This is a genomic window from Paraflavisolibacter caeni, assembly GCF_025628885.1.
Classification (GTDB): Bacteria; Bacteroidota; Bacteroidia; order Chitinophagales; family Chitinophagaceae; genus Flavisolibacter; species Flavisolibacter caeni.
In genome coordinates this window covers 115,343-164,064 of record NZ_JAOTIF010000013.1, presented here as the reverse complement: position 1 = coordinate 164,064, position 48,722 = coordinate 115,343, and the positions used below count along the sequence as shown (strand labels likewise).

Here is a 48,722-nt window from a genome sequence, read left to right as displayed (position 1 = left end):
CCTACATGTTCTATAAAGTGCTCAAGGCAGGTTACACCATCTGCTACCAGGCAGATGCCTATGTGTGGCATAAACATAGAAAAGATATGAAAGCCTTAAAACGTCAAGTTTATAACTATAGTAGGGGCCATGTAGCTTATCATTTACACACCTGGTTAAATGATAATGATTGGCGGGGATATAAAAGAATATTTTATGAATTGCCGAAAATACACATGATAAGGTTTGCGAAGAGTTTGGTTGGACGCAGTAACTTTCCCATATCCATGATATTATTGGAAATAGCCGGAAATATATTAGGTCCCTGGGCATTTTATAGCTCTTTATGGCGAGTTAAAAAGTTAGGCAGAAGTGCCCGCTATATTCCTCCAAAAGAAAATGCTACAATAAAGAACAAGAATGCTTATTAAACAAACTACGTATCTAAAAACTATTTAGATGATTGAAATGGTCTAAAATAATTGTTTCAACCATAAAAAAAATTTATAAAGCAATCTGTTGTAAACAAATTAAAAAATTAGTAGCTTTAAATCAGTATTATCCCGCTCTATAGAAAGAAATCTTATTTGTCTGATATCCATAATAAAATAAAAGTAGCTGAATGGAATTATAGGCGTAGCATATCAGACACTATGAAGCACTTTAAAATCCAAAATATTTTCTTCTCTCTTGGAATTTAGCTTTAGATACTTTAAGTACAGATCGCTTATATAAAACTTAATACTTTATTGCTTTATTTGAAAAGGCAGGTGGAAAGTAAATGATTTCATACAATCAAGGTATGAAAGGAGTAATGGTTTTAAGTCCTAACCCTATTTTGAAAAGTTGATTCAGATAATACCATTAAGGTATTATGATAGCCATTGAAATTTTATAAGTATTTATATACTGTACAAATTGAGTAGGATTTACAGATTATTGGACAATGTTTTAAAAGTGTACTAAATGAAATACATTAAGGAGTTAGATAGTATTAGAGCTATTGCAGCCTTAATAGTTATATTTCATCATTGGTTGCATGGGAAATTTATAACAGATAAATTTGATGGTGTTGCCATGTTCTTTGTTTTAAGTGGATTTCTCATTTCAGGAATATTGTTTGAAAATAAGAATAAGGCTGAAACTTTGGGTACTCCGAAAGTTCAGGCCTTTAAAAACTTCTTTTTCAGAAGGGCTATCAGGATATTCCCCATTTATTATTTAGTTGTCTTCTTTGTATTTTTTCTAGGGCATCAATCTCAGGCACATGGGTTCTTATATTATCTCACTTATACATCCAACTTTTATATTTTTCATACGCAACAATGGGGTGAGTTTACACATTTATGGTCCTTAGCTGTTGAAGAGCAGTTTTATTTTATTTGGCCCTGGATCATTCTATTCGTAAATAAGAGGAATATTTTAGCAATCATTATCACTTTTATATTAATAGGCTATATAAGTATATATGCTATTTATACAAGTCTACCAGGTTTTACTTTTCTTTTCAGAAATGGTTTCTCCTATATGTTAACTCCTGCCTGTTTGCTTTCTTTAGGTCTAGGTTCTCTTTTATCATGGATCAACTATTATAAACCCAATGTTTTACAAAACAGTTATTTATTTATATACTTAATTGCTATATTAAGTTTTACAGTAACCATTTTCAACAAGAACTATACAATTGCTTTTTTTGACCGCAGGATTCTTACTTCCTTGATCACTTTTGGGCTTATTGCTTACATCTATCGAAATAAAGAGAAAAGGTATTCGATGTTTTCATTTATATTAAGAAACAAGATTCTTATAGGCCTAGGCAAAATAAGCTACGGGATTTATCTATACCATTTTATTTTGCCCTACTACTCGTACAACGTATTATCTTATGTTAATAATGCTTTACCAGAGTTTTTGAATAAATATCAAAAGCCGTTATTGTTTGTAGAGAATTTCTTTATCCTTTTACTCGTTAGCATTTTGTCTTGGAAAATTATTGAATTGCCTTTTTTAAAGCTAAAAAAGTATTTTGAATACGGACAAGTGAACAAGCAGTCAAATATTTCTACTGTAGAAGTTGTAGTAAGATAATTTCTGTCTATCATAAATTTTTTATCTATTAAACATTTACAACATGATGTACAAACTAAAAGTGAAATTCCTTAAAACAACTTATGGATCCCTTCTTTGGCGTAAATGGAAAGTTTGGCGCGGAGAACACGTTGGAAGCTACCACCGCTTACCCGAATTTATTAGAAATAATGTTTTTCCCGGTGCAAGTTTTGTTGATATTGGATGTATGTGGGGGGTAAATGGGGATCATGTGTTCTTTGCTGAAGAATGTGGAGCAACTGAGGTTAAAGGGGTAGATGTTTTCGGCCCGACACCAGAATTCGAAGCGAAAAAAAGGGAGCGCAATTCTAAGGTGGAGTTTATTTTAGGTGATGTGGGTAATCGTAATACACTTGCCAGAATTGGTATGGTTGATATTGTTTTTTGTGCTGGAGTGTTGTATCATCATCCTAGCCCCTTTGATTTGTTAGTTGCATTGCGCAGTATTTGTAAAACTAAGTTGATCCTTAGGACTTCAGCAATTCCAGAAATGGATGGTTTACCTAATGGCGCAATATATTATCCTATGCTACAGTCAAAGGATCGAGAACTGTGGAGATTAAAATCTTTAAAGAAACAAGTAGGTATCTCAGATGCTTTTGAGCCAGATCAAGGTTATGGTAACTGGTTTTGGGGACTAACCCCAAGTTGTATAAAATCTCTTTTGGAAACAGCAGGATTTGCAATAGAATACAACTTTAAAGAGCCTTTTGCACAAACTTACATTTGCAAACCTGTAACTATTCCATTTGAACACCACCTGCCCAGTGAAATGGAAGCAAAGGAATTGGCAAGTTATATATCATCTAATCAATTAGCTCAACCTGCATAATCGATAAAATCCGTAAGAAAAATAAGGTTTTTGCCTTGTAGCATCAAAATAGAAAGTTTGTTCAAGATTATTTTATACCAAAAGTGTTCTTTGAAGTTTGGCTGTGCGGGTAAATAGTGTCCTCCTTCATATACTTAAAGGGGCCCATACCCGCCATTTTAAGTTGTTCCATACTTGAACTAAGCAATTGCTTATCCCAATGTAATAGGAAATTTTGATGGCGCTCTACAAGTACGGAATGTGGTACACCTAGCCTTATATCTTTGATAACAGCATCTGAACCATAAACTTGGTAGTTACGATAATTAAGGCCAGCACGCGTATTATCAAAAAACAATATAATCATTGAGAGAAACAAGCTCCATTTGACAATATTTCGCATAACAGGAAGTCCATAAAGTTCCCAGGCGCTATAGCAAATAACCAGTGTTGGTATAGCAAGTAATACATAACGTTCAGGCAGGCCTACTGTCGGCACCAATGCTGCACGTCCCCAACCAATTGCTAAAGCGAAAACCAAACTTGCGCCCAGGAAAAAGAATAACCCCAAAGCTCTTTGAAATTCTCTTCCTTTGGTTTTAGGAAGTACAAAAAGGAGTAAAATGGTTGTAGCAATAACCAGAGTCAGAGCGAATGCAGATGATAAGCGCCAGGAAATGGATGCTGCAGGACCATAGGCCAGGGCTAAAAACTTTGCGCTTGTTTTTAAAGTAGCTGTTATATTGGGGCTGGGTGGGTTCCACCATGGGCGGACATAACCTATAAAATAAACGCCTACGATCAGAATTGTTAATAATATAGCAGCATACAAAAGGAAGCCAACCTTTCGATTAGCGCCTGATTCATGGCTATGAAGATGTAAATATCCTTCATATGCTAACCAAGGTATGACTGGCATTAGATAAATAAGGCCATTTGCGCCGCATAAAGGCAGCGAGATTAAACAAATAGAAACTATTATAGCTAAACGAAAGCTAAGAAAATTTGAATACTGAACGATAATCATTATCAGTAAACAGGTTAATATGGTAGGAAGCACAAAAGTAAACTGCCAACTCCAGAATAAATTTGGCCAATTTCCGATGTGAAGTAATGCAATCGGGAAAATAGCATCTGTATAATCCGTTTTGCCTCCGCGTATATAATTAAAGAATTTGATGAGCATGGCAGAGAGTAACCCAATTGAAAGAACATTTAAAACCATTCCTGAACGAAAGTCGCCATTTGTTATTTTTAAAAAAAACAAGTAAATTAACTTTGGTAATGGAATACGATGTTCATTGTTTTGTTTCCAAAGCCATGAAACAAAATTTGGCTCGTTTCCTGTAAGCGGCTTAACCATTAGCCAATCTTCAGCAATGGGAATATTACGGCCATAAAGAATGATACAGATAATTGCTGCTAGCAGCATTATTGCCCATATAGCCCATACAGTAATCTCCGGCCCCTTTGTCAAAGCAGTATGAGATAATGAATAACCAGCATTTGGAAAAAATTTTATTGCAGGAATTTTTGACCTCATTGTATAAATATTCTTGAAGTAAAAAATAAGAAAATAGTCTCAATATAACAACAGATTAATTATCTAATACAATTATTTATGTCAGCAAAAAAAGAAAAGTTGGCAGGGATTGATGTGCTTTTACGCCGGGAGCAATATAGAGATAAGTATTGGCAAAAACGCGATCCGATTGTTAAAGACAGATTGCTTTGGCGGGCACAAAGCTTCCGTCATTTAGTCCATCTTTTGCCCGGTCAATCTATTTTAGAATTAGGTTGCGGTAAAGGACAATTTACCGAACAACTTTATAAAGTTTGCCGTGGTGAAAATTCTATTACTGCGGCAACATTTCAAAAGGAGATTACCGGATTGGACACGCAATATCCGTCCGTAGAGTTTTTGAATCTCTCATCATTTCCTGGTTTTTTAAAAGGAAGGTCTTTTGATTATATAATTGCCATGGACATACTAGATAAGTCAAACTGTTCATGGATATTACAAAATATGTACGATTTGCTGGCTCCTGGGGGGCAAATTATTCTTTATGAAAGTAACCCCTGGAACGTAATGTTACAAGCCAACAGGTTTGTGAATAAACTTTTTGGAAGTCCTGATCAAAGGCAACTGGTCAACCGTTCAAAGTTGTATGAACTTTTCTCCCAGTTAGGCTTTATAAAAGTATTTGCTGTATTCAACGACTTTGTGTATGCGCCTCTTACGCCTAAAGGAGTGTGGTTGCTTAGGAATCTTTCTATTCTTCTTGAAAATGTACCTTTTATCCGTACACTCGCCGGATCTATTTTAATTCATGCTCAAAAGCCTCCGAAAAATCTGCCTTTACCTCAAGTTTCTCTTTGTTATCATGAACAGTTAAAAGGTAAAGTATCTATAGTTGTACCATGTCATAATGAAGAAATGAATGTCGAACCTTTGGTTACATCGTTGGTCAGAATTTATGGTGAATATATCCATGAAATTATTCTTGTAGACGATAATAGCCTGGATAAAACAAGAGAGGTCATCGCGATGTTATATGAGAGATATGACATGATCAAGCCTGTTTTTCGCACACCTCCCAATGGCGTTGGTAGGGCAATTGTTGATGGCTACAAAGTAGCGACAGGTCAATATATTTTATCAATGGATTGTGATTTTCAACACCTTCTCCCTGAGATTCGCGATCTGTTTGATGCTGCGGCCAAAGGGTATGATGTTGTAGTTGGAAGCCGTTTTTCCAGGCATAGTGTTTTATTGAACTATCCATTTCAGAAAATTATTGCTAACAGAGCATTTCACCTTTTGGCCAGGATTTTGTTTTTCAGGGGTTTCAGAGACCTGACCAATAATCTTAAGTTGATGCGCCGGGAAGTAATTGAAAAACTCGAATTAACTCAACCTGGATTTGCTATCAATGCGGAAACAGGATTTCTTCCATTGTTAATGGGTTTCAAAGTAAAGGAAGTTCCTATTTCCTGGATAAACCGCACGCCTGATATGGGTATATCTTCATTTAAGCTATTGAAAGTTGGGGGAGGATACTGGGAAGTGTTATTCCGACTTTGGCTACAATTAATTTCTTTCAAAAAGAATTACTATCCTAATGTTACTTTCCGGAAAAGCTATGCTCCGAAAAGTTGATTTGGCCTGTCCTGGGAAAAACAAATCACACATTAAATTACACTACAATTATGCAAAAAATTTTAATTACAGGATCTTCAGGATTGGTAGGTTCTGAAGTTTGTTTCCACTTCGAAGCCAAAGGCTATGAAATTCATGGAATCGACAATAATCAACGGGCTGTGTTTTTTGGACCACAAGGGGATACCCGATGGAACCAGCAGCGCTTGCAGGCCGAACTGAAAAATTTTCATCACCATGAACTGGATATTAGAAACCGAACCGGGATCAATGATTTGATCCGACAAATAAAACCTGATGCGGTTGTGCATACTGCAGCACAGCCAAGTCATGATAAAGCTGCTGCTATTCCGTTTGATGACTTTGACACGAATGCGGTAGGCACACTCAACCTGCTGGAAGCTACAAGGCAATATGCCCCGGAAGCTCCTTTCATTTACATGAGTACGAACAAGGTTTATGGAGATGCTCCCAACAAAATCAGATTGAAAGAATGTGATACCCGCTGGGATTATGATGACGACACCTTCCTGAAAGGTATTCCTGAAACTTTTACAATTGATCAATCAAAACATTCATTGTTTGGCGCATCTAAAGTAGCAGCAGATGTAATGGTACAAGAGTATGGACGATATTTCAATATGCCTACTTGTTGTTTGCGGGGTGGATGCTTAACAGGACCAAATCACAGTGGAGTAGAACTACACGGCTTCTTAAGTTACCTGGTAAAATGTAATATTGAAGGTAAAAAGTATCTTGTGTATGGATATAAAGGAAAACAGGTAAGGGATAACATACATTCCTATGATATTGCCCGTTTTATGGAAGAATTTATCAAAACCCCAAGGTCGGGTGAAGTATATAATTTGGGAGGCGGCAAAAAAAATACCTGTTCTATTCTGGAAGCTTTTGCGATTACAGAACATTATTCCGGAAAAAAGCAGGACTATGAATACATTGATAAAAATAGAGAAGGAGACCACATATGCTATTACAGTGATTTAAGCAAATTAAAAGCTCATTACCCTGCATGGGATATTACCGTAAGTTTGGAAGAAACCATTCAACAAATTGTAAATGCCTGGATTAAAAAGTATAAGGTAAATGCAAGCTATGTACATTGATGATAACTTCACATAACATGTTATATTGGTGCATTTAATGTTTATTTACTCAATAGGATTTTTTTAGTAATAACTTTTCCGTTTACTTGCATGCTTACCAGGTAAATGCCGTTGGTTAACCTATCGTTTTCAACTTTAAGTTGTTTGTATTCACCTGGATTACTGTCTCCTGCAAAAACTCGCGTTATTAATTGTCCTTGTATATTAAATATTGCGATGGAAGCTCTTCCTTGTTTGGCCAGTGCGAAATTAATAACCAGGTTATTTTGCCCAGGCACAGATGATACATGTAAAACATCTTTTTTAAATTGCGATTCTGGGTTCGCACTTAATGCTAGGTTCATTTCAATATTATTATCTCTAGCTGTTATTTCATTCAAAGTAGATTGTGAAGCAGTTGTAGTGATCGGGGTTCCTTGAAAAGCACCAATATGAAACGTTGTTTTATTAACAAGGCTATTTCCCCAATAATCCTGTGAGCCTATATTTATATTGAATTGGGTCTTCAGGTTTAAACCTTTATTAATTAGAGCTGACGTTGATAATAACTTATATCTTTTAAGTGTTGTCAAATTCGTTGGATCGTTGAAAGTAACCCCCTGGGTTGTATCCGCAAATTGGGCATCTGTCTGAAGGCCGCTGGCAACCCCATTGATTTTCTCCTGACCTGTAGCAGACCGCCATGACGTGAGAGACGAATAGGTTGTGGCACCCCAGGTTATCTTGAATGTGCTGCCCGAAGACCAATAACTGTTCCCTTGCATCGTACAGGCAGATGTATTATAAGTTACCTGTATTAGTGGAACACCTCCCGTTGTTTGAAGTATATTGTTTCTTAGTTTTACATCCGTTATTGGGCCACTTCTTATGTAAAATCCTTTTGGCGTAGCTCCTGTACTTGGTTTAACAAATATGGTATTATTATATATTTTAACCGTCTGGATTCCTCCGCTAGTACTTGAAGCCCACATATGAATTGATCCTTGATCACCTTTACGGCCATCATTTTCGCTAATATTATACCTGATAGTGATATTTTTCATTAGGGGTGCTCCGTTGTATTGAGCAACCAAATACCCGCCTCCATAATTATCATGCGAATAGTTATATTGCATGACAGAGTTGGTACATCCTCCATCAAAATCAAATCCTCCTCCGTCTTTAGTGGTACCTGTTTTATTATGATGCGACTCATTGAATTGAAATGTAACGCTGTCTGACGCGTGGGCCCAAATACCAACTGGACCGCCATCCGCTGATTTATGCAGCCATCCATTATTATAGGATGTGCAATATTCTACAACTGCCACGTCTACACCTCCTAATGAGATTCCACTCCCACTATTTCCTGTTGTTAGTTCTGCTATTCCCGAATTGTTATACACTTTATTATATCCCAGGTAAACATTTCTTTGAATATAAGGTTGCATGGCAAAGGTTGAAATACCTGCCATCCCGTTATCATGAGAAATACAATTAGTAATGGAAATATCTTTAAAGCCGCCTGCCGTGGCCCAACTGCCAATGGAAATACCTGCTTCACGGTATCCAGATATATCTAGATTATTTAACCTCAAAAATGATAACCATTTGTTAGGTATATCCATATATATAGAAATTCCTGGCTTTTTATTAGTAAGGCGGTTTACTCCACTAACAATGAGATCCTTTATTATAAAACCTGCCGAATTGTATATATATATGCCAAATAAGGTATCACTGTTTATGGTTGCTCTGCCAGTGCCGTAAGAGCCAATTACAATTGGTTTAGTACTTGTACCGATATCTGTAGCTGTGAAGTATAAACTTCCAGGAAAAGTGCTGCCTCCCTGAAATAAAATAGTATCACCCTTAAAGTCTTTCAAATTAACCTTAGAAATTGTTTTCCATGGAGCACCTGTCGAAGTCCCTGTGTTCACATCATTCCCTAAAGGGCTAACATAATATGTAATACTATGCGAAATCAAAGACATCAATAAGATGCCAAACAGGAGGATAGAGGCCTTTTTCATATCAAACATTTATGAATGTTCATATAAGACTTATACAGATGAGTCTGTACAATGTTTCAAGAGAGATTCGTCTTAACAGGATGGGTTCTCTACAGTTTCTTGTCTTCAAGAGGTGGAGTGCGAATAAGAACAGATGTTCTGTTGTCATAGTGAACGCATATGCTCACTCTATGATTCCATAAGTTGAGGAAACTAATGCATGTTAAATATACTAAAGATTATAAAAGTTGTACCAATAATTTTTTAAATCACTACAGGTGATCTTGTTTGAATTTTAAATTATAGAGTTATAGAGTATCAGGAAATTCAATAATTACCATCGAGGATCTTTCTTAGCAATTTATTTTTAATTAAACTGGCAGGTGTCAGTTAAAATAAAATCATAACTTTAAAGTAAACTTTCCTCAACCCTTTGGAGCGCGCATTCTACTATCCTTCGAATGTCCCCCTTCCATTATCCCTTGCTCTAATCACTGGTACACAATTTTTACTGCTGAAGTAGTTTCTTTACTCATAAATGCTTAGACTATGAAATTGGGTTCTACATTTTTTTACCCTTCTCTATCGTTTCACTTGCCAATAACCTGGTTATTGGTTGTTCTGATTATTTCTGGCAGTTTTGAGGCTGCTCTAGCACAATGCCCGCCCATCAGCACCCTGCCCTGTGGCAATGTACAAGTGAGCCTGCCTGTTAGCCTGTCCTTCAGCAGCTCTGTGGCAGGAACCATCACTGATAAAAATGGAGCCGGCACCGGCTTTACTATGGTGGATGCCTACAGCGGTACCCGCCTCACCCAGGACGGCACCCCCTCCAATAGTAGTGTACCCGGCTATGAAGCCGCCCAACTCACCCTGGGCAGCGGCCGCTTGCAGATCCTTACCAACAAAGGCATTGCCTACCTCACCAACAATAACCAAATCAATGCCCTGGGTGTAAAAGTAGACAGCCGGGGCCTGTTGCGCCTGGAAACCACCCTCATCAATCCCTTCAATGGCACCTCCAGCCAGCAGGGGGGGCTGTGGTTTGGTCTGGGGGACAAAACCTTTGTAAAGCTGTCGGTTTCCGCCAATAAGGTGGAACTGCGCCGCGAGCTCAATGACCTCTCCAGTACGGTGAGCGGTACCTCCAATCCGGATCAGCGCATCACAGGAACTATCGCCAATCTGAACACCATGATCGTGCGCTTACGCCTGGTGGTAGATCCCACTGCCAATACAGCCGAGGGGTTTTATTCCACCGATGGGGTCAGTTATGTGAATGTGGGGGCGGCCTACAGCCCCAAGACGGTTTCGATTGCCGGCATGGGGCTGACGGCCAGCACAGCCTATGGGGGTATTTATGCCACCCACCGCAATGCCACCACAGCCGTGACTTATAGTTTTGAAGACTTCAGCATTTCTCAGCCCAGTGCAGGTAATACGGCTCCGGTGTTTTCCCCGGCCAGTTACAGCTATTCACTGCAGGATGATGCAGCTGTGGGTAGCCTGGTGGGGCAGGTGAGTGCCAGTGATGCTAATGGGGATGCCCTGAGTTATTCCATTGTGTCGGGAAATACCAATGGGGCTTTTTCCATCAATGCGTCTACAGGGCAGATCAGGGTGGCCAAAACCTTAAATTATCATAGCCAAAGCAGTTACTCCTTGGTGGTAAGGGCTTCGGATGGAGGAGGTCTTGCTGATAACGCTAGTACGGTTATTAATGTTGCTAACGGAACCAATACTCCTGATTTTAGTGCAATCAGCTGGGGTAGCGCTGCCAGTGAGCCATATGGAACTCATGAAATCCATGGGGCTGTAGTCGATGGTAAGCTGTATATTTTTGGAGGTTATGATATTCTAAAACGTCCTAGCTATTGGACACCTACCAAACGTTCATTTGTATATGATCCGGCTACTAACAGTTGGAGTGCTATTGCAGATTTGCCTCATACACCAAACGGTGCAGACTTTGGTGGTATCACCCATGAAGGCTTGGCTACAGATGGCACTGATATTTATTTTGCTGGAGGATATAAATCCAATTCAACGGGTACAGGCCAGGTATTTGGTACCAAACAGGTTTTCAGATATAATGTGGCAACAAACACTTATACCGCTTTGCCGAATCTGCCCGTAGAATTAGCTGCCGGGCAGTTACAATATCTAAATGGCAAACTTCATTACATGGGTGGGGCCAATTTGTCCCGTGCAGATGTTGCGATTCATTATGCGTTGGATTTAGACAATCTTCCTGCCGGGTGGAAGGCCATGGCACCTCTTTCAGATCCCCGCAACCATCCTGGTTCTGCTGTATTTGAAGGTAAAATATATTTTATTGGCGGAGCCCATCATCAGGATGCAGCAACTGTAACGCAAAAAACTGTGGAGGTTTATGATCCTAATACAGATACCTGGACAAGAGTGGCTGATATGCCGATTGGGCTGGATCATATATCATCGGCTGTTACTGTAATAGGCAACCGGATTTTGGTATTGGGAGGTGAAACGTCCCACAATGTAAAATCCAAGCGTGTTTTAGCATATACGCCCTCTACTAATACATGGGTAGATCTTACCCCACTACCCGAAACAAAATCGGCTGGTGTAGGCGTTACACTGAAAGGCGCTATCTATTATGCTGGCGGTAATTTTTCAACGCTGGTGCGGAAAGGAGCACCTGGAGCGGCAACCACGCAGCAGGTAGCAACTTTCACTCTCATTAATGCAGAGACAGACCAACCCATTCAGACACTTACCAATGGAAGTACGCTAAACTTGGCGACCCTGCCAAGCCGTAGCCTGAACATTAGGGCCAATACCAATCCGTCTACAGTAGGTAGCGTGGTGTTTGCCTTAACTGGCGCACAGACGAAAAACGTTATAGAAAGCCGTGCACCGTATGCGCTCTTTGGTGATAACAACAGTGGGGATTATTATGGCTGGACTCCGGCCACGGGCTCCTATACGCTAAAGGCTACACCTTTTACATCTACCGGTGGTGCTGGTACTGCTGGCACTTCATTAACAGTAGGGTTTACTGTGGTTGATCAGGCCGCGACTACATCTACAATTTCTGAAAACCAAACGCTTAGCCAGGTGAAGTTGTATCCTAATCCAAGTAAGAAGAGTGATGTACATCTGGAGGTCCAGAATATAGGCCAGCATGAAAAAATAACTCTTTATTTAATTGACATGAGCGGGCATTTATTGGAGGTGCGGCAATTAACCACAGATAATAATGGTAATGCCAGTACCATATTTTCAGTAAGTAAACAGTTGCTGGCTGGAATTTATTTGATTCAAATCCAGTTACCTCTAGGCCAGATACAGCGCAGATTGTTTGTAGACTAATCCTCAATCTTATCTGATTAAAAAAGGAAGCTTTTAACAAGCTTCCTTTTTTAATGCATGCATAATCAATAACTAACTATGTACCTTTTAAGGTTTTGGCAACCCTTTTTGAAAGTATAAAATTTTTAAAATAGGAACTCAGTAAGCGAATGATCCAATAAAAGCTCCTGATGTTTTTATTCATTTTCAAAGCTTGTTTTGCCAAAATAAAGGAAACTGCATTTTTATGGTCTTCTTTATAAATCCTGTAAGATGAACGTGCATAACTGATAGAGAAATTCTGCAAAGCTTTTTTTCTCACGTCTTTTCTTTTCCTTTCGGGCAGATACTTTTGGGAAATATCTATAACTTTTAAAAGATCTATATAATTCTGTTCTGATATAATACTTTGATTACTGATATTCAATTTACGAGTTCTGTACATGGCAAGGCAGGCCGGTGAAAAAGCCACAGGATAGTGTGCCGCTATCCTTATCCACATTTCCCAATCCTCTCCATATTCAACACCAAAAAAGCCCCCGAGTTTTTCATAAACCTCTCTTTTTACGACTACACATGGAGGCTGTACACGTTGCGCAGATGCAATCTTATAAAGCCAGTTATCTAAAACACCTGGCTTTTTCTTTAAGTAGGCGTTTAACGGTTTTGATTCATGACCGTCTTCATTAATAGCACAAAAGCTTGTTATTGCAGAACCAACATCCGGAAATTGATTAATTAGGGATTCAACCTCTGAATAAAAGCCTGTTTTTATCATATCATCCCCGTGTAAAAGATGCACCCAATAACCTTTTGATCTATTGAGGCATGTTTCAAAATTTCTCAGGCTTCCTACATTTTTAGGTTGCCTGTAATAGGAAATCCTCCCTTTGCCGATATCTTTAATTAGTGCTTCCACGTTTCCATCTGTACTACAATCATCCACGACTTCAATATGCATCCTTTCCAAACCGGGATCCTGGATAAGTACACTACGTAAGGTTCTTTCAAGATAATTGATACAATTATAAGTTGGTATCATCACTGACCAGAAAGGACGTTCGTCCTGAGTTGACACGGGATGAATCACAGGTGGGATTGGTGGAATGCGTTCATTCATCTGGATACTACTACAAGTCATTAATAAGTTTAAATATCTTTTTGCCGGTTGTTGTCCAGTTTAATTCTGTACAATATCGGTCATATGAGGAAAGGCAAAGTTGCTCATATTTCTGGGTTGACTGTGTTATTTCCTGGATATAATCAACCGCTTCTTCAATAAAGATCGACGGATCAAACACTTTCCCATTGATGTCATTGCGAACAATACAACTATTGCCACCTACATTAGTCGTGATACAAGGCATGCCGAAAGCATTGGCTTCAGAAAAAACAACAGGTGTGCAATCAGCTATAGTCGGAAGTAATAAAAAATGGCAGGTTGAAAATAATTCAGCTAGCTTTTCCTCCCCATCTATAGAGTCTTTTCCTATAAATCCATGATTAACGATGTTATTTTGCTCATTGATCGGCAACTTCCCTTTGATACCGGCAATATGTAAGGTAGCTTTCAATCCATTTTCATTCAATCTGTTGATAACTTCAAGAGCCTTGTCGCCTCCTTTTCTGATCCAGTCGACACCTAAAAAAAGAATGTGGATTTCATTATTGGAGGCTCTTTTTTTGATGATATTTTTTATGTCACAATACGCTGGTACACTCTTTAAGTTGGCTCCGAAAGGAGCAATTGAGATTTTTTTGGGGTCAGCATTGTAAAAATTGATTGCAGAATCTGCTGCCCACTGCGAGGAATAAATCAGTAGGTCACTATTATGAATGGCTTGCCTGTCAATCTCATGACCCTCAATAACGCACTGTTTAGTCAAATTTGAATAATTAGGATAAAGATGCAGAAGGCGCTCTAAAGTAGCGTCTGCATAAAGTATCCGTTTATATTCACTTCCTAAATGTGCCAGTACAATTGTGTTAGGAGAGAAGATGGCAGATCCCGCACCTAGTTTTTTCTGAATTATTTGTGCGTATGTCTTGGATACATTGATATTAAAGTGGCGGGAATATAATTTTCCTGCCATCCTTTTTACCAGATGTTGCTTCATGGAATGAAGTGATTGGAAGGGCGTATTGAGATTGTTAAGGTAATTCAAATCAAAACCCGCTTGCTCCAACATCACACCATAATAATAACCTAAGCCTGACCAGTTGTTTAAATTGGTAGCATCAAACACAGAGGCATAAGTCAGTTTCATTAAAATTGTTGTAATCTTTTAATAAAGCATTGGCATTTGTTCAGTGTCAGGATTCACAGGTTTGCACGAGCTAACATAGGATTTTTGGGGTAGAGGATTAAAGTAATTAAATGAATAAAATCTTGTTGCTTTTCACAGTTCAAATGTGGTATTCTGTCTAAATAAAACAAGAATACCGTTATTTATATGCTGGTCTTCGTTGAGGCTATTGAACTGCAATTTCCTATTTCTATCCCTCTTGGGTAAAGAACTACCTTAAAAAGTTTTTTCAAGCTCTGCTATACCAAATGGAGGAAAATCAATATAAATGAAATTAATATAATTTTTATTAATTTCAAAATACTTGAAATTTCTTTCCTTTTCTCAAAAAGCAAAGCCTGGCTAGATTGGTTATAAACTTTAGGGTCTTTCATACTGAATCTCATTAGAGGAATTGGAAAGTTACTTGCAAAACTGACCATGGAGTGCTTCGCATTAGGACTATCCAATAAACAAAAAAGGGCCGGAGTTTTCGCTCCGGCCCTTTTTACTATGAACTAATCCCTATTAATCTATTTTCTGGAACTTTTGGGTGCTGTCGATGCCTTCTCCGGCTATTTTCAACAGGTACATTCCGTGAGCTAAAGTAGAGATATCCACTTTGATGTTATTACCCGATAAGGTTACCGGCATACTCTTTACTATGCTGCCCGCCATATTGTAGATGGTCAGTTTGGCTGGCTGGTTATTGGCCAATCCATTCAAATCTACATTGATGGTGCTGGTGGCAGGATTGGGGTAGAGACGTAAACTTGTCGAAGAACTCATCTCCATATTGTTATCAGTTGGCATAGCCATACCAAGGTTACCTCCCTTCTTCACTGTAATAGTCACCGGAGCAGAGACAGTTACATTGCCGCTGTTGTCATAAGCCTTGGCGGTAATAGTGTAGGTGCCGGCTGCTACATTGTTCCATGTCCAGTCGTAAGGCGCTGCTTTTTCTGTTTGGATCAGGGTAGAGCCTTTGTAGAATTCTACCTTGCTGATGGTGCCGTCGACGTCTGTAGCTGTGGCAGTCAGGCGCACAGAAGCTGGTGCTGAATAAGTGGCATTGGCTTTCGGACTGGTGATTGTCACAGTTGGAGCCTGGTTAGCCTTCACCGTAATAGTTACAGGAGCCGAGGTGGATACATTACCACTATTGTCATAGGCTTTAGCGGTAATAGTATATGTACCGGCTGCTACACTGGTCCATGTCCAGTCATAAGGAGCTGCGCTAACTGTTTGCAGCAGGGTAGAGCCATTGTAGAATTCCACCTTACTGATAGAGCCATCCACGTCAGTCGCTGTGGCTGTCAGGCGAACCGAACCTGGTGCTGTATAAGTAGCATTAGCCGTAGGACTGGTCAATGATACGCTTGGCGCCTGGCTAGGATTCACCGTAATAGTCACTGGAGCCGAGGTAGTGACATTGCCGTTGTTGTCATAAGCCTTGGCAGTAATTGTATACGTACCGGCAGCTGCATACGACCATGTCCAGTCGTAAGGAGCAGTGCTCACTGTCTGCAGCAGGGTAGCGCCGGCATAGAACTCTACTTTGCTGATGGTGCCGTCTACGTCTGTAGCTGTGGCAGTCAGGTGAACAGAAGCTGGTGCAGTATAAGTAGCACTGGCAGTAGGACTGGTCAACGACACACTGGGAGCCTGGTTAGGATTCACAGTGATCGACACCGGAGCAGTAGTGGTGATGTTACCAGTGTTATCATAAGCCTTGGCGGTAATAGTATATGTACCGGCCGCTACACTGGTCCATGTCCAGTCATAAGGAGCTGCGCTAACTGTTTGCAGCAGGGTAGAGCCATTGTAGAATTCCACCTTACTGATAGAGCCATCCACGTCAGTCGCTGTGGCTGTCAGGCGAACCGAACCTGGTGCTGTATAAGTAGCATTAGCTGAAGGACTGGTCAGTGCTGCACTGGGAGCCTGGTTAGGATTCACCGTAATAGTCACTGGAGCCGAGGTGGTAACATTGCCTGTGTTATCATAAGCTTTAGCAGTGATGCTATACGTTCCGGCAGCTGCATATGACCATGTCCAATCATAAGGAGCTGCGCTAACTGTTTGCAGCAGGGTAGCGCCGGCATAGAACTCTACTTTGCTGATGGTGCCATCTGTATCTGAAGCATTGGCTGTTAGTTTTACATCAGCTGGTGCAGTATAAATAGCATTGGCAGTAGGACTGGTAAGTGACACAGTAGGAGCCTGGTTAGGCTTAACAGTAATCGACACCGGAGTTGAAGTGGTAATGTTACCAGTGTTATCATAAGCCTTAGCAGTGATGCTGTACGTGCCGGCTGCCACACTGGTCCATGTCCAGTCATAAGGAGCTGCATTTACAGTTTGCAACAGGGTAGAACCATTGTAGAATTCCACTTTGCTGATGGTGCCATCTGTATCTGTAGCTGTTGCTGTTAGTTTTACACCTGCAGGTGCAGTAAAGATGGCATTGGCTGTAGGACTGGTCAATGATACGCTTGGCGCCTGGTTAGGAGCTGCGCCTGTTTTCAACAGTACTACAGAGGTATAAGGAGCCAGGGTAATGGTGCCTGAGTAAGTCTTGTTCTTCATGTCTATATAAGTAGCATCCAATGCAATGGTCTTGCTTGTATTTGATGCATTGAACTCAAGACGCAGGTAATCATTGGGATCCACTGTGCTGCTCAAGGTCTTTGGCGCTTTATTGGAGCGGTCATCATGTACATAAGCCGACTGCCAACCAGAAAGGGCTAGTGTGCTGAGGACTTGTGTGGATGTGTACAGGCCTGTTGCTGTACGGATGGTGGTATTGTCGTCTATAGGACGTGCATAATAGTTGCTGTCTATAGTACCAAATGAATTGATGTCGCTACTTCCCAGGTAAGTATAGAAATAACCAACAGTTTGTGTCTTTGTCTTGGAAACATAGACGTTGTCTTTCATGTTCACTTGAGTAATGCGTGCGCCACCATTATCAAAGGTAAACTGCAACTGTCCTGAGTTATTGTCAAAGCTGGTATTGTCCCTGATGTTAAGTTTGTAGGCATTGTGCACATAAATACCAACCTTACCGCAGTTGGCTACTGTATTGCCTTGGATGTCAATACCGGCAGAATAGTTATCCAGGTAAATACCGGATGCTTGCAAGGTAGTTTTATCAGTGGTGCCTTCCTTGGCACCAATACCATTGAGGATGATATTGCCAGTTATCTTTCTGCCTACTCGTTCCACTTTATCAGGGGCTCCGGTATAAACGCCAGCACCATCATCTTTTACAAAACAAAAGTTGGTGATGAAGTTGTTTTTGATTTCAGTGTAATCTCCGGCAAAGCGGATGCCACAATAACCGCTGCTGTCAATAGTATTATATTGAACCAGGTTTTTGTCGCCATTAATGCGCATGCCTACACTTGTGTTGGCACCATTGTATCCCATACCAGCAAATTTGCCAGAGTTTTTGACGGTATTATTGGAGATGATCGAGTTATTAGTGCTGCTGACTAAGTAGATGCCAATGTTGTTGCTGTTGCTGATGGTGCTGTTATCCACCATTAATCCATTGGTGCTGCTAGCTTCAATACCATTATTGCCAGAATTGAGAATATTACAATTGAGGACTTGTGTGCCAGTGGAAGATTTGATGTATAGTGCATCATCATTGGCTCCTTCAAAGGTGAGGTTGCTAAGAGTAATATAGTTGTAACCGGAAATGTATACCTGGTTGTTCAGCACACTGGCCTTCACTTGATAGCTGGAAGGAGTGCTGGAACCAAAGTGTACAGTGAGTTTCTTGGTAGAAGCCTTGTAAGCCCACTCACCTTGTTTGTCCAGGGTACGTACATCATTTTGAATAAAATAACCATAGCCATCTTTTAGTGTATAACTTGCTGCCGGGCTATAGGTAATTGTGCCCCCAGAATGGGCGGTTATGCTTAAGCGGTCCAACGACCAGTGTGAACTGCGGATTACTACCTCTGCTCCGGCCCAGTTGGTGGAAGAGGTGAGTTCATTATCAGTAATAGAGTTAGTACCATGTGATTCAAAGTTCAGATAACCTTCATTAGTGGCATCTGAATTTGGATAGCGGCCAAGTTCCTGGGCTGCACCGTTCATGGTCACCATGGCAACCGAAGCGCCTAATGATGCATCCGTGCTTTCATAACGGCCACTGCCAATCGAAGTCCAGTTGCTCAGGGTAACAAAGCCAGTGATTACCGGGTTGTTACCACTGCCATATGCACCAATGGTAATGGGAGCGGCAGCAGTACCAGATTTGGTAGGTTTGATAGTACCATAAAAGGTTTCCCCTTTTTTAAAGAGAACCACGTCTCCGGGCTGAAGGGTACTAAAAATAGTGTTTAGCTTGTCAATACTTTTCCAGGGAGTAGACGGATTGGTTGCTTGCGTAGAAGAGTACGAATCATTTCCTGAAGTGGAAAAATAATACGTTGTTGCATGCACAAGCGAAGGGCAAAGGCATGCCAAAAATGCCCATAGCATTAGTGATTTCATAGGATATTAACTTTAGTAAAAAGGATTATTGGTAACGAAATTGGGTACGTAAATAAAATAAATAAAAGCTGTGTTTTAAAAAACGTAACAATTTATTTTGTGAATATAAGTGTATGTCATTAGCTGCTATTAGGGATAATTTGATAAAATTTACTTTAAAATGATATGGATTCGCTATTATATAAATAAAAGTGTTATTATGTGATTTTCATTTTAATATGTTGGTGATCGTTTGTATACTTTTAAGCATTGGCTATGTTAGTGAATAACAAACGGAATATATAATTGATATATCCCGTTTGTTATTATCCTACGGAATCACCATTTTTCAATTCAATTGTTTAATCTATTTTCTGGAACCTCTGAGAGTTGTTGATGCCTTCTCCTGCTACAGTCAACAAGTATGTTCCGGGAACTAAAGTAGAAATGTCCACTTTAATGTTGTTACCGGATAAGGTTACCGGCATGCTCTTCACCATGCTGCCTGCCATATTGTAAATGGTCAGTTTGGCTGGTTGATTATTAGTCAATCCATTCAAATCTACATAAATGGTGCTGGAAGCAGGATTAGGATAAAGACGTAAGCTTGCCGAAGCATTCATCTCCATATTGTTCTCAGTTGGCATGGCCATACCTAGGCTGGCTGCTTTCTTCACGGTAATTGTAACCGGAGCTGAGACAGTTACATTACCACTGTTGTCATAAGCTTTGGCGGTAATGGTGTACGTACCTGCAGCTACATTGGTCCATGTCCAGTCGTAAGGTGCTATTTTTTCAGTCTGGATCAGGGTAGAGCCTTTGTAGAACTCCACTTTGCTGATAGAGCCATCTGCATCAGCAGCTGTGGCAGTCAGGCGTACAGAAGCAGGTGCTGTATAAGTAGCATTGGCTTTCGGACTGGTGATGGTTACTGTAGGAGCCTGGTTGGGAGCTGTTGTACCAGTAGAACTTGAAGATGTTTTCATAAGCACTGCAGATGCATAGGGGGCCAAAGTAATGCTGCCTGAGTAAGTCTTGTTCTTCATGTCTATATAAGTAGCATCCAATGCAATGGTCTTGCTTGTATTAGATGCATTGTACTCAAGGCGCAGGTAACTATTAGGATCTACTGTGCTGCTCAGGGTCTTTGGTGACTTCTTGGAGCGGTCATCATGCACATAAGCCGTCTGCCAACCAGAAAGGGTCCTTGCGCTTATGACTTGTGAAGAAGTGTATAGGCCGGTTGCTGTGCGGATGGTTGAATTGTCATCTATAGGACGTGCATAGTAATTGCTGTCTAAAGTACCAAATGAATTGATGTCGCTACTTCCCAGGTAGGTGTAGAAATAACCAACGGTTTGTGTCTTTGTCTTTGAAACAAAAATGTTGTTTTTCATATTTATCTGGGTAATGCGTGCGCCAGTATTGTCAAAAGTAAACTGCAGCTGTCCTGAATTATTATCAAAGCTGGTATTGTTTCTGATATTAAGCTTGTGAGCGTTGTGTACATAAATACCTACCTTACCGCAATTGGCAACTGTATTGTCAGTAATGTCGATGTTGGCAGTGTAGTTATCCAGGTAAATGCCAGATGCTTGCAAGGTAGTTTTGTCTGTAGTACCTTCCTTGGCACCAATGCCATTCAGAATGATATTGCCGGTAATCTTTCTGCCTACTCGCTCCACTTTGTCTGGTGAGCCAGTGTAAATACCAGCACCATCATCTTTTACAAAGCAAAAGTTGGTGATGAAGTTGTTTTTAATTGTGGAATAGTTGCCGGTAAAACGAATGGCACAATAACCGGAGTTGTCAATGGTATTGTATTCAATTAAGGAGTTGTTACCATTGTCACGAAGACCCACACTGTTGTTGGCTCCATTGAATCCCATACCGGCAAAGATGCCTGAATTCTTGATGGCATTGCTGCGGATGGTGGTATAACTGTTGCCACCGGTCAGGAATATACCATTGTTGTTGCTGTAGTCGATGGTACTGTTTTCTACAAGCAACTTTGTGGTGCTGGTGGCTTCAATACCATTATTGCCGGTATTGAGAATATTACAATTAAGCACCTGTGTACCTGTGGAGGATTTGATATACAATGCATCATCATTGGCTCCTTCAAATGTGAGGTTGTCAAAAGTAATATAGTTGTAACCTGAAATGTATACTACGTTGGTTAACACACTAGCCTTCACTTGGTAGCTCGAAGGAGTACTGGAGCCAAAGTGTACAGTGAGTTTCTTGGTAGATGCCTTGTAAGCCCACTCACCTTGCTTATCCAGGGTGCGTACATCATTTTGAATAAAGTAGCCAAAGCCAGCCTTTAATGAATAACTTGCTGCAGGACTATATGCGATCGTGTGTCCTGAATGGCTGGTTATGTTCATGCGGTCCAGCGACCAGTGTGAACTGCGGATCACCACCTCTGCTCCGGCCCAGTTGGGGGAAGAAGGTAGTTCATTATCAGTAATAGAGTTGGTGCCTTTCGATTCAAAGTTCAAATAACCTTTATTTGAAGCATTACTGTTTGGATAGCGACCCAGTTCTTGGGCTAGGCCGTTCATAGTCACCATAGCAACGGTTGATCCCAGAGAGGCATTATAGCTTTCATAGCGGCCACTGCCAATGGAGGTCCAGCTACTTAAAGTAACAAAGCCTGTAATGACAGGATTATTGCCACTGCCGTAAGCACCAATAGTAATAGGAGCGGAGGATGAACCCGACTTATTGGGTTTGATGGTTCCATAGAAGGTTTCTCCTCTTTTGAACAGGACCACATCTCCGGGCTGCAGTGTACTCCAGATGGCGTTTAGCTTGTTGATGCTCTTCCAGGGAGTAGACTGATTGGTTGCTTGTGTAGAAGAGTACGAATCATTTCCTGAAGCGGAAAAATAATACGTTTTAGCTTGCACAAGTGCAGGGCATAGGCATATAAATAATGCCCAAAGAAGGGGTGATTTCATAGGATATTAACTTTGATTAAAGCTTAGAATATTGGTTTTTCAAATCAGAGTGTAAAATAAACCAATAAAAAGCCGACTCCGCTGTTAAAATGGGGTATATTTTCGTTGTGTAGGTAAAATCAACTAGTGATGATTACGAAGTATATTGTATGTGCTTCCAGTTTTGTGTGCGCGTGATAGCTTAAGTTTTATTTGTGTGTGATTGCCTTAAATTAATAAGATAGGTGTATATTCTTATTTATCAATGAATATAATATCTTATTTATATTCATTTTTTCGTTCCATAATAATAAAAGCCACAAAATTTTTTGTGGCTTTTATTATTATGGTGTTTTATGTAAAAGTAAACAGAGGTTTGTCTTCAATGGTTTAATCTACTTTCTGGAACTTCTGAGTGCTGTTGATGCCTTCTCCGGCTACACTCAACAGATATGTTCCAGGAACTAAAGTAGAAATGTCCACTTTGATGTTATTACCCGATAAAGTTACCGGCATACTCTTCACCATGCTGCCCGCCATATTGTAAATGGTTAGTTTGGCTGGCTGGTTATTGGTCAGTCCATTCAAGTCTACATAAATAGTGCTGGAAGCAGGGTTGGGGTAAAGACGTAAGCTTGCCGAAGCACTCATTGTCATGTTATTCTCTGTTGGCATAGCCATACCAAGGTTGCCTCCCTTCTTCACTGTAATAGTCACTGGAGCAGAGACAGTTACTTTACCGCTGTTGTCATAAGCTTTGGCGGTAATAGTATATGTACCAGCTGCCACATTGGTCCAGGTCCAGTCGTAAGGTGCTCCTGTTTCTGTTTGGATCAGGGTAGAGCCTTTGTAGAATTCCACTTTGCTGATAGAGCCGTCTGCATCAGCAGCTGTGGCTGTCAGGCGAACAGAAGCCGGTGCTGAATAGGTTGCATTGGCTGTAGGGCTGGTCAACGACACTGTAGGAGCCAGGTTAGAAACTTGACTAGAATTTACAGTAATGGTTATTGGAGCCGAGGTAGTGACATTACCACTATTGTCATAGGCTTTAGCTGTAATAGTATAAGTACCGGCCGCTACACTGGTCCATGTCCAGTCGTAAGGAGTTGCGCTAACTGTTTGCAGCAGGGTAGAACCATTGTAGAATTCCACTTTGCTGATAGAGCCATCTGTATCTGTAGCGGTGGCTGTCAGGCGCACAGAAGCCGGTGCTGAATAAGTAGCATTGGCAGTAGGGCTGGTCAGCGACACGCTTGGTGCTTGGTTAGGAGCCGGTGGATTAGTGATAGTTGAAGAAGTTTTCAAGAGTACTGCAGATGCATAGGGTGCCAAAGTGATGCTGCCTGAGTAGGTCTTGTTCTTCATATCTATATAAGTACCATCTAATGCAACGGTCTTGCTTGTATTAGATGCATTGTACTCAAGGCGCAGGTAACTATTAGGATCCACAGTGCTGCTCAGGGTTTTTGGTGATTTTGATGAGCGGTCATCATGCACATATGCCGACTGCCATCCGGAAAGGGTCCGGGTAGTAAGAACTTGTGAAGAAGTGTACAGGCCGGTTGCTGTGCGGATGGTTGAATTGTCATCTATAGGGCGTGCATAGTAGTTGCTGTCTAATGTGCCAAAGGTGTTAATATCACTGGTGCCCAGGTAGGTATAAAAATAAGCAACTGTTTGTGTCGTCGTCTTGGAAACAAAGATGTTGTCTTTCATATTTACCTGGGTAATACGCGAGCCTATATTATCAAAGGTAAACTGCAGCTGTCCTGAATTATTATCAAAGCTGGTATTGTTTCTGATATTAAGTTTGTATGCATTGTGCACATAAATGCCCACCTTGCCGCAATTAGATACTGTATTGTCTGTAATGTCAACGCCAGCGGTGTAGTTGTCCATGTAAATGCCAGATACTTGCAAAGACGTTTTATCTGTAGTACCCTCCTTGGCACCAATACCATTGAGGATGATGTTGCCAATCAGTTTCCTGCCATAACGTTCCACCTTGTCCGGAGAACCGGTGTAAATACCAGCAGCATCATCTTTCACAAAAGCAAAGTTGGTGATGAAGTTGTTTTTGATGGTGGTGTAATTACCGGTAAAACGAACGGCGCAGTAGCCAGAGTTGTCAATGGTATTGTATTCTATTAAGCTGTTGTTGCCATTGTCCCGAATACCCATGCTGTTGTTGGCTCCATTCTGTCCCATGCCGGCAAAGATGCCAGAGTTTTTGATGGTGTTGCTACGGATAGTAGTGTAGCTGTTACCGCCGGTCTGGAAAATGCCACTGTTGTTGCTGTAGTTGATAGTGCTGTTTAGTATTTGCAGCTTTGTGGTGCTGGTGGCTTCAATGCCATTGTTGCCGGAATTGAGAATATTACAATTAAGCACCTGTGTACCTGTGGAGGATTTGATGTACAGTGCATCATCATTGGCTCCTTCAAAAGTAAGATTGTTTAGAGTAATATAGTTATAACCTGAAATGTATATTACATTGGTTAGCACACTGGCCTTTACTTGAAAGCTGGAAGGAGTGCTGGAGCCAAAGTGTACTGTGAGCTTTTTGGTAGAAGCCTTGTATGCCCACTCACCTTGCTTATCCAGGGTGCGCACATCATTTTGAATAAAGTAGCCATAGCCATCTTTCAGTGTATAACTCGCTGCAGGACTGTAGCTTAAAGTATGTCCGGAGTGAGCGGTTATACTTAATCGATCTAGTATCCAGTGTGCGCTGCGGATCACTACTTCTGCTCCGGCCCAGTTGGGGGAGGAGGGTAGTTCGTTATCAGTAATAGAGTTAGTACCATGTGATTCAAAATTCAAATAACCTTTATTAGAGGCATCAGAATTGGGATATCGGCCAATTTCCTGGGCTGCACCGTTCATGGTCACCATGGCAACCGAAGCACCTAATGATGCATCAGTGCTTTCATAACGGCCACTGCCAATTGATGTCCAGTTCGTAAGTGGAACTAAACCGGTAATGACAGGATTGTTTCCGCTGCCATATGCGCCAATAGTAATGGGAGCGGAAGCAGTACCGGATTTATTAGGTTTAATGGTGCCATAGAAGGTATCCCCCCTTTTAAAGAGAACCGCATCTCCGGGCTGAAGGGTACTAAAGATGGCGTTTAACTTGTTGATACTTTTCCAGGGGGTCGACGGATTGGTTGCTTGCGTTGAAGAGTACGAATCATTTCCTGAAGTGGAAAAATAATACGTTGTAGCATGTACATACGAAGAACATAGGCAAACAAAGAGTGCCCAAAGCAAAAGGGATTTCATGGGATATTAACTTTGGTAAAATCTAATAATAGTGGAATATCGGTATCTGAATGTAAAGAAAAACATTATATAGCTGAGATAAATGTTAAAGTGAAATTTAATTTTGATAACTAAGTAGATACCATTATTTATAATTAGGTAAATAAGAGTAATATATGTTTTTCTGTGTTGCTTGTGTGGTATTGGGTAGTTATCATGTAAGTGTATACGCTTATTGATGGCTAGGGTTTAGTTTGTGATATTGGTTTATTGATGAAGAAAAGTTTGGTGTTCATTTTAAAAATGTATTATGTATGTTCGTTAAAATTGTTAATTATAATGCAATAGGGCATTGATGTTGAAAATATATGATAAGGGGATATGCTATTGGCATATCCCCTTTAATTTTAATAATCCGATCTTATTTGATATTTAAATGCTGCTGGAACTTACTGTAAGAAGCAAATAGCAGCTTGTCTTCAATGGTTTAATCTATTTTCTGGAACTTTTGAGTGCTGTTGATGCCTTCTCCGGCTACACTCAACAGGTATGTTCCTGGAACTAAAGTCGAAATATCCACTTTGATGTTATTGCCCGATAAGGTTACCGGCATACTCTTCACCATACTGCCCGCCATATTGTAGATGGTCAGTTTGGCTGGCTGGTTATTGGCCAATCCATTCAAGTCTACATAAATAGTGCTGGAAGCAGGATTGGGGTAGAGATGCAAGCTTGCTGAAGCACTCATTGTTATATTGTTCTCAGTTGGCATGGCCATGGCGAGGCTGGCAGCTTTCACCGTAATAGTCACTGGAGCTGAAGTAGTTACATTACCGCTGTTGTCATAAGCCTTGGCGGTAATAGTATACGTACCGGCTGCCACATTGGTCCATGTCCAGTCATAAGGAGCCAAATTTTCAGTATTGATCAGGGTAGAGCCTTTGTAGAATTCCACCTTGCTGATAGAGCCATCTGCATCAGTTGCCGTTGCTGTCAGGCGCACAGATGCTGGTGCAGTATAAGTGGCGCTAGCAGTAGGGCTGGACAGCGATACAGTGGGAGCCAGATTAGCCATAAGTGTACTTGTCGTGCTTGAGGCCGTTTTCAACAGTACTGCAGAAGCATAAGGAGCCAGGGTAATACTGCCAGAGTAGGTCTTGTTCTTCATGTCTACATAGGTGGCGCCAAGCGAAATGGTCTTGTTTGCATTAGAAGCATTGTAGACAAGACGCAGGTAACTATTGGGGTCAACTGTGCTGCTCAGGGTCTTTGGTGACTTCTTGGAACGGTCATCATGCACATAAGCCGATTGCCAGCCGGAAAGGGTCCGTGTACTCAGGACTTGTGTAGAAGTGTACAGCCCTGTTGCAGTACGGAGCGTTGCATTATCATCTAAAGGACGTGCATAATAATTACTGTCTAAAGAGCCAAAAGCATTAATGTCACTGGTGCTTAGGTTAGTGTAGAAGTAACCAACAGTTTGTGTCTTTGTCTTGGAAACAAAAATGTTGTTTTTCATGCTTACTCCGGTGACACGAGGGCCGATATGGTCATGTGTTATCTGCAACTGTCCTGAATTGTTATCAAAGCAGGTGTTGTTTCGGAGGGTGATCTTGTATGCATTGTGTATGTAAATGCCCACCTTGCCACAGTTGGCTACTGTATTACCTTGAATGTCAACACCTGAAGAATAGTTATCCATGTAAATACCAGAAACCTGGAGGGATGTTTTATCAGTAGTACCTTCACTGGCACCAATACCATTGAGGATGATGTTGCCAATCAGTTTTCTGCCATAACGTTCCACCTTGTCTGGTGAACCGGTGTAAATACCTGCCGCATCATCTTTTACAAAAGCAAAGTTGGTGATCAAGTTGTTTTTGATGGTCGTGTAATTACCTGTAAAACGAACGGCGCAGTAGCCGGATTTGTCAATGGTATTGTATTCTATTAAGCTGTTATTACCATTGTCGCGAATACCCATGCTGTTGTTGGCTCCATTGAATCCCATACCGGCAAAGGTGCCTGAGTTCTTGATGGTGTTGCTGCGGATGGTGGTATAGCTGTTGCCCCCGGTTTGGAAAATGCCACAGTTGTTGCTGTAGTCGATGGTGCTATTTAATATCTGCAGCTTTGTGGTGCTGGTGGCTTCAATACCATTATTACCGGCATTGAGTATATTACAATTAAGCACCTGTGTGCCTGTGGAGGATTTGATGAACATTACGTCATCATTGGAGCCTTCAAAGGTAAGGTTGGTAAGAGTTATATAGTTGTAACCTGAAATGTATACCACGTTGGTTAGCACACTAGCCTTCACTTTGTAATTAGAAGGGCTGCTGGACCCAAAGTGCACGGTAAGTTTTTTGGTAGAAGCCTTGTAAGCCCACTCACCTTGTTTGTCCAGGGTGCGTACATCATTTTGAATAAAGTAACCATAGCCAGGCTTCAATGAATAGTTTGCTGCTGGACTATAGGAGAGCGTGTGTCCTGAATGGGAAGTGATTTTTAATCGATCCAGGATCCAGTGTGCACTGCGGATCACTACCTCTGCTCCGGCCCAGTTGGGCGAAGAAGGCAGTTCATTATCAGTAATGGAGCTGGTGCCTTTTGACTCAAAGTTCAAATAGCCTTTATTAGAAGCATTACTGTTTGGATATCGGCCAAGTTCCTGGACTACGCCGTTCATGGTCACCATGGCAACGGTTGATCCTAAAGAAGCATTATAACTTTCATAACGACCACTGCCAACGGAAGTCCAACTACTCAGAGTGATAGAGCCTGTTATGACAGGATCGTTACCGCTACCATATGCGCCAATGGTGATGGGAGCAGAGGATGAACCCGATTTAGTAGGTTTGATAGTACCATAGAAGGTATCCCCTCTTTTAAAGAGGACCACATCTCCGGGCTGTAGGGTACTCCAGATGGCATTTAACTTGTTGATACTCTTCCACGGTGTTGATGAACTTTTGGCTTGTGAGGCGCTGTAAGAGTCATTACCAGAAGCGGAAAAATAATACGTTGCGGCATGCACAAACGAAGGGCATAGGCATATCAAAAATGCCCAAAGCAGTACTAATCTCATAGTTGGATACTAGGTTTTTAAAGGGTTTTTCAAAATGGGTTTAAGATATTAGTCTCAATCAGCTCTCAAGTCTTTGGGTCGTCTCTCAATTTTGCACAACCAAAGCAAACAACATCACTTTAATACCTCAGCAGTTTAAAAATCCTAGAGGTGGTGGCTATGAAAACCTGTCAATCAATTTGCTCATCCAACAATCAAATTGAGCTCGGTCTTATATTTGAACTCGGCCATTGTTAGCAAAGTTGGTGCCAAAGGCAGAGTTCTATTTGGTTATTTGAAAAAAAAGTAGTATATTTTATGATTTGCCCCTTGATATTCAGATTATAGAGAATGTATAATCAATTATTCTTTCTCTTAAGTATGAACGAAAGAGCCAATGATCTGTATTTAAGCACCATGCATCGACGTTATGAATGTTATTAAAAACAAAAAGCCTGTGATCAGTGCTTGTTTTCTGATCACAGGCTTTTTGTTTGGCCCAAAATGAGGAATTGTGGAGGTGACCGGAGTCGAACCGGTGTCCAAACATAACCGCCGAAAGCTTTCTACATGCTTATTTCCCAATTATTTGTCGGGAAAATAACCGGAAGAGAACGAACCAATTATTTCCTTAGCTGGATGGTACTTAAGCAACAGTCACAGCCTTCAGTTGCCGCAGCCTTTGCAGATTTGATTAAGCGGAGACACCCCGAAAGGCTAAAGGAAAGTCTCGGCCATAATGGATGCGCTAATTACTAATTAGGCAGCCATGGCGTAGTTAGATTCGCCATTTGAATTTTGAATATTCAGATTTACGAGCTAATTATCCAACGCTCGGCATGCTTACACTTTCAAAGATCTATGCTGTCAAAACCAAACACCCCCAAAGTATTTGTAAAACACGAAATTACGAATTATACACATCAGTTGCCGTGATGAGTTTCTTAATATTCACTTTATTTAAATAACCTCCAAATGTCTAACCCTAAAGCGTATGCCATTAAGCCCAATAATAATACCATGCCTACCATTTGGGCATATTCCATGAACTTGTCGCTTGGCTTGCGGCCCGTGATGATTTCAAATAGGGTGAATAGCGCATGACCTCCATCCAGTGCTGGAATAGGCAGGATATTCATAAAAGCCAGGATGATGGAGAATAAGGCAGTCATGGTCCAGAAGCGATGCCAATCCCAGCTTCCGCCAAATGTTTTTCCAATTGAGATTAAACTGCCCAGGTTGTCAGACACTTTGTGCTCTTTCGAAGTAAATAATAAGCGGATACCTGTAATGTAATCCCTAAGTGTATTGATGCCATAGCTAAATCCTGCAGGGATAGCTTCGAAAAACGAATAGTCTACTTTTTCTGTTCCTAGTAACACAGTAGGTGCTTGGGGATAGAAGCCAATGCTTCCATTTTCCTGAACTTTCACAGCTACTGTGGCTGTGTCATTTCCCCTCAAAACAGTAATGGGAATGACTTTTCCCTTATTTTGTTGTTTTAACCTTTCAAATTCATGGAAGTAGGTGACAGGTTGGTTATTGACCGACAGAAACCGGTCGCCTTTTTCAAATTTGCCACTGGCAAATTCTATTTTGGTCGAAAGACTATCTACAATTACCGGGAATCGCGGCGCCACAAAGCCTTGTCTTTGGTTTTTGGTCAGGTGACTGATAAATCCTTCCGGTAGTTTCAATGTAGTATCTTTTCCATTCCTGTTTACTTCCAAGGTAACTGCATCCGTAAGCATCAACTCTTTGGGTAAATTGTTCATAAACACCAAAGGCTCATTGTTAACGGCAGTTATGATATCTCCATCTTTTAAACCTACGGAAGTGGCCAGAGAATCTGTCGCAAGGCCATATTTCAGGTTTTTAACCGGCAATCTTTCCTCACCCCAAACAAATAAGATCATGGCAAACAGCACAAAAGCCAGGATAAAGTTGACCACAACCCCGCCAATCATAATGATTAACCTTTGCCAGGCAGGTTTACTGCGAAATTCCCAGGGCTGTGGCTCCAGTTTCATTTGCTCCTTGTCCATGCTTTCGTCAATCATGCCGGAAATCTTTACATAACCTCCCAGTGGCACCCATCCCAGTCCATATTCTGTTTCTCCAATCTGCTTTTTCCAAAATGAAAACCAAGGATTAAAGAATAAATAGAATTTTTCTACCCTGCAGCCAAACCACTTGGCAGGTAAAAAGTGTCCTAGTTCATGCAGGATCACCAATATGGAAAATGCCAGGATAAACTGCCCTACATTAGCAAAAAATGCCGACCAATCAATTGCGAGTAAAAACATAATGACCACCGATCCCGATAGGGATAATTTTAGTGATTTAAAATTTCTAAGTCGCAAATATCTTTAAATTTAAGTGGAACGCCCTACCCTTTATCAAATATTTAAAGAAGAGATTGGGAAGTCTTAACTTTCAGCCACTATGAAACAGCTACTTTACCTCCTTTTTTTCGTTTTTCTTGCTTTCACTTCTTATTCACAAATCAAAGTTCCTAAAGTCGAAATCATTACACAGGGCACAAAAACCAGCCTTCGTGGGCTAAGCGTTGTAAACGACAGGGTAATCTGGGTAAGCGGCAGCAATGGCACGGTCGGGAAAAGTACAGACGGCGGTAAAACATGGAAATGGGTGGCTGTAAATGGGTTTGAAAAAAGGGACTTTAGGGACATCCATGCTTTTGACGCCACTACAGCTGTAGTGATTGCCATTGACGCCCCAGCCTTTATTTTGAGAACAGTGGATGGAGGACAAACCTGGAAAACTGTATATCAAAACAATACAAAGGGAATGTTCCTGGATGCGCTTGAATTCTGGAACGAACAAGCGGGCATTGCGATCGGTGACCCTATTGATGGTAAAATATTTATTGCCCGCACTTTCGACGGCGGTGATAGCTGGATGGAAATCCCTGATCAATATAAACCACGGGCCGACAGTGGGGAGTCTTTTTTTGCTGCCAGTGGAACGAACATAGCAGTATTGGATAAGGATGAAGCGGTATTTGTATCTGGTGGCATTCGCTCAAGGATTTTCATACGCGACCAGGTGATGGATCTTCCCGTTATCCAGGGAAAACAGACCACGGGTGCTAATTCGGTGGCTGTAATGGATGCCAACAAGCGCAAAGGTGGTAAAACTTTAATGGTAGTTGGCGGCGATTTTAATGATCCGGCGTCCGACTCCCTAAATTGTTTTTTCTCAAAGGATCGAGGCAGGAGCTGGATGGCTCCAAAAGAGCCTCCGCATGGTTATAGGAGCTGTGTAATATATTTATCCGAAACCCGCCTCATCTCCTGTGGGCTTACCGGTGTAGATTATTCTTATGACGGAGGCAATCACTGGCAGCTGATTAGCAAAGAGGGGTTTCATGCCTGCGGCAATGCCCGGAACGGAGCTTCCATTTTTTTAGTCGGTGGCGGAGGGAAGGTTGGAAAAATTGCTTTCGACCCCAATGACAAAAAGTTCAAATAAAGTACGCTCAGAACGCTGATTTATTGGGATAGAAAAATGACGAATGAGCAAAGGCCTCTTCAACCCGTACCAATTCGTCATTCAAACTTGTCCACCTTTGGCGGATTCGAAACATTTACTTGAGTTCTTGCAACACTTCCCTCACCCATGGTCTTTTGCGAGGGTCTGTTTCAAAAAATCGGGTGGTTACAGTCCCTTCTTTATTAATAATGTAAACAGCCGGAATTGGTAAAAAAGCTTTCAGTTTTTGATTGTTTACAGCTAACAGGTCATTACCAAAGCTTTTCTGTCTGTTGAGGGTTCTTTCGTCCACTTCATATGCTACCTGGTAGGCTTTGGATACCTTCATTTCTTCATCATAAAGGATTGGGAAAACCGCTTTGGTCTTTTCAATGGTTTTGGAAATACCTTCAGAGGCTTCCGGCGTGATCGCAATCACCTTGGCACCTTTGTCTGTAATGAACTGTAAAGAATCCTGGAAACGTAACAGCTCCTTGTTACAATATGGCGACCAGTTGCCTTGGTAAAAGATCATTACAACCTGGCCCTTTTTGCGCAATTCCTTTAAGCTTATATCCACCCCGCTCTGGTCTTGAAGTTTAAATTCCGGTGCCTTGGAGTTAATAAATAGGCCTTCGGGTTTTTCTTGGGCAAATATGGAAAATGTGATCAGTAAGAAAAAGAAAGAAAAGAAAGTTTTCATATCGATAAGTTCGTCTTCAAAAATAATTTTTCTTATTCTTAAAATTGCTCTTTTAGAGCCAATTAACAGATTTCTTGCTTTTACAGTTTTAAAGTAAAAGCTATTTCTTAAACATGAAATAAACCGCGCCAAGCAGCAGGCCGAAACTGATCAAATAATTCAAACGGAAGGGCTCTCCCAAAGCCCATACTGCGAATACACTGAATACCACCAGTGTAATGACTTCCTGGATCATTTTTAACTGGAAAGCACTGAACCCTCCTGTAAATCCATAGCGATTAGCAGGTACCATCAGGCAATATTCAAAAAAAGCAATGAACCAGCTGAATGCAATTGCTTTCCAAAGAGGCCAGCCTGTATGTTTAAGGTGGTAGTACCAGGCAAACGTCATAAATACATTAGATACCAGTAAAAGAACAATTGTCCTCATCTTCCAAATTTTAAATAATGCCTAAGCATCGATCAGTACATTCTATTAAAGAAACACCTAATCCTGGTTTAGAATTTAGTTCGCCAAACTCCTGAAATCCACTGGCACAAGCTTACTTACACCAGGTTCCTGCATCGTAACACCATATATAACGTCAACCGTACTCATGGTCGTTTTATTGTGTGTTACGATGATGAACTGCGAGTTCTGGCTAAACTCACGGATCATTTTTGTGAACTTTCCTACATTGGCATCATCCAAGGGAGCATCCACCTCGTCCAGGATACAGAAAGGCGCTGGTTTGATGAGGTAAATAGCAAACAGGAGTGCTGTGGCAGTAAGGGTCCTTTCTCCTCCACTCAACTGGTTAATGCTACTGGGCCGCTTGCCTTTGGGCTTGGCAATAATATCTATACCTGTTTCAGCAAGATTGTCCTGGTTTTCGAGGATCAGGTCACACTGGTCATCTTCTGTAAACAGGGCTTTAAATACTTTCTGGAAGTTTTCCCGTACCTGGTTGAACGTATCCAGGAATTTCTGGTTGGCTGTCGACTCTACCTCGGCAATGGTTTGCATCAAACTTTGCTTGGCCTCCACCAGGTCGTTCTTTTGCTCCACAATGAAGTCGTAACGCTTCTTCATTTCCTCAAAAGCTTCAATGGCGGTAGGATTCACTTCCCCAAGGTTTTCCAGGCGTTTTTTCATTCTGTCCGATTTTTCCTGGAGTTCTTCAACCGGTGTTTCTGTTTCGCGCTCTTCATCCAGGATATCCTCCAGGTTGATCCTGAATTCAACATGGAGGCGCTCTTTCATACCGGCCAATTGCAGTTTTACCTCATTGAGCTTATCCTTGATCTCGCTCAGCAAGTGCTCTACCATTTCCTTTTCTTTTGTTTTATGGCGGAGTTCACTTTCCTTGGTATTCAACTGGTTACGTAAAATGTAATAAGCCTGGTCAGCTTCATTCAAAGCCGTTTGCTCTTCTTCTCTGCGGTGCATTAATTCATGCAGGCTTTCTTCAAATTCCGTCAGGTTAATGCCCGATTGAGCAATACTTTCTGAAGTTTCTGCCAATTGCTTTGAATTATTCTGAACCTGTGCATCCAGGTCTTTCAGTTGGTTGGTCTTAAACTGCAACTCCTGTTTCAAAGCGTTGAGTTTGCTTTGCTGGCGGGTTGCCTGAAGGTTCAGATTGTTGAATTGTTCATTTACTTCATTATACTGAACTTCAATGGTGCGGTATGCTGATTCCGACTTCTGCAATTGCTCTGAATTGTCCGCTAATTGCTGGTTTAGTGTCGTTAAGTCATGGCGTACAGATTCTATAGAAGTATGGGACTGGTCCAGTTGGTCCTCCAGGTCTTCCAGTCTTCTGCGGGACTGCGCCTGGGTCTGCTGAAGGTTTTCAATCTTGCTTTGTAGACCAAATACTTGGTTGTTCCACTGTTGTAATTCCCGTTCTGTCTCGCGGATCAGGTGCTCTTTGAGATTGGAATTAAGATCAATAACTTCCTGGTGCCTCAGTTTGATTTGCTCATTATAATCATCTACAATGGCTTGTTGGGCTATGATCTGCTCACGCAGCTTTTCCAGGTTTTTGGCGCGACCAATCTTTTTGCCTTCAAATAAGCCTACGCTTCCTCCGGTAAGAGCATATTTCCCTTTTACATATTTGCCATGTTTTTCTAGGAGCACAGCATCGTGACTGGCTTCTAAAACCGACTCATCATCAGCAATATATACATTGCCAAGGAGCCGCTCAGCTAGGCTGCGGTATTGAGCATCCACTTCAATGACGTCGAGGGCTGCAATGGTGCCTGGTGGCTGGTGACCGTCTTTATTGAAGCCATTTCTATTGATTTCATCCAGCAGGAAAAAGTTGGCTTTCCCTTTTTTAGAAGCATCCAGCAGGTGAATTGCCTGCAGACCTTCTTGCAGGTTAGCTACAACATAATAGTTTAGGTAAGGTTCCAATACATTTTCCACGGCAGCCCTGTATTCCTCCTTCACATATATAATATCGGAAAGGATAGGGGATGTATGGTTCCAGCCGGGATTATTGTGTAAGAATTTTACGCTTTCCGGGTAGCCTTCCATTTTATCTACAAGGCTTTTCAGAAGGTCGTGCTCGTTCTTCTTGGCATCAAGCTTACGGTTCTCCTCGGCCAATTGGTGTCGCAAGTTTTCCAGGAGTGCCTGGGTCTCTGCTATTTGCTCCTTTGTATTTTGATAATGCTCCTGTAATTGTTCCAGTTCCAGTTGCTTTTCTGCCAGTTGTTTTTCTTTCGAGGCCTTTTCCATTTCGAGGAGCTGGATCTGCTGGTCGCGGGCTTCGCGTTCTTCTTCCAACTGGAAAATGGCGCGTTGCACATTTTGAATGGAGGTGTCCGCAACAGCTACTTTCTTCTCCGCATCAAATTGGTCGCGCTGTACCTGTTGGTGGGCCGTACGAAGGTTGTTCAGGGTAGAGCGGTTCTCGTCAGCAATCTTGCGTTTGGCATCAACAGCGGTTCTCAGTTCTTCCAATTGTGCAGTCAAATCGTTCAAAGACTCTTCTTCATCCGCTATCTGCTGTTGTGTAAAACTGATGCTCTCCTGTATGCCTGCACTTTGTCCTGCTGCCTTCTGCAGGAATGCAGCCAACCCTGTTTCCCTTTCCTTGAGGTGTTCCAGCCGCTGGGAAGCCAGGTTTTTTTCATTTTCTTTGGTACGAACCTGCTGTACCAGCTCGTTAAAACTCAACTGCTTGTCATGAAGCGCCTTTTCTTTTTCTATGAACCCGGCTTTTTCTTCTTCCAGTGCGGCCTCTGAGGTTGCAATTTCCGACTCAAGAACTATACGTTGATCAGTTTCTTTATCGTGTTTTTCGTTTAAATCTTTATAGGTAAGGTTAAAGCCTTCAAGGGAAGCCTTTGCCAGTTCAATACTAATATCACGGTAATCTTTCTTGATCTCGTAGTATTTCTGGGCTTTTTTGGCCTGGTTTTCCAGGGTTTTAAGCTGGTTGTTGATCTCAAAAAGTAAATCCTCTATACGGGCAAGATCTTGTTCAGTTGCATCCAGCTTTTGCTTGGCTTCCTTTTTCCTTGTTTTATAGATACTGATACCTGCAGCCTGTTCCAGCATGCGGCGGCGGCTGTTTTCCTTGTCCTTAATCAGGTCGTCCACCATCCCAAGCTCAATAATAGCATAGCTGTCCGTTGAGACACCCGTATCCATAAAAAGATTTTGGATGTCTTTCAATCGGCATTGCACATCATTTAGACGGTATTCACTTTCTCCACTTTTGAAAAACTTCCGGGTGATCGTTACAGTATTAAACTCTGTAGGTAAAAGGTTCCTTGTATTTTCAAAAGTAAGACTCACCTCTGCAAGGCCGCTGGCATTACGGGTTTTAGAGCCGTTAAATACAAGGCTTTCTAGGTTTTCGGAGCGCAAGTGGCTGATCTTTTGCTCGCCGATTACCCAGCGTATGCTATCAACAATATTACTTTTGCCGCAACCATTGGGTCCGACAATTCCGGTAATATTTTCATCAAAGTTGACAAGGGTTTTATCAGCAAAGCTTTTGAACCCTTTGATTTCTAAAGATTTCAGTCGCACTTATTAGTAATAATTTTAACGGGCAAAGATAACAGTTTGGAAATTTGGGAATTTTATTTTATGAAACAGCAAACTGTTAACGATTTTAACAATAAACCCGTTTAGTAAATTCCTTTTTCCGCATTATCTTAACATAAATTACTAAAACCACAAATTCCTATGACCGTCATTGTACCCACCGACTTTTCTACCACCGCCAATAATGCTGCTTTTTATACAGCTAAAATGTTGACCGGCAATTATGATACAATATTGGTCTTATTCCATGTGTATTCCGACCCTGATGAAAAAGATGAAGTGATTGAATACCTGCATCAGCTTAAGGACGAAATACTGTCTGTAGGTATTGTTAAGATAGAATGCCGTTGGCAGGAAAGCGACGATTTTATTGAGAGCCTGAGCCGCTTGGTCCGGCATTTAGATGCCCGTTTGGTGGTCATGGGTATTAGCGGAAAAAATAAACTGGAACAAGTGCTTTTTGGGAGCAACACCCTGAAAATGGTAGAGAGAAATGTCTGTCCTGTCTTGATTGTTCCACCCTCAGCCCGGTTTTCTGAAGTTAAAAATGTAGCGCTTACCTACGATTATAAAGACGAGCAAACCAGTCTGCCCCTGGAACCTATAAAAAATATACTAAGGCTTTGCAGGCCCACCCTGCACATCGTTAATGTAAACAGTGAACATTATGTGTCATTAACAGAGGAATACCTGGAAAAAAGAGAACGCTTATTGGAATTGTTTAAAGAGTTTAACCCTGAGTTTTACTTTATAGGCACCTTTGATGTGGAAGATACGATCCTCACATTTGTTAGGGATAAAAACATAGACTTGCTGATTACAATTCCCCGGCACCATTCTTTGCTGAACAGTGTCTTCAAAGGTAGCACTACGAAAAGGCTTGCCTTTGAAAGTTCCATACCTATTTTAGCTGCGCATGAATAATGTAGTTAGATTTACAATATACAATTTGCAGTGTGCGATAAACCGTAAATTGTATATTGTAAATTGAATTTCACCTTGCATGAAGAACATTAAGCTGATTGAAGTGCCATCTGAAGTAGGTGCGGGAACGCGAGGCGCAAGCCTTGGGATTGATGCAATTAAAATTGCAGCTTTAGATTTTATGAGCAGTTTTTTTATCCATTTCCCTTCCGAAAAAATACAGCATGAAAATAAACTCTTATTTGAACCCATAGAATCGCCATATGCTAAACGCATCAAAGGCGTAATTACTATGTGCGAAAAAGTGAGTAAAGCAGTTGCTGAGACCATTAAAAGTAATTTCTTCCCAGTCATCCTTAGTGGGGATCATAGTAATGCAGCCGGATCTATTGCTGGTGTTAAAATAGCAAAGCCTCAAAGCAAGCTGGGGGTGATTTGGATCGATGCTCATGCCGATCTTCATACTCCATATACCACTCCTTCCGGAAATATGCATGGCATGCCACTGGCTGCAACCATAGGTGAAGACAATAAAGAATCTTCGGTGCACGACCTGGATTCTGATATTACAAAATGTTGGAGCAGTTTGAAAAATATTGGTAAAATATCTCCTAAAGTACTGCCTGAAGATATTGTATTGGTCTCTTTACGTGATTATGAAAAAGAAGAAAAGCATTTGATTGATAAATACGACATCAAAGTCATTACTACCAAAGAAGTGCGCAATAAAGGTGTAGAACAGGTGATTCGCCAAATTACACGCTACCTTAGCGACTGTACTGATATTTATGTTTCTTTTGATGTAGATAGCCTTGATCCTACGATTAGTAAAGGAACTGGTACACCTGTAAGCAATGGCTTAAGAGAAAGAGAGGCCGAAGACCTGGTAAGTAAACTAATGCAGAACCGAAAAGTTTGTTGCCTGGAAATAACTGAAGTGAACCCGACACTCGATAAAGAAAACCTTATGGCGGAAATTGCCTTTAATATCTTACAAAGAAGTGTAAATGTATTGCTGATGAGTTAAAAAGCTTCTGTTTAATGCACAGGAAGCCCGCATAGAAATGCAGGCAACCCTTAATGACAAATAGTACGTGTCAAACGTACAATTATTTTGGGTGTACCGCTAATCAATTTTTATCAATTTTTGGTATTATTTTATCAATTTTCGATACTTTTTTCAAGTATGAATAATTTCAATGATGAGCTTATTTTAAAAAATGATACTTGGATCAGCCTTGTGTTGAAGAGAATTTACTGTTTTATGATATGAGTTGAATGGAAAAATTGAATCTATTGTGATACATGTAGTTCTGAAATATCAATTTTTGAGAGATAAGGATCTAGTAATCCTACATTTTCAAATGCTCTGAACTTGTGCACTTTTTTTGATTTAATGCTATAGAGCACTTCCACGTAAAACCCTTCTACCTGGTATAAAAACACTAGGTAAAACAGCAAGTCCCTTTTCCCGATCAACACACCCTCATCAACTAAAGCGGTTGCTTTCTGATGATCATCGAGGATTTTAAAATCGTGAATAGTCATAAAAACAAGATAATAAACTGGCGTGTAAAATGCAATAGGCAAAAAAGATTGATGCTGCTGAGATTAAAATCTCATTAGAATTCCTTATATATGATGATTTGCCAGCATGAAACAATGATACATGATTACTTTTATGTAAATATAATCTCTACTGCTATGGTACAAACCTTATCACCAGAAGTAAGTCCATTACTTATTAATGAAATGCAGATCAGAAAGGCCAGGCTGCTGTTAAGAGCCATTGACCATGAGCTTAGGCAGCAAATATTGAACTATATTAATGAGCAAGGCCGGACTTCTGTAACCAATATTTATTCAACGCTGAAGTTGGAGCAATCTGTAGCCTCTCAGCACCTGGCTATTTTAAGAAAAGCTGGTTGCGTAAACACAATAAGAAATGGAAAACAGATACATTATAGTGTCAATTATTCCAGGCTACAAGAGTTACAAACCATTATAGAAGACTTCCTGGGTAAATAATCAAGATATTTTTTAATAAATAGCCCATTGCTTCAACAGGTAAAGGGCTATTTATTTTTGTATTTTCTTCTATTAATTTCTTTTCTTTTTCTTCCTCGAAGTACCGAGGTGCGCAATTATGGGAACTTATCTTGCCTTTCCCATAGCCCCGATTCCCTCAATAATCTCGGAAGTTATTGTTTGATAATCAAATACTAGCGCTAATTTCTTTCCTTTATTTTCTAAAATTTTCGAAAAATATTTTTTTTAAACCAAAATGTGCTTTAACTTTTCAAAACGAAAAACAACGAAAATGATTGCACTGAAAGACAAAACTCCAGCCCTTCAAGATTTTCGAACACAAATAGTCATTCCATAATTCAATCTGGTTTATTTCAATTTTTTAGTAGCCATTTTCAAAAGAAAAAGGGTGTAGTTAAACTATGCTCATTAAACAAAAAGTTGTCATATGAAACAATGTCTTCTCTTCTTTTTTGCCATGCTATTGATTACGGCAGTTCATGCGCAATCACGTCAGATTCAAGGGCGTGTTACAAATTCTGAAAACGGGGAAACGATGACCGGTGTAAGTGTCAAGGTAAAAGGGGGTAACCAGGGTACCTCCACCGGCGCAGATGGTCGGTTTTCCATCAACGTGCCTGGTAATGAATCTGTTTTAATTTTTTCTTTCGTGGGTTTCAAGGAGGTGGAAGTGGCTGTGGGTAAGCAAGTGGAGCTTGCCATCAACCTGAGCACAGATTCAAAAGCCATGGAAAACGTTGTAGTGATTGGTTACGGTACCCAAAAGAAACGTGCCGTTACAGGTGCGGTTGTTTCGGTGGGATATGATGAGTTTAAGGACCGTTCTTTTTCTAACGTAGCACAATCTCTGGCAGGTACAGTTCCGGGGGTCCAGATTGCTTCATCTCAGGGCGCTCCTGGTTTCGGCCCTACCATCAAAATTCGGGGTAACAGTTCGATTACCGCTGGAACTACACCATTATATGTAGTGGATGGAATGGCATTGGAAAACTTTGATCTGAACCAGATCAATCCGCAGGATATTCAGTCTGTTGAGATTTTGAAAGATGCAGCTTCTTCTGCAATTTATGGCTCCCGGGGAGCCAACGGTGTGATCATTGTTACTACCAAACTGGGCAAGGCGGGTAAAACACAGGTAAATGTTGCCTATGAGCAAGGAATCAGCAAAGTGACTCGCAAGGTGGATATGATGGATGCGCAGGAGTGGATTAAATATTACATTGATGCCAGGAATAATGCATGGGTTTTATTGGATCCTGTGAACAATAAACCTACTGATGATAATGCTAAACGGTCTCTGGTTAGTGGTGCAAAAAACTATATGATCCCTGACGATTTTCTGACAAATCCTGCGCAGTTTGGCAAAGGCACTGACTGGCAGGATGTAATGTACCAGACAGCACCAATGTCCAATGCTCAGGTATCGTTAAATGGAGGTACAGATAAAACCAGTTACCTCTTTTCTGTGGGCTATCTGGATCAAAAAGCCGTGTTGATTGAAAATTTTTATAAACGCCTTTCCCTGCGTTCCAATATCAGGCAAAAAATATCAGATCGGGTAACAGCTGGTTTAAACATTGCTTTTACTGGGACAAATGACCGTACCGACGGAACCTCTGGTAAAAGTGATGTAGTGAGCCTGGGATTGCAAAGTGATCCTATTTTCCCGGAATACAATGAAAATGGATATCTTGGCTTTTTAGATCCTAATTCTACCTGGAAACGTTTTCAAACATTTGGCGTGCAATTATGGAGCCCGCATTCCTTGATTTCCTATGCCGACAAATTAAACAAGACATATAATACGCTGGCAAATGCTTACCTGGAAGTTAAGCCTATCAAGGATCTTACCCTGCGTGCCAGCGGTAACGGAAACGTGACCAATACTAATAACAACTGGTATTGGGAAGCTGGCCAGGGTTACGGTTATTCAAGTGTGTTGCCTGCACAGGCGTCTGTAAAAACTACTTCAAACCTGAACTGGCTTGCTGAATTTACTGCTACTTACAATAAAACATTTGGTGATCATACGTTGGGTGCTGTTGCCGGTTATAGTTCACAAAAGAACAGGTTTGAAAACACCGCCATCAATGGGACTGATTTCCCCAACGACCTGGTTCGAACAATCAATGCTGCAGGTACCATTACCAAACCAGCCAATGCAAATTTCGCCGAAGAATGGTCATTGCTTTCCATGCTAGGCAGGGTGAGCTATGGATTTAAAAACAGGTATTTCATGAATGCTACGCTGCGTCGTGATGGTAGTTCAAGGTTTGGTGAAGATTCCAAGTGGGGTACTTTCCCTTCCGTTTCTGCTGCCTGGCTGGTTTCCGATGAAGGCTTCATGCGCAATATGGCGGCCATCAATACCTTAAAACTCAGGGTGAGCTATGGACAAACAGGTAACAACCTGATCCCAAATTATGGCTCCATTTCTTTGCTGGGTACTTCCCGTTATGTGAACGGTACTTCAGTTGTAAACGGTTTGCGTACGATATCTATCTCCAATCCTGGTCTTAAATGGGAAAAAACAGGCCAGTATAACATAGGTGCCGACCTGGCTTTATTAAAAAACCGGATCAATATTACCATAGATGCCTATAAGTCTGTAACAAAAGACATGTTGTTGAACGTACCTGTGCCTGCTTATACTGGTTTTACAACGCAATTGACCAATATTGGCAGCATGGAAAACAAGGGTTTTGAATTCGGCCTGTCCACAAAAAATATTGATGGCGGGGCTTTTACCTGGAGTACTGATTTCAATTTATCAATCAATAGGAATAAAGTATTGAAATTAGGGCCTAACAATGCGCCTATTGAAATAGATGAATGGGGTTATTTCGTAACAGAAGTAGGTCAGCCCATATCCAATTACAAAGGATATATTTTTGATGGTATCTACAACAACCAAAGCGAGGTTGATAAATCCATACATTATGCCGGTGCGGCACCTGGTGATCCAATCATCCGGGATGTGAACGGTGATAAAAAGATTGACATCAATGACCGTACTATTTTAGGTAATATCCAGCCCGACTTTACCGCAGGTCTTACCAATACACTTCGTTATAAAGGCTTTGAATTCTCCTTTATGCTGCAAGGCGTGTTTGGTAGTGAGATATGGAATCAGCAGACCCGTTTCAGCAAGTTCTGGAACGATAGCCGTAATTCCTATGCTTCTGTAACAAACTATTGGAAATCCGAACAGGAACCCGGCGATGGCAAAACATTTAAACCTTATGCCACTTATTCTGCCAACGCTCAAGGTAAAGCCGCTTTTATACAAGGATACTCTAACTATTGGATGGAGGATGGCACCTTCGTAAGAATTAAAAACTTGAGAGCCTCTTATTCTTTGCCAAACTCTGTTCTTAAAAAGACTCCTATTAAAAATGTGCGGGTATATGCTAATGCAGAAAACGTATATGTGTTCAGCGATTATGTGGGTTATGATCCGGAAAACAGTACCTATTCTGTCGGCACTTCTTCTGTACCAGGTGCTAACGGTGGCAATTCAAGCAATCCTCCGGGCTTGTTACTAGGGGCCGACTACGGAGCTTATCCGATTCCTTTAATTGTAACCTTCGGCGTTAAGATGGATTTCTAAAATTGTCCACGAACTTAAAAAGTTAGTAAAATGAAATATTCTAAAATAGCATATATACTCGCATTATTGGTACTAATAAGCAGTTGCAAAAAATCATTTCTTGAGTTAAGCCCTATATCTAACGCTAATACAAATGCAGTCTTTAAGACCAAGAGCGACTTTGACCTGGCTACCAATGCTGCTTACGCAACTTTATATACAATTTACGCACCCAAGGGGGCTATGTCGTTTACCGGTGAATTAATGTCTGATAATGCTACTGTCTCCACCTTGGCTATTTCTGGTTCGTTTACCATTGTGGATCAGCAGGCATTCCGCGATTATACCGTTGCGTCAAACAATACAGGTGTTTATCAGTTTTGGGTTGATTATTATACCTCCATGTACCAGATAAATATTGTATTGGATAAAATAGTAGATGCTGACCTGGATGATGCATATAAAAAACAAATCATCGCCGAGATGAAATTTTTGAGGGGATTGTATTATTTCAACTTGGTTCAGTTATATGGCGATGTGCCGCTGGTTACAAAACCGATCATTGGCGAGGAGGCTTATGCTATGAAGCGGACTCCTAAGGCAGATGTGTATAATTTTATTGTAGAGGAATTAAAGGCGGCAGCTACTGATCTAACAGAGCCAAGCAGTGAGCCTGCCAAAGGAAGAGCGACCAAAGGTGCGGCTAAATCATTGTTGGGTAAAGTATATCTTACAATGGGTGATAAAGCCAAGGCTGCGCAAATCTTGAAGGAAGTGGTAGACAGTTATGGTGGTTCTAAATACGACTTGTTGCCTTCTTTCACTTCCTTATGGGGAAATACAACAGCCCAAAAAAACACTAAAGAGTCGATTTTTGAAATTCAATACCTGGGTGGTGCTGCCAATCCTTACAGTTCTTTCTGGCCAGCTTTTGCGCCTTTTGAAAATTTTTCCATTACAAAATATGGCGGTGGAATGAATATGGTGACGGATGATTTATACAATGAATATGAGGATGGTGACACGCGCAAGGATGCGTCTTTTTATACTGGTTATACTAAAGGCGGTGTTTTTGTTCCTATCAAGTTCAATAAAAAATGGGTGGACCTTACGGCGCCGCTTGATGGAGGAGCAGAAGCCTGCAACAATAATTTCATAGTACTGCGTTACGCTGATGTGTTGTTGCTGCTTACCGAGGCTACCGGCGATCCGCAATACATGAACAGGGTAAGGGCAAGAGCTGGACTTCCGCTTTTTGGTTCAGCCGGATATCCTGCCGTCAAATACCCAACAATTGATCTTGCCGTTGAACATGAACGACGCATGGAGTTTGCCCTTGAATATCAACGTTGGTTCGATTTAAAAAGAACAGGTCGTGCAGTCGCTGTACTTACTGCAAAAGGAAAAGCAGTGAATGCTAATAAATTATTACTGCCCGTGCCACAATATTCACTGAACCAGAATCCCAACCTGGCACCACAAAATCCTGGTTATTAGTACTAAGTTGATTTTTATTTAAGCAGCAACCCGGTTTATAACCAATTAAGGTTATAAACCGGGTTTTTCCTTTCTCGCCACCTCACCAACCAAACGCCTCAACACCATATTCCTCATCCTTCCGCCTCCTGATTCATCCAAATCAGCATAGCTCTTTTCTCCTTCGTTTCACCCAACCTCAGTTTTATATTTACATTTTAGATACTACTTTTCTCATTTCCACCCCAACCTTACAGAGACCTTATAGAGATGTTATAGAGATGTTATAGAGACCTTACTCCATAGATACTCCGGTGTTACTCCCTGTCTACCCCGTACTAACTCCATATCAAAGCCATAGCTGCTCTACTAGTTTGGTATTTGTTTACCTCAGCATCACTAAATTCCCAAATCCGAAATCCCCCAAATCTCCCCTCTTTTACATAGCTGGAGTAGGTTTGGTGTATAGATCAAGCACTCATCAAGCACACTTCAAGTATACTTAGTGCACGAAACAGATTTTGACCCCTCCCTTCCTCTTGACCCTGAATCCATACCTGAGCCGTACCTGAGCCGTACTTGAGCCGTACCTTAGCCGTATCATAGCCGTACTTGAGCCTAGAAACCATTTTTCACCCAACCCATACCCTAATATCCTTATATCATTCCCTTTCTCCCATTCTTCATTCAAACTTGTCCGCCTCTGGTAGATTCGAATCATTTGTTGTTCCTATTTTTTACTATTTTTTTCTTTTATTTTCGATTTTATTGGGTTATTTCATAGAATATTATTATTTTTAAACAAAAAAGAAACTACTTGGATTTATGATTCCAAATCAAAGGCGGGAGAAAATCTATGAATTAATAAAGGAAGATGGTTCCGCCAAGGTCATTGACCTTGCAAGAATCTTCAAGGTAACTGAAGTGACCATTCGCCAGGATCTTGAAAAGTTGGAAAGGGATGGTCTAGTGATAAAGGAGCACGGAGGCGCTTTTCTAAAAAATATTAAGGATCAGGTGCAGGCATTTTCTCTGGCTAATCAGGAGAATATGGAAAAGAAGGAGTTGATAGCAAGCAAATGCCTGGAATACATTGAGAGTGGCGATACGATCATCTTGGATTCTGGTACTACCACTACAGAGATTGCAAAGAAATTGAAGGGTTTCAAAAACCTGACAGTACTAACGAATGCTTTAAATATTGCCTTGCTCTTGGGTGCAGAACCAGGTATTGAAGTCATTGTAACTGGCGGGGAATTCAAGCCTCCAACTTTGTCCCTTACTGGCCAGAAAGCGGCCGACTTTTTCAAGGGCATTAATGTGCAGAAGTTATTCCTGGCTACAGCAGGTATTTCTCTGAAGGCTGGTCTTACTTACCCAAGTATCAGTGACTTGGTGGTTAAAAAGGCAATGATTGATGCAGCCGATACCACTTTCTTGGTTGCCGATTCCACTAAGATTGGTAAGAGTGCTTTTGCCAGCCTCGGGGCTTTATCATTGATCGATTACATTATTACTGATGCTGCTATTGAGGATAAATTCAAGCAGGTGTTTAAAGACCATGAAATTGAGTTGATCATAGCAGGCTAAAGACTCAAATATGCTAAAAAAGAACAACGAAAAAATTACACTGGGTGTTATAATCGGAAACAGGGATTTTTTCCCTGATAGACTGGTGGGAGAGTGCCGTTCCGACCTTTTGGAAGCTTTTGCCAAAACTGGTATCAAACCAATAATGCTCGAAGAAAGCGCTACTAAACTGGGTGGTGTGGAAACATACCAGGAGGCCCAAAAATGTGCTGCATTGTTCAGAACATTCGCTGATGAAATCATGGGTATTCTGGTAGTGCTACCCAACTTTGGCGATGAGAAAGGCGTAGCTGATACGATAAAACTTGCAGGACTGGACGTGCCTGTATTGGTACAAGCCTACCCTGATGATTTAAATAAACTGGATGTAGCCCGTAGAAGGGATGCTTGGTGTGGTAAGATTTCCGTATGCAATAATTTTTACCAGTACGGGATCAAGTTTTCTCTCACAACAAAACATGTAGTGCATCCTTCAGATCCCGGTTTCCTCAAGGATCTTTCTGACTTTGCCGCTACCTGCCGCGTGGTTAGAGGATTGAAAAAAGTGCGTATTGGAGCTGTGGGTGCCCGCCCTGGTGCCTTTAATACAGTGAGATATAGTGAAAAGATATTACAGCGCAATGGCATTTCTGTAGTTACTGTAGATCTATCGCAAATCCTGGGGCATGCTAATAAGCTTTCCCTTGCTGATAAAACAGTTGTGGAAAGAATGGAGAAAATAAAAAGTTATGCTCCTTCAGGCCGTACGCCGCACGAGAAGCTGGTCCAGATTGCAAAATTGGATGTGGCGCTTAATTCCTTTATGGATGAATACGCCTTGGATGCAACTGCTATCCAGTGCTGGACCTCATTGCAGCAAAACTATGGCTGTAATGTATGTACCAGCATGAGCATCATGAGCGAGAATATGCTTCCCAGTGCCTGCGAAGTAGATGTAACTGGCACTTTAAGCATGTATGCGATGCAGTTAGCTTCAGGTTCGCCAAGTGCTTTGGTGGATTGGAATAACAACTATGCAAATGATGATGAAAAATGTGTTTTATTCCACTGTGGTAACTGGGCTAAATCATTTCTGCCCGACATTGAAATCAGCACTGCTCCAATTTTGGGCACAACCATAGGTGAAGAAAATACTTATGGAGCATTGGCAGGCCGCACCCCGGCATCGCCGCTTACTTATGGACGAATCAGCACGGATGATCCTAAAGGCATTATCAAAGCATATATAGGCGAAGGCGCATTAACCGATGACGAATTGAACACTTTTGGAACCAGGGCTGTTGCGAAGATTCCAAACTTGCAAAGATTGATGCAGTTTGTTTGTCGCAATGGTTTTGAGCACCATGTAGTCATGAATGCTTCCAACACCGCAGGTATTTTAAAAGAAGCTCTTGGGAATTATATGGGATGGGATGTATATCATCACAATTCCGCGCCTGATCCATTGACGGTAGGGAACTTCAATTGAGCATGTCCACAACAACAATAATTCTAAATAAGTAAATAATATTAAATCCTTTTCCCTGAAAGAGGAGTGTGTATAGGCTCCCCTTTAGGGGGTGGGGGTGTGGGGGATTTTCTATGACGGAAAAAGAATTAGCACAGAAATCAGTTGCCTACCGCAAAAGCATATTGAAGTATATAGTAGGCGCCCAGGCTGGTCATACAGGGGGAAGTTTATCCTGCATTGATATCTTAAATGTATTATACAACTGCGTTTTAAATGTGGATCCCGGAAACTTTACCTCTCCGGATAGGGACCGCTATATCCAGAGTAAAGGACACTGTGTGGAAGCTCTGTTTGTAGTATTGGCTGATAAAGGCTTTTTCCCTTATTCAGATCTGGAAACAATGTGCAGATACAAGTCTCATTACATTGGTCATCCTACCAGAAAGGTAAAAGGTATTGAGCAAAATACCGGTGCCTTGGGTCATGGCTTGCCCATCTCAGTCGGAACCGCTTTGGCGGCCAAGATGGATGCAAAAAAATACCGCGTTTTTACCCTTTTGGGGGATGGTGAATTACCTGAAGGTTCTAATTGGGAGGCCGCTTTGTGTGCTGCTCATTACAAGCTGGATAATCTTTGCGCCATTATAGATTATAACAAGTTACAGATCTCCGGACGCACTGCTGATGTATGCAATACAGATCCCATTGACAGGAAATTTGAAAGTTTTGGCTGGGAAGTGAGACACGTCGACGGGCATAATATCAAAGAACTGAAAGAAACTTTTGATGCCCTTCCTTTTGCGCAGGGGAAACCAAGTCTGATCGTCGCACATACAGTGAAA

27 protein-coding genes, 1 other RNA gene and 1 pseudogene (1 of these 29 cut by a window edge) are annotated in these 48,722 nt (G+C 41.1%); 15 read left to right on the top strand and 14 right to left on the bottom strand.

Annotation, left to right across the window (positions count from 1 at the left end; all coding sequences use genetic code 11):
* From OCK74_RS16015 to OCK74_RS16005, 3 genes and pseudogenes are all read left to right on the top strand, one after another.
* Positions 1–410: pseudogene (locus tag OCK74_RS16015) on the top strand (hypothetical protein); the annotation flags it as partial.
* A gap of 535 nt (positions 411–945) precedes the next feature.
* The gene (locus tag OCK74_RS16010) at positions 946–2,067 is read left to right on the top strand and encodes an acyltransferase family protein (RefSeq protein WP_279298067.1); all 1,122 of its coding nucleotides are present in this window, start codon (positions 946–948) and stop codon (positions 2,065–2,067) included.
* A 43-nt stretch (positions 2,068–2,110) separates the two neighbouring features.
* Positions 2,111–2,920, top strand: coding sequence for a class I SAM-dependent methyltransferase (locus OCK74_RS16005; protein ID WP_279298066.1), 810 nt, complete (start codon positions 2,111–2,113; stop codon positions 2,918–2,920).
* 67 nt (positions 2,921–2,987) lie between these two features.
* Here the strand turns inward: OCK74_RS16005 and OCK74_RS16000 are convergent, their stop codons facing one another.
* The gene (locus OCK74_RS16000; RefSeq protein WP_279298065.1) at positions 2,988–4,442 is read right to left on the bottom strand and encodes a hypothetical protein; all 1,455 of its coding nucleotides are present in this window, start codon (positions 4,440–4,442) and stop codon (positions 2,988–2,990) included.
* A 78-nt stretch (positions 4,443–4,520) separates the two neighbouring features.
* On the opposite strand from OCK74_RS16000, the gene OCK74_RS15995 reads away from it, so the two are divergent.
* Entirely contained in the window at positions 4,521–6,059 is a 1,539-nt protein-coding gene (locus tag OCK74_RS15995; RefSeq protein WP_279298064.1) for a glycosyltransferase, read from the top strand.
* Positions 6,060–6,109: 50 nt separating this feature from the next.
* Positions 6,110–7,183, top strand: a complete 1,074-nt coding sequence (locus OCK74_RS15990) for an NAD-dependent epimerase/dehydratase family protein (protein ID WP_279298063.1) — start codon at positions 6,110–6,112, stop codon at positions 7,181–7,183.
* Positions 7,184–7,224: 41 nt separating this feature from the next.
* Here OCK74_RS15990 and OCK74_RS15985 read toward each other — a convergent pair whose 3' ends face one another.
* Positions 7,225–9,195, bottom strand: a complete 1,971-nt coding sequence (locus tag OCK74_RS15985; RefSeq protein WP_279298062.1) for a T9SS type A sorting domain-containing protein — start codon at positions 9,193–9,195, stop codon at positions 7,225–7,227.
* Positions 9,196–9,723: 528 nt separating this feature from the next.
* On the opposite strand from OCK74_RS15985, the gene OCK74_RS15980 reads away from it, so the two are divergent.
* Entirely contained in the window at positions 9,724–12,525 is a 2,802-nt protein-coding gene (locus tag OCK74_RS15980; RefSeq protein ID WP_279298061.1) for a cadherin domain-containing protein, read from the top strand.
* 76 nt (positions 12,526–12,601) lie between these two features.
* Here the strand turns inward: OCK74_RS15980 and OCK74_RS15975 are convergent, their stop codons facing one another.
* From OCK74_RS15975 to rseP, 8 genes are all read right to left on the bottom strand, one after another.
* Positions 12,602–13,645, bottom strand: a complete 1,044-nt coding sequence (locus OCK74_RS15975) for a glycosyltransferase family 2 protein (protein WP_279298060.1) — start codon at positions 13,643–13,645, stop codon at positions 12,602–12,604.
* Positions 13,635–14,771 carry a glycosyltransferase family 4 protein gene (locus tag OCK74_RS15970; RefSeq protein WP_279298059.1) on the bottom strand — a complete coding sequence of 379 codons (1,137 nt, stop codon included), beginning with the start codon at positions 14,769–14,771 and terminating at the stop codon, positions 13,635–13,637. The genes OCK74_RS15975 and OCK74_RS15970 overlap by 11 nt, the downstream gene beginning before the upstream one ends.
* Positions 14,772–15,317: 546 nt before the next feature.
* On the bottom strand, positions 15,318–19,298 hold the full coding sequence (locus OCK74_RS15965) for an Ig-like domain-containing protein (protein ID WP_279298058.1): 3,981 nt from the start codon (positions 19,296–19,298) through the stop codon (positions 15,318–15,320).
* Between the two features lie 341 nt (positions 19,299–19,639).
* Positions 19,640–22,243 (bottom strand): Ig-like domain-containing protein, encoded by a 2,604-nt coding sequence (locus OCK74_RS15960; RefSeq protein ID WP_279298057.1) that lies wholly within the window; start codon positions 22,241–22,243, stop codon positions 19,640–19,642.
* 369 nt (positions 22,244–22,612) lie between these two features.
* Positions 22,613–25,507, bottom strand: a complete 2,895-nt coding sequence (locus OCK74_RS15955; protein ID WP_279298056.1) for an Ig-like domain-containing protein — start codon at positions 25,505–25,507, stop codon at positions 22,613–22,615.
* 466 nt (positions 25,508–25,973) lie between these two features.
* On the bottom strand, positions 25,974–28,574 hold the full coding sequence (locus OCK74_RS15950; RefSeq protein ID WP_279298055.1) for an Ig-like domain-containing protein: 2,601 nt from the start codon (positions 28,572–28,574) through the stop codon (positions 25,974–25,976).
* Positions 28,575–29,065: 491 nt separating this feature from the next.
* Positions 29,066–29,438, bottom strand: a transfer-messenger RNA (tmRNA) gene (ssrA, locus tag OCK74_RS15945).
* A 71-nt stretch (positions 29,439–29,509) separates the two neighbouring features.
* On the bottom strand, positions 29,510–30,859 hold the full coding sequence (rseP, locus tag OCK74_RS15940; protein WP_279298054.1) for an RIP metalloprotease RseP: 1,350 nt from the start codon (positions 30,857–30,859) through the stop codon (positions 29,510–29,512).
* Between the two features lie 139 nt (positions 30,860–30,998).
* On the opposite strand from rseP, the gene OCK74_RS15935 reads away from it, so the two are divergent.
* Positions 30,999–32,048, top strand: a complete 1,050-nt coding sequence (locus OCK74_RS15935) for a WD40/YVTN/BNR-like repeat-containing protein (protein WP_279298053.1) — start codon at positions 30,999–31,001, stop codon at positions 32,046–32,048.
* Positions 32,049–32,163: 115 nt separating this feature from the next.
* Here the strand turns inward: OCK74_RS15935 and OCK74_RS15930 are convergent, their stop codons facing one another.
* The 3 genes from OCK74_RS15930 to smc all read right to left on the bottom strand — a co-directional run bounded on the left by OCK74_RS15930 (position 32,164) and on the right by smc (position 36,784).
* Positions 32,164–32,751, bottom strand: a complete 588-nt coding sequence (locus OCK74_RS15930) for a peroxiredoxin family protein (protein WP_279298052.1) — start codon at positions 32,749–32,751, stop codon at positions 32,164–32,166.
* A 100-nt stretch (positions 32,752–32,851) separates the two neighbouring features.
* The gene (locus tag OCK74_RS15925; protein WP_279298051.1) at positions 32,852–33,181 is read right to left on the bottom strand and encodes a DMT family protein; all 330 of its coding nucleotides are present in this window, start codon (positions 33,179–33,181) and stop codon (positions 32,852–32,854) included.
* Between the two features lie 75 nt (positions 33,182–33,256).
* Entirely contained in the window at positions 33,257–36,784 is a 3,528-nt protein-coding gene (gene smc / locus OCK74_RS15920; protein ID WP_279298050.1) for a chromosome segregation protein SMC, read from the bottom strand.
* Positions 36,785–36,943: 159 nt separating this feature from the next.
* Here smc and OCK74_RS15915 point away from each other — a divergent pair, with 159 nt between their 5' ends.
* Entirely contained in the window at positions 36,944–37,726 is a 783-nt protein-coding gene (locus tag OCK74_RS15915; RefSeq protein ID WP_279298049.1) for a universal stress protein, read from the top strand.
* 79 nt (positions 37,727–37,805) lie between these two features.
* Positions 37,806–38,753 carry an arginase gene (locus OCK74_RS15910; RefSeq protein WP_279298048.1) on the top strand — a complete coding sequence of 316 codons (948 nt, stop codon included), beginning with the start codon at positions 37,806–37,808 and terminating at the stop codon, positions 38,751–38,753.
* Positions 38,754–39,019: 266 nt separating this feature from the next.
* Here the strand turns inward: OCK74_RS15910 and OCK74_RS15905 are convergent, their stop codons facing one another.
* Positions 39,020–39,274 carry a hypothetical protein gene (locus OCK74_RS15905; protein WP_279298047.1) on the bottom strand — a complete coding sequence of 85 codons (255 nt, stop codon included), beginning with the start codon at positions 39,272–39,274 and terminating at the stop codon, positions 39,020–39,022.
* Between the two features lie 156 nt (positions 39,275–39,430).
* Here OCK74_RS15905 and OCK74_RS15900 point away from each other — a divergent pair, with 156 nt between their 5' ends.
* From OCK74_RS15900 to OCK74_RS15875, 6 genes are all read left to right on the top strand, one after another.
* A complete protein-coding gene (locus tag OCK74_RS15900; protein WP_279298046.1) occupies positions 39,431–39,754 on the top strand; it encodes an ArsR/SmtB family transcription factor in 324 nt (107 codons plus the stop codon).
* A 448-nt stretch (positions 39,755–40,202) separates the two neighbouring features.
* Complete coding sequence (locus OCK74_RS15895; RefSeq protein ID WP_279298045.1) at positions 40,203–43,385, top strand: SusC/RagA family TonB-linked outer membrane protein; 3,183 nt, start codon at positions 40,203–40,205, stop codon at positions 43,383–43,385.
* Positions 43,386–43,415: 30 nt separating this feature from the next.
* Positions 43,416–44,861 (top strand): RagB/SusD family nutrient uptake outer membrane protein, encoded by a 1,446-nt coding sequence (locus tag OCK74_RS15890; RefSeq protein ID WP_279298044.1) that lies wholly within the window; start codon positions 43,416–43,418, stop codon positions 44,859–44,861.
* Between the two features lie 804 nt (positions 44,862–45,665).
* Complete coding sequence (locus OCK74_RS15885; protein WP_279298043.1) at positions 45,666–46,430, top strand: DeoR/GlpR family DNA-binding transcription regulator; 765 nt, start codon at positions 45,666–45,668, stop codon at positions 46,428–46,430.
* Positions 46,431–46,440: 10 nt separating this feature from the next.
* Positions 46,441–47,898 (top strand): L-fucose/L-arabinose isomerase family protein, encoded by a 1,458-nt coding sequence (locus OCK74_RS15880; RefSeq protein WP_279298042.1) that lies wholly within the window; start codon positions 46,441–46,443, stop codon positions 47,896–47,898.
* A 113-nt stretch (positions 47,899–48,011) separates the two neighbouring features.
* Positions 48,012–48,722, top strand: the 5' portion of a protein-coding gene (locus OCK74_RS15875) for a transketolase (protein WP_279298041.1). It continues 114 nt past the right edge of the window; the window shows 711 of its 825 coding nt (coding positions 1–711); the start codon lies at positions 48,012–48,014; its stop codon lies beyond the right edge, outside the window.

Excerpts from the sequence above, each read along its gene's own strand:
- OCK74_RS16010 (WP_279298067.1), top strand. The coding sequence starts at position 946 with ATGAAATACATTAAGGAGTTAGATAGTATTAGAGCTATTGCAGCCTTA.
- OCK74_RS16005 (WP_279298066.1), top strand. The coding sequence starts at position 2,111 with ATGATGTACAAACTAAAAGTGAAATTCCTTAAAACAACTTATGGATCC.
- OCK74_RS16000 (WP_279298065.1), bottom strand. The coding sequence starts at position 4,442 with ATGAGGTCAAAAATTCCTGCAATAAAATTTTTTCCAAATGCTGGTTAT.
- OCK74_RS15995 (WP_279298064.1), top strand. The coding sequence starts at position 4,521 with ATGTCAGCAAAAAAAGAAAAGTTGGCAGGGATTGATGTGCTTTTACGC.
- OCK74_RS15990 (WP_279298063.1), top strand. The coding sequence starts at position 6,110 with ATGCAAAAAATTTTAATTACAGGATCTTCAGGATTGGTAGGTTCTGAA.
- OCK74_RS15985 (WP_279298062.1), bottom strand. The coding sequence starts at position 9,195 with ATGAAAAAGGCCTCTATCCTCCTGTTTGGCATCTTATTGATGTCTTTG.
- OCK74_RS15980 (WP_279298061.1), top strand. The coding sequence starts at position 9,724 with ATGAAATTGGGTTCTACATTTTTTTACCCTTCTCTATCGTTTCACTTG.
- OCK74_RS15975 (WP_279298060.1), bottom strand. The coding sequence starts at position 13,645 with ATGACTTGTAGTAGTATCCAGATGAATGAACGCATTCCACCAATCCCA.
- OCK74_RS15970 (WP_279298059.1), bottom strand. The coding sequence starts at position 14,771 with ATGAAACTGACTTATGCCTCTGTGTTTGATGCTACCAATTTAAACAAC.
- OCK74_RS15965 (WP_279298058.1), bottom strand. The coding sequence starts at position 19,298 with ATGAAATCACTAATGCTATGGGCATTTTTGGCATGCCTTTGCCCTTCG.
- OCK74_RS15960 (WP_279298057.1), bottom strand. The coding sequence starts at position 22,243 with ATGAAATCACCCCTTCTTTGGGCATTATTTATATGCCTATGCCCTGCA.
- OCK74_RS15955 (WP_279298056.1), bottom strand. The coding sequence starts at position 25,507 with ATGAAATCCCTTTTGCTTTGGGCACTCTTTGTTTGCCTATGTTCTTCG.
- OCK74_RS15950 (WP_279298055.1), bottom strand. The coding sequence starts at position 28,574 with ATGAGATTAGTACTGCTTTGGGCATTTTTGATATGCCTATGCCCTTCG.
- rseP (WP_279298054.1), bottom strand. The coding sequence starts at position 30,859 with ATGTTTTTACTCGCAATTGATTGGTCGGCATTTTTTGCTAATGTAGGG.
- OCK74_RS15935 (WP_279298053.1), top strand. The coding sequence starts at position 30,999 with ATGAAACAGCTACTTTACCTCCTTTTTTTCGTTTTTCTTGCTTTCACT.
- OCK74_RS15930 (WP_279298052.1), bottom strand. The coding sequence starts at position 32,751 with ATGAAAACTTTCTTTTCTTTCTTTTTCTTACTGATCACATTTTCCATA.
- OCK74_RS15925 (WP_279298051.1), bottom strand. The coding sequence starts at position 33,181 with ATGAGGACAATTGTTCTTTTACTGGTATCTAATGTATTTATGACGTTT.
- OCK74_RS15915 (WP_279298049.1), top strand. The coding sequence starts at position 36,944 with ATGACCGTCATTGTACCCACCGACTTTTCTACCACCGCCAATAATGCT.
- OCK74_RS15910 (WP_279298048.1), top strand. The coding sequence starts at position 37,806 with ATGAAGAACATTAAGCTGATTGAAGTGCCATCTGAAGTAGGTGCGGGA.
- OCK74_RS15905 (WP_279298047.1), bottom strand. The coding sequence starts at position 39,274 with ATGACTATTCACGATTTTAAAATCCTCGATGATCATCAGAAAGCAACC.
- OCK74_RS15900 (WP_279298046.1), top strand. The coding sequence starts at position 39,431 with ATGGTACAAACCTTATCACCAGAAGTAAGTCCATTACTTATTAATGAA.
- OCK74_RS15895 (WP_279298045.1), top strand. The coding sequence starts at position 40,203 with ATGAAACAATGTCTTCTCTTCTTTTTTGCCATGCTATTGATTACGGCA.
- OCK74_RS15890 (WP_279298044.1), top strand. The coding sequence starts at position 43,416 with ATGAAATATTCTAAAATAGCATATATACTCGCATTATTGGTACTAATA.
- OCK74_RS15885 (WP_279298043.1), top strand. The coding sequence starts at position 45,666 with ATGATTCCAAATCAAAGGCGGGAGAAAATCTATGAATTAATAAAGGAA.
- OCK74_RS15880 (WP_279298042.1), top strand. The coding sequence starts at position 46,441 with ATGCTAAAAAAGAACAACGAAAAAATTACACTGGGTGTTATAATCGGA.